General features: G+C 32.7%; 56 protein-coding genes (2 of these 56 only partly in view). 34 read left to right on the forward strand and 22 right to left on the reverse strand.

Annotated elements, in window-relative coordinates; all coding sequences use genetic code 11:
- The 3 genes from AC2H4K_RS02285 to AC2H4K_RS02295 all read right to left on the reverse strand — a co-directional run.
- Positions 1-115: the 5' portion of a universal stress protein gene (locus tag AC2H4K_RS02285; protein ID WP_281141121.1), read on the reverse strand. It extends 704 nt beyond the left edge of the window; 115 of the gene's 819 nt are visible here — the first part of the coding sequence; the start codon lies at positions 113-115; the stop codon falls past the left edge of the window.
- A 79-nt stretch (positions 116-194) separates the two neighbouring features.
- Positions 195-1244 carry a response regulator gene (locus tag AC2H4K_RS02290; protein WP_281141120.1) on the reverse strand — a complete coding sequence of 350 codons (1050 nt, stop codon included), beginning with the start codon at positions 1242-1244 and terminating at the stop codon, positions 195-197.
- On the reverse strand, positions 1241-2485 hold the full coding sequence (locus AC2H4K_RS02295; RefSeq protein WP_281141119.1) for a PAS domain-containing sensor histidine kinase: 1245 nt from the start codon (positions 2483-2485) through the stop codon (positions 1241-1243). The genes AC2H4K_RS02290 and AC2H4K_RS02295 overlap by 4 nt, the downstream gene beginning before the upstream one ends.
- Positions 2486-2603: 118 nt before the next feature.
- On the opposite strand from AC2H4K_RS02295, the gene AC2H4K_RS02300 reads away from it, so the two are divergent.
- The 9 genes from AC2H4K_RS02300 (at position 2604) to AC2H4K_RS02340 (ending at position 11777) form a co-directional block, all read left to right on the forward strand.
- Positions 2604-4979, forward strand: coding sequence for a heavy metal translocating P-type ATPase (locus tag AC2H4K_RS02300; protein ID WP_281141118.1), 2376 nt, complete (start codon positions 2604-2606; stop codon positions 4977-4979).
- Between the two features lie 74 nt (positions 4980-5053).
- A complete protein-coding gene (gene ccoS / locus AC2H4K_RS02305; protein ID WP_281141117.1) occupies positions 5054-5239 on the forward strand; it encodes a cbb3-type cytochrome oxidase assembly protein CcoS in 186 nt (61 codons plus the stop codon).
- Between the two features lie 10 nt (positions 5240-5249).
- Positions 5250-7451, forward strand: a complete 2202-nt coding sequence (gene ccoN / locus AC2H4K_RS02310; RefSeq protein ID WP_281141116.1) for a cytochrome-c oxidase, cbb3-type subunit I — start codon at positions 5250-5252, stop codon at positions 7449-7451.
- A 7-nt stretch (positions 7452-7458) separates the two neighbouring features.
- A complete protein-coding gene (locus AC2H4K_RS02315) occupies positions 7459-7644 on the forward strand; it encodes a CcoQ/FixQ family Cbb3-type cytochrome c oxidase assembly chaperone (RefSeq protein WP_281141115.1) in 186 nt (61 codons plus the stop codon).
- The gene (locus tag AC2H4K_RS02320) at positions 7641-8654 is read left to right on the forward strand and encodes a cbb3-type cytochrome c oxidase N-terminal domain-containing protein (RefSeq protein WP_281141114.1); all 1014 of its coding nucleotides are present in this window, start codon (positions 7641-7643) and stop codon (positions 8652-8654) included. Before AC2H4K_RS02315 ends, AC2H4K_RS02320 begins: the two co-directional genes overlap by 4 nt.
- Positions 8655-8674: 20 nt before the next feature.
- On the forward strand, positions 8675-10099 hold the full coding sequence (ccoG, locus tag AC2H4K_RS02325; protein WP_281141113.1) for a cytochrome c oxidase accessory protein CcoG: 1425 nt from the start codon (positions 8675-8677) through the stop codon (positions 10097-10099).
- A 41-nt stretch (positions 10100-10140) separates the two neighbouring features.
- Positions 10141-10587: a FixH family protein gene (locus AC2H4K_RS02330; RefSeq protein WP_281141112.1), complete on the forward strand. Its 447-nt coding sequence runs from the start codon at positions 10141-10143 to the stop codon at positions 10585-10587.
- 3 nt (positions 10588-10590) lie between these two features.
- Positions 10591-11292 (forward strand): sulfite exporter TauE/SafE family protein, encoded by a 702-nt coding sequence (locus AC2H4K_RS02335; RefSeq protein WP_281141111.1) that lies wholly within the window; start codon positions 10591-10593, stop codon positions 11290-11292.
- A gap of 35 nt (positions 11293-11327) precedes the next feature.
- The gene (locus AC2H4K_RS02340) at positions 11328-11777 is read left to right on the forward strand and encodes a pyridoxamine 5'-phosphate oxidase family protein (RefSeq protein ID WP_281141110.1); all 450 of its coding nucleotides are present in this window, start codon (positions 11328-11330) and stop codon (positions 11775-11777) included.
- Between the two features lie 83 nt (positions 11778-11860).
- On the opposite strand, the gene AC2H4K_RS02345 is transcribed toward AC2H4K_RS02340, so the two are convergent.
- Positions 11861-12694, reverse strand: coding sequence for a universal stress protein (locus AC2H4K_RS02345; protein WP_281141109.1), 834 nt, complete (start codon positions 12692-12694; stop codon positions 11861-11863).
- A 10-nt stretch (positions 12695-12704) separates the two neighbouring features.
- A complete protein-coding gene (gene hemN, locus AC2H4K_RS02350; RefSeq protein WP_281141108.1) occupies positions 12705-14069 on the reverse strand; it encodes an oxygen-independent coproporphyrinogen III oxidase in 1365 nt (454 codons plus the stop codon).
- A 149-nt stretch (positions 14070-14218) separates the two neighbouring features.
- On the opposite strand from hemN, the gene AC2H4K_RS02355 reads away from it, so the two are divergent.
- From AC2H4K_RS02355 to AC2H4K_RS02380, 6 genes are all read left to right on the forward strand, one after another.
- Positions 14219-14809: a superoxide dismutase family protein gene (locus AC2H4K_RS02355; protein ID WP_281141107.1), complete on the forward strand. Its 591-nt coding sequence runs from the start codon at positions 14219-14221 to the stop codon at positions 14807-14809.
- A 93-nt stretch (positions 14810-14902) separates the two neighbouring features.
- The gene (locus AC2H4K_RS02360; RefSeq protein ID WP_281141106.1) at positions 14903-15433 is read left to right on the forward strand and encodes an RNA polymerase sigma factor; all 531 of its coding nucleotides are present in this window, start codon (positions 14903-14905) and stop codon (positions 15431-15433) included.
- 3 nt (positions 15434-15436) lie between these two features.
- Entirely contained in the window at positions 15437-16231 is a 795-nt protein-coding gene (locus tag AC2H4K_RS02365) for an anti-sigma factor (protein WP_281141105.1), read from the forward strand.
- A 158-nt stretch (positions 16232-16389) separates the two neighbouring features.
- The gene (locus AC2H4K_RS02370; RefSeq protein ID WP_281141104.1) at positions 16390-17145 is read left to right on the forward strand and encodes an acyltransferase family protein; all 756 of its coding nucleotides are present in this window, start codon (positions 16390-16392) and stop codon (positions 17143-17145) included.
- A 166-nt stretch (positions 17146-17311) separates the two neighbouring features.
- A complete protein-coding gene (locus AC2H4K_RS02375) occupies positions 17312-17866 on the forward strand; it encodes a hypothetical protein (RefSeq protein WP_281141103.1) in 555 nt (184 codons plus the stop codon).
- 202 nt (positions 17867-18068) lie between these two features.
- Positions 18069-18857, forward strand: a complete 789-nt coding sequence (locus AC2H4K_RS02380) for a nuclear transport factor 2 family protein (RefSeq protein ID WP_281141102.1) — start codon at positions 18069-18071, stop codon at positions 18855-18857.
- Between the two features lie 117 nt (positions 18858-18974).
- On the opposite strand, the gene guaB is transcribed toward AC2H4K_RS02380, so the two are convergent.
- The 5 genes from guaB to AC2H4K_RS02405 form a co-directional block, all read right to left on the reverse strand.
- The gene (gene guaB, locus AC2H4K_RS02385) at positions 18975-20444 is read right to left on the reverse strand and encodes an IMP dehydrogenase (protein ID WP_281141101.1); all 1470 of its coding nucleotides are present in this window, start codon (positions 20442-20444) and stop codon (positions 18975-18977) included.
- A gap of 118 nt (positions 20445-20562) precedes the next feature.
- The gene (locus AC2H4K_RS02390; protein WP_493742791.1) at positions 20563-22758 is read right to left on the reverse strand and encodes a PepSY domain-containing protein; all 2196 of its coding nucleotides are present in this window, start codon (positions 22756-22758) and stop codon (positions 20563-20565) included.
- Positions 22759-22769: 11 nt separating this feature from the next.
- Entirely contained in the window at positions 22770-23255 is a 486-nt protein-coding gene (locus AC2H4K_RS02395; protein WP_493742792.1) for a DUF2271 domain-containing protein, read from the reverse strand.
- A 14-nt stretch (positions 23256-23269) separates the two neighbouring features.
- Entirely contained in the window at positions 23270-24748 is a 1479-nt protein-coding gene (locus tag AC2H4K_RS02400; RefSeq protein WP_493742793.1) for an ankyrin repeat domain-containing protein, read from the reverse strand.
- A gap of 1 nt (position 24749) precedes the next feature.
- Positions 24750-25652, reverse strand: coding sequence for a DUF6607 family protein (locus tag AC2H4K_RS02405; RefSeq protein WP_493742794.1), 903 nt, complete (start codon positions 25650-25652; stop codon positions 24750-24752).
- 90 nt (positions 25653-25742) lie between these two features.
- On the opposite strand from AC2H4K_RS02405, the gene AC2H4K_RS02410 reads away from it, so the two are divergent.
- Positions 25743-27878 carry a TonB-dependent receptor plug domain-containing protein gene (locus AC2H4K_RS02410; RefSeq protein ID WP_281141096.1) on the forward strand — a complete coding sequence of 712 codons (2136 nt, stop codon included), beginning with the start codon at positions 25743-25745 and terminating at the stop codon, positions 27876-27878.
- 14 nt (positions 27879-27892) lie between these two features.
- Positions 27893-28978, forward strand: a complete 1086-nt coding sequence (locus AC2H4K_RS02415) for an HmuY family protein (RefSeq protein ID WP_281141095.1) — start codon at positions 27893-27895, stop codon at positions 28976-28978.
- 4 nt (positions 28979-28982) lie between these two features.
- On the opposite strand, the gene AC2H4K_RS02420 is transcribed toward AC2H4K_RS02415, so the two are convergent.
- Positions 28983-29846 (reverse strand): hydroxymethylglutaryl-CoA lyase, encoded by an 864-nt coding sequence (locus AC2H4K_RS02420; protein ID WP_281141250.1) that lies wholly within the window; start codon positions 29844-29846, stop codon positions 28983-28985.
- A gap of 37 nt (positions 29847-29883) precedes the next feature.
- Positions 29884-30501, reverse strand: a complete 618-nt coding sequence (locus tag AC2H4K_RS02425; RefSeq protein ID WP_281141249.1) for a LysE family translocator — start codon at positions 30499-30501, stop codon at positions 29884-29886.
- 157 nt (positions 30502-30658) lie between these two features.
- Between AC2H4K_RS02425 and AC2H4K_RS02430 the strand changes: the two genes are divergently transcribed.
- Entirely contained in the window at positions 30659-32392 is a 1734-nt protein-coding gene (locus tag AC2H4K_RS02430; protein ID WP_281141094.1) for a zinc-dependent metalloprotease, read from the forward strand.
- Between the two features lie 24 nt (positions 32393-32416).
- On the opposite strand, the gene AC2H4K_RS02435 is transcribed toward AC2H4K_RS02430, so the two are convergent.
- Complete coding sequence (locus AC2H4K_RS02435) at positions 32417-33433, reverse strand: quinone-dependent dihydroorotate dehydrogenase (protein WP_281141093.1); 1017 nt, start codon at positions 33431-33433, stop codon at positions 32417-32419.
- A gap of 145 nt (positions 33434-33578) precedes the next feature.
- Between AC2H4K_RS02435 and AC2H4K_RS02440 the strand changes: the two genes are divergently transcribed.
- The 3 genes from AC2H4K_RS02440 (at position 33579) to AC2H4K_RS02450 (ending at position 36268) form a co-directional block, all read left to right on the forward strand.
- Complete coding sequence (locus AC2H4K_RS02440; protein ID WP_281141092.1) at positions 33579-34409, forward strand: universal stress protein; 831 nt, start codon at positions 33579-33581, stop codon at positions 34407-34409.
- 20 nt (positions 34410-34429) lie between these two features.
- A complete protein-coding gene (pepT, locus tag AC2H4K_RS02445; protein ID WP_281141091.1) occupies positions 34430-35656 on the forward strand; it encodes a peptidase T in 1227 nt (408 codons plus the stop codon).
- 69 nt (positions 35657-35725) lie between these two features.
- A complete protein-coding gene (locus tag AC2H4K_RS02450; RefSeq protein ID WP_281141090.1) occupies positions 35726-36268 on the forward strand; it encodes a GNAT family N-acetyltransferase in 543 nt (180 codons plus the stop codon).
- Between the two features lie 56 nt (positions 36269-36324).
- Here the strand turns inward: AC2H4K_RS02450 and AC2H4K_RS02455 are convergent, their stop codons facing one another.
- The 3 genes from AC2H4K_RS02455 to AC2H4K_RS02465 form a co-directional block, all read right to left on the reverse strand.
- Positions 36325-38703 carry a TonB-dependent receptor gene (locus AC2H4K_RS02455; protein WP_281141089.1) on the reverse strand — a complete coding sequence of 793 codons (2379 nt, stop codon included), beginning with the start codon at positions 38701-38703 and terminating at the stop codon, positions 36325-36327.
- Between the two features lie 227 nt (positions 38704-38930).
- The gene (locus AC2H4K_RS02460) at positions 38931-39656 is read right to left on the reverse strand and encodes an energy transducer TonB (protein WP_281141088.1); all 726 of its coding nucleotides are present in this window, start codon (positions 39654-39656) and stop codon (positions 38931-38933) included.
- 88 nt (positions 39657-39744) lie between these two features.
- Complete coding sequence (locus AC2H4K_RS02465) at positions 39745-41928, reverse strand: TonB-dependent receptor (RefSeq protein WP_281141087.1); 2184 nt, start codon at positions 41926-41928, stop codon at positions 39745-39747.
- Positions 41929-42064: 136 nt separating this feature from the next.
- On the opposite strand from AC2H4K_RS02465, the gene AC2H4K_RS02470 reads away from it, so the two are divergent.
- Together AC2H4K_RS02470 and AC2H4K_RS02475 are read left to right on the forward strand one after the other, a co-directional pair.
- Entirely contained in the window at positions 42065-42394 is a 330-nt protein-coding gene (locus tag AC2H4K_RS02470) for a lysoplasmalogenase family protein (protein WP_493742795.1), read from the forward strand.
- On the forward strand, positions 42363-42737 hold the full coding sequence (locus tag AC2H4K_RS02475; protein WP_493742796.1) for a lysoplasmalogenase: 375 nt from the start codon (positions 42363-42365) through the stop codon (positions 42735-42737). The genes AC2H4K_RS02470 and AC2H4K_RS02475 overlap by 32 nt, the downstream gene beginning before the upstream one ends.
- 46 nt (positions 42738-42783) lie before the next feature.
- Here AC2H4K_RS02475 and AC2H4K_RS02480 read toward each other — a convergent pair whose 3' ends face one another.
- Positions 42784-44055: an NAD(P)/FAD-dependent oxidoreductase gene (locus AC2H4K_RS02480; protein WP_281141085.1), complete on the reverse strand. Its 1272-nt coding sequence runs from the start codon at positions 44053-44055 to the stop codon at positions 42784-42786.
- 135 nt (positions 44056-44190) lie between these two features.
- On the opposite strand from AC2H4K_RS02480, the gene AC2H4K_RS02485 reads away from it, so the two are divergent.
- The 3 genes from AC2H4K_RS02485 to AC2H4K_RS02495 all read left to right on the forward strand — a co-directional run bounded on the left by AC2H4K_RS02485 (position 44191) and on the right by AC2H4K_RS02495 (position 45971).
- Positions 44191-44685, forward strand: coding sequence for an RNA polymerase sigma factor (locus tag AC2H4K_RS02485; protein ID WP_281141084.1), 495 nt, complete (start codon positions 44191-44193; stop codon positions 44683-44685).
- 4 nt (positions 44686-44689) lie between these two features.
- Positions 44690-45325, forward strand: coding sequence for a DUF8845 family protein (locus tag AC2H4K_RS02490; protein WP_493742797.1), 636 nt, complete (start codon positions 44690-44692; stop codon positions 45323-45325).
- Positions 45326-45548: 223 nt separating this feature from the next.
- Positions 45549-45971 (forward strand): hypothetical protein, encoded by a 423-nt coding sequence (locus tag AC2H4K_RS02495; protein ID WP_281141082.1) that lies wholly within the window; start codon positions 45549-45551, stop codon positions 45969-45971.
- A 20-nt stretch (positions 45972-45991) separates the two neighbouring features.
- Here the strand turns inward: AC2H4K_RS02495 and AC2H4K_RS02500 are convergent, their stop codons facing one another.
- The 3 genes from AC2H4K_RS02500 to AC2H4K_RS02510 are packed head-to-tail and all read right to left on the reverse strand — an operon-like array spanning position 45992 to position 48462.
- Entirely contained in the window at positions 45992-46792 is an 801-nt protein-coding gene (locus AC2H4K_RS02500; RefSeq protein ID WP_281141081.1) for a lysophospholipid acyltransferase family protein, read from the reverse strand.
- Positions 46793-46841: 49 nt separating this feature from the next.
- Positions 46842-47483, reverse strand: coding sequence for an NUDIX hydrolase (locus AC2H4K_RS02505; protein ID WP_281141080.1), 642 nt, complete (start codon positions 47481-47483; stop codon positions 46842-46844).
- A 43-nt stretch (positions 47484-47526) separates the two neighbouring features.
- Positions 47527-48462, reverse strand: a complete 936-nt coding sequence (locus AC2H4K_RS02510; RefSeq protein WP_281141079.1) for a methyltransferase domain-containing protein — start codon at positions 48460-48462, stop codon at positions 47527-47529.
- A gap of 44 nt (positions 48463-48506) precedes the next feature.
- Here AC2H4K_RS02510 and AC2H4K_RS02515 point away from each other — a divergent pair, with 44 nt between their 5' ends.
- The 8 genes from AC2H4K_RS02515 to AC2H4K_RS02550 all read left to right on the forward strand — a co-directional run bounded on the left by AC2H4K_RS02515 (position 48507) and on the right by AC2H4K_RS02550 (position 56208).
- Positions 48507-49214 (forward strand): peptidylprolyl isomerase, encoded by a 708-nt coding sequence (locus tag AC2H4K_RS02515; protein WP_281141078.1) that lies wholly within the window; start codon positions 48507-48509, stop codon positions 49212-49214.
- 149 nt (positions 49215-49363) lie between these two features.
- On the forward strand, positions 49364-51514 hold the full coding sequence (locus tag AC2H4K_RS02520; RefSeq protein ID WP_281141077.1) for a M3 family metallopeptidase: 2151 nt from the start codon (positions 49364-49366) through the stop codon (positions 51512-51514).
- A gap of 182 nt (positions 51515-51696) precedes the next feature.
- Positions 51697-52356, forward strand: coding sequence for a chalcone isomerase family protein (locus AC2H4K_RS02525; RefSeq protein WP_281141076.1), 660 nt, complete (start codon positions 51697-51699; stop codon positions 52354-52356).
- A gap of 156 nt (positions 52357-52512) precedes the next feature.
- Positions 52513-53022, forward strand: a complete 510-nt coding sequence (locus tag AC2H4K_RS02530) for a hypothetical protein (protein ID WP_493742798.1) — start codon at positions 52513-52515, stop codon at positions 53020-53022.
- A gap of 147 nt (positions 53023-53169) precedes the next feature.
- Positions 53170-53802, forward strand: a complete 633-nt coding sequence (locus AC2H4K_RS02535) for a hypothetical protein (protein ID WP_281138105.1) — start codon at positions 53170-53172, stop codon at positions 53800-53802.
- A 110-nt stretch (positions 53803-53912) separates the two neighbouring features.
- On the forward strand, positions 53913-54671 hold the full coding sequence (locus AC2H4K_RS02540) for a DUF6090 family protein (RefSeq protein WP_281138107.1): 759 nt from the start codon (positions 53913-53915) through the stop codon (positions 54669-54671).
- 278 nt (positions 54672-54949) lie between these two features.
- Positions 54950-55408, forward strand: coding sequence for a DUF4352 domain-containing protein (locus tag AC2H4K_RS02545; protein WP_281138108.1), 459 nt, complete (start codon positions 54950-54952; stop codon positions 55406-55408).
- Between the two features lie 65 nt (positions 55409-55473).
- On the forward strand, positions 55474-56208 hold the full coding sequence (locus AC2H4K_RS02550; RefSeq protein WP_281138109.1) for a class I SAM-dependent methyltransferase: 735 nt from the start codon (positions 55474-55476) through the stop codon (positions 56206-56208).
- A 6-nt stretch (positions 56209-56214) separates the two neighbouring features.
- Here the strand turns inward: AC2H4K_RS02550 and AC2H4K_RS02555 are convergent, their stop codons facing one another.
- Both AC2H4K_RS02555 and AC2H4K_RS02560 read right to left on the reverse strand, forming a co-directional pair.
- Positions 56215-56814, reverse strand: a complete 600-nt coding sequence (locus tag AC2H4K_RS02555) for an MCP four helix bundle domain-containing protein (protein WP_281138110.1) — start codon at positions 56812-56814, stop codon at positions 56215-56217.
- Between the two features lie 247 nt (positions 56815-57061).
- Positions 57062-57671 carry the 3' end of a TonB-dependent receptor gene (locus tag AC2H4K_RS02560; protein WP_281138112.1) on the reverse strand. It continues 1610 nt past the right edge of the window, so only the last 610 of its 2220 coding nucleotides appear in the window; the start codon falls outside the window, past its right edge; it ends in the stop codon at positions 57062-57064.

Consider the following 57671-nt stretch of genomic DNA (forward strand, 5'->3'; position numbering starts at 1 on the left):
CGTAAAAGTTGCACATTGACTTACTAAAAAATTCAACTGCATATTCTACTGCATTCCAAGCATTATCAGAGAAGTCTGTAGGTATTAATATATTAGCCATTGCTTGTTTATCCATAATTGTATGGACAAATGTAGTATTAAGGCTATGTCTGAAATATGACCGTTGTCAGTAATTGGATTTTAACACCAGTTTATTATTCGATATTTTTTAGCTCTTGTAGGTCTAAAACTTTGATGTTACGACCTTCTATTTCAATAATACCATCTTCTCTAAAACGCGATAATGTTCTAATTAAACTCTCTGTGGCAACACCTGCAACACTTGCCAAATCATTTCTAGAAATTCTTATAAAATCTGTTGGTTTACTCCCTAATTTATCAGCAAATTTTAAAATTGTTAGAGCTGTTCTCTTCTTTACTGAACTATAAGCCATTTCTAATAATTGGTCTTTAACATTTACCAAATCATCATTTAATAGCTGTATTAAATCTAAGGTAACTTTATGATTACTACTTATGATTTCTATAAATTGGTTTTTTGAAATACCTAATAACACCGATTCTTTAATTGCTGCTGCAGTTTCTTTATACGTCGTATTTTCGGTAAATGAGGTATAACCGAATAAATCGTCTTCTTTATGCAATGCTGTAGTTAAATCCTTTCCTTGATCATCTAATTTATGACATTTCACTAATCCTTTTTCAATTAAATAAATATAGTTGGAGTGCTGGCCTTCTTTATAGATCGTTTCCCCTTGACTAAACGTGAAGGTTTTACCGTTATCATCAAAAAAGTTTTTTAAATCATTTAAATTTCTTATTTCTTGCTCATCCTCGGTTTCGTCTATAGTGCTTTCTCTATCATCCTTTAAAATAGCTACTTTTGCTAGTCTACTTTCAATAGCACTAATTAATTCATCTTCCTCAAAAGGTTTTGTTATATAATCATCAGCACCCAAATCCATACCCTTTCTTACATCTTTACGTTCGGTTTTTGCTGAAAGAAATATAAACGGAATATATTTAGTCTGTTCATTTTTTGAAAGCCCTTGTAATACGCCATAACCATCAAGTTCTGGCATCATAATATCACAAACAATAATATCTGGTTTAATTTTTAAAGCTGTGTCTAAACCAATTTTCCCGTTTGGAGCTGTACTAATATTATAATTTGAAAGTTCTAATAATTCGGCTGTGTTTTCTCTTAAAATAGGATCGTCTTCAATTAATAATATATGTTTCATTGAGTGGCTTTATTTGGTAATTTTATAGTAAAGGTACTTCCTTTATTTTCGGCGCTAAAAAAGTTTATTTCCCCACCTAAATTATTTAAATGACTTTTTACAATATTAAGTCCTATACCTGTACCTTGAATTAATAAGGCATTTTCTGACCTAAAATAGCGATTAAAAATCTGTTTTTGATCTTTTTCTGGTATTCCTATCCCATTATCCTTTACGCTAAATGTTGTAGTCGTTTTATCTTGATTTATTTGTATGCTTATTTCTGAATGTTCTGGTGAATATTTAATAGCATTGTGTACCAAATTACTTAAGGCCAATTCTACTATTTTTTCATCTTGATAAAGTGATAACCCATCTATACCTTCAGGATATTTAATAATTTGCCCTTCTTTGAGAAGCATGTTAGCATTATAGATAACCTCATCTACAATTTTAGTAAGCATAAAGTTTGAAAGCTTATAAGACACTTTTCCTGTTTCAAGCTTTTCTATTGAAAGAAAATCATTCAAAATATTATTTAAGTAATGAACTTTATCTGTAATAGTTTTAATGTGTTTATCACGACGTTCCTGTTGTTCTTCTAACTTGTACTTGCTCAATAACATTGCCGAAGTTAAAATACCACTTAAAGGAGTTTTAAACTCGTGAGAAACCAATGATAAAAACTTAGTCTTTAGATCATTGAGTTCCTTTTCTTTTTTAAGCGCATCACTTATTTTATTCTGAGCTTCTATACGTTTTTTTATTTCTATATCTCGCTTTTGATTTGCTACTTTAAGCTCTTCAACCGTAGCACTTAACTGCTCAGTTCTAGATGCTACTTTTCGCTCTAATTCGTCGTTTAGCTCTTGTAATTCTTCTTCTTGTTGTTTTCTTACTGAAATATCAATAACCAAGGCCATTATATAGTTTTCTCCATTGATATGCAAAGGATTTAAACCTGCTTCAACCGGAAACGTGCTACCATTTTTATGAGCGCCAAATAAATCTCTACCTTGACCCATTTGGCGTTTTTTTTGTTGTTTCATAAAACCATCCACATGTTTGTGGTGATTAGCTCTATATGTTTTAGGTATTAATGTGTCTAAATGTTTATTAATTAGATCATCATCATCATAACCAAACATACTCACGGCAGATTCATTGGCTGCTACAATATGCTGAGTTTGATCTACTACTATTACACCTTCTGAAACGGCTTCAAAAAGCACATTAAAAACATCTTTATCTTGAAAAATCATTAAATAAATTTAGTCAGTTATAAAATGGCATGTGTAAAAGTATTTAATATATGACAAATATCATATTTTAAAAGCACTCAATCCGTCAACTTTGCTGTAGGTATAAATGAGCAAAAAAATGGAAAACAAAACATGTTTTCATTGTGGAGATGATTGTGGTAGTCATCCTATAACTTTTCAGGAAAAATCTTTTTGTTGTAATGGCTGTAAAACCGTTTTTGAAATTTTTAATGAAAATGATTTAACCTGTTATTACGATTTACAAAATGCTCCAGGAGCAGTTCCGAAAGAGATTGAAGGTAAATATGATTTTCTGTCTCAAGATTCTATTATTGAAAAGTTAACCGAATTTAGAAGTGATACTGCTGAAGTCGCTACACTATACATTCCGCATATTCATTGTAGTTCTTGTATTTGGATTTTAGAAAATTTAAACAAACTAGATGCTAATATTTCATCTTCTCAAGTCAACTTTGGTAAAAAGACCGTACGTGTTACCTATAATCCTGAAGCTACAAATTTAAAGTCCATTGTGCTTTTATTGAGCTCAATCGGTTACGAGCCTTACATTAGTCTTGATGATTTTAGTTCTGTAAAAAATCATATTAATAGAAGCCTTATCTATAAATTAGGTGTTGCGAGTTTTGGCTTTGGAAATATTATGTTTCTCTCTTTTCCTGAGTATTTTGAACTTAATGAATTTTGGCTAGAACAGTACAAACATGTGTTTAGATGGTTAATGTTTGCCATGTCTATTCCCATTGTTTTTTATTCTGCGCAAGATTATTTTATTTCGGCATATAAAGGCTTAAAAGCTAAACTTCTAAATATTGATGTACCCATTGCGCTGGGTGTTTCGGTATTATTTATTAGAAGTACCGTTGAGATTATTTTTGATTTAGGCTCCGGCTTTTTTGATAGTCTAGCGGGTTTGATTTTCTTCCTTTTGGTTGGTAAGTTTTTTCAACAAAAAACCTACGACTTTTTATCATTTGAACGTGACTATAAATCCTACTTCCCTATTGCTATAACTAAGATTGGTAAAAATGGAGAGGAATCATCCATACAGGTTTATAATATTGAAAAAGGAGACAGAATACTTATTAGAAATGAAGAACTAATTCCTGTTGATGGTATTTTAATTAATGGCAAGGGAAAGATTGATTACAGTTTTGTAACTGGTGAATCACAGACCGTTTCAAAAAAATCTGGAGATAAGCTTTTTGCTGGTGGAAAACAAACATCAGGAGTCATAGAACTTGAGGCTTTAAAATCTGTTGAGCAAAGCTACTTAACCCAACTCTGGAGTAATGATGTCTTTAATAAGAATAAAGAAGATGGCTTTGCAACTATAACCAACAAGGTGAGCAAACATTTTACGATTGCTATTTTATCAATTGCTCTAGTTGCTACAACATTCTGGTTGATTACAGATGCAAGTAAAGCCATGAATGTTTTTACGGCAGTCCTTATCATTGCTTGTCCTTGTGCTATTGCGCTATCAGCTCCTTTTACTTTCGGAAACTTATTGCGAATATTTGGTAAACTGAAATTTTATGTCAAAAATGCAAGTGTTCTTGAAAAGTTAGCACAAATTGATACCGTAATCTTTGATAAAACAGGAACCATTACTTCAAATAAATCCAGCAATGCTATTTATGATGGAGAATTACTTTCAGATAACGAAAGTTTGGTTTTGAAAAATTCATTGAGAGGTTCTAACCACCCTTTAAGTAGAAGCCTTTATAATATTTTGGACGAACACAATATTGTAACCCTAGATACTTTTGAAGAGCATATTGGTAAAGGTATTGAAGCAAAACATAATGATATCAATCTTAAAATAGGCTCGGCAAGTTTTGTTGGCAATACGCAAGAAGCTGCTGTTTTAAATACTACAGTCCATATTAGCAGCAATAATGTTTATAAAGGAAAATACACCTTTTATAATAGTTATAGAAAAGGTGTCTCTAAACTCTTTAATAAACTAAAAAAGCAATTCGATTTAGTCATTCTTTCAGGAGATAATGAAGGGGAACGTGAAAACCTTAAGAAATTATTACCTGCAAAAACCAAACTCATTTTCAATCAAAAACCTGAGGATAAATTAGATTTCATCAAATATCATCAATCTGAAGGAGCAAAAGTCTTAATGATCGGTGACGGTTTAAATGATGCTGGTGCCTTAGCTCAAAGTGATGTTGGTATTGCTATCTCAGAAGATGTTAACGTCTTCTCACCTGCTTGTGATGCCATTTTAGACGCCTCAAAATTCAAAGAATTATATGCTTATATAAAAGCATCAAAATCAGCTATAAAAATCATTAAATGGAGCTTTGTGCTCTCATTTATATACAATGTTGTTGGATTATATTTTGCAGTTACGGGACAATTAGCACCTGTTGTTGCGGCTATTTTAATGCCTTTGAGTTCTATAAGTATTGTTGTATTTACAACGGTTTTCACGAATCTCTTAGGTAGAAAATTAAAATAAAAATTTGAACATGATAAATGTCATGTTTTAAACTTTAGGTCAATAGTATTTTTGAACCATAACTTCAATTAGGTATGAGTGTTATATATATTTTATTAACTGTTAGTGTCATTGTTGGCGTAACATTTTTAATCATTTTTTTATTGGCCGTAAAGTCTGGTCAATATGATGATAGCTACACACCATCTGTGCGTATGCTCTTTGAAGACGAAATTATTAAGAACAAAAAGAATAACTCAACACAAACAAAAACTGACTAATTTTTTTAATATGGAAATGCAACAATTTTACTACGATAACAAAATCGTTAAAAAGTTCCTCTATGCCACAATACTTTGGGGAGTTGTAGGTATGCTAGTTGGAATACTACTAGCCTTTATGTTTATATTCCCAAACTTAACTGATGGTATCTCTTGGTTAAGTTTTGGTCGTTTAAGACCACTTCACACCAACGCTGTAATTTTTGCCTTTGTAGGTAATGCTATTTTTGCAGGTGTTTACTATTCGCTTCAGCGCTTACTTAAAGCGAGAATGTTTAGCGATTTATTAAGTAACATCAACTTTTGGGGTTGGCAATTAATTATTGTAGCTGCTGCTCTTACACTGCCATTGGGTTACACAACATCAAAAGAATATGCTGAATTAGAATGGCCAATTGATATTGCTATTGCGCTTATTTGGGTAGCTTTTGGTGTGAATATGATTGGTACAATTTTAAAGCGTCGTCAACGTCACTTATATGTTGCTATTTGGTTCTATTTAGCTACGTTCGTTACGGTTGCTGTACTTCATATTTTCAATAGTTTAGAATTACCTGTTAGTGGTTTAAAAAGTTATTCTGTTTATGCTGGTGTACAAGATGCTTTAGTACAGTGGTGGTACGGACATAACGCTGTTGCATTCTTCTTAACCACACCTTTCTTAGGTTTAATGTACTATTTTGTACCAAAAGCAGCGAATAGACCTGTATATTCTTACAGACTTTCTATTGTTCACTTCTGGTCCTTAATATTCATTTATATCTGGGCAGGACCTCACCACTTATTATATACTGCACTTCCAGAATGGGCACAACATTTAGGTGTTGCTTTCTCTGTAATGTTAATTGCTCCTTCTTGGGGTGGTATGATTAATGGATTATTGACCTTACGTGGTGCTTGGGATAAAGTAAGAACGGATCCTGTTCTTAAATTTATGGTTGTTGCTATTACTGGTTATGGTATGGCTACGTTTGAAGGTCCAATGCTTTCATTAAAAAACGTTAACGCAATTGCTCACTTTACAGACTGGATTATTGCTCACGTTCACGTTGGTGCATTAGCTTGGAACGGATTCTTAGCCTTTGGTATGATATACTGGTTAGTACCAAGATTATTCAAAACAAAATTACATTCTACAGGATTAGCCAACTTACATTTCTGGGTAGGTACATTAGGTATCCTTTTATATGCTTTACCAATGTATGTTGCTGGATTTACTCAAGCTAGTATGTGGAAACAATTCAACCCAGATGGTAGTTTAGTGTATGGTAACTTCTTAGAAACAGTTACTGAAATTATGCCAATGTACTGGATGCGTGCTATTGGTGGTACATTATACATTACAGGTATGCTTATCTTAGTATACAACATTATCATGACGGTTTCTAGAGCAGAAAACAAAGTTACTGATGAGCTTGCTGAAGCACCTGCTTTACAACGTGTATCTAAAAGCCGTGTTGCTGGTGAAGGATGGCACACTTGGTTAGAGCGTAAGCCTGTTTTATTAACTATCTATGCTACAATTGCTATTTTAATTGGTGGTGTTGTACAGATTATACCAACTATTGTAGTAAAATCTAACATCCCAACTATAAGTAGTGTTCAACCTTATACTCCATTAGAATTAGAAGGTAGAGATATCTACATCAGAGAAGGTTGTGTGGGTTGTCACTCACAAATGGTTAGACCTTTTAGAAGTGAGGTAGAACGTTATGGTGAGTACTCTAAAGCTGGTGAATATGTTTACGATCACCCATTCCTTTGGGGAAGTAAGCGTACAGGTCCAGACTTACATCGCGTTGGTGGTAAGTATAACGATAACTGGCATTTTAATCACATGTACGATCCTCAAAGTACCTCAACTGGTTCTATTATGCCATCATATAAATGGTTGATTGTTGGCGAAGGTGCTAAACTAGACAAGTCCATGACCGAAAAGAAAATGGAAACGATGGTAAGTCTTGGTGTGCCTTACACAGATGAAGATATTGCAAATGCTCAGACTTCAATGTTAGAACAAGGTACACAGATAGAGCAAAACCTTTATAGCGATCCTGATTTTGCTAAATCTTATGAAGCTGATAAAGCTGCTGGAGGTGAGAGCTTTGTTGAAATGCGAAACAGAGAAATAGTAGCGCTTATTGCCTATCTACAACGTTTAGGTACAGATATTAAAGTGAAAGAGATTATTAACGAAACCGCTCAAAACTAATAACGTTATGCTAAAGTTTGTAAAACATCATATGGAAAGTATCACTGGAATAGAAATCTATCCATTGATATCGCTCTTAATATTCTTCGTCTTTTTTGTAGCCTTATTTTATTGGGTGTTTACAGCAAAGAAAGAATACATCACAAAAGTCAGCAATATACCTTTAGATAACCAAAACGATTTCATATCATGAGAAAATTAATTCCATCATACATTAGAGTACCAGTAATCTTCTTTTCTATTGCTGCTCTAGTAGAATACTTTGTAGATTCTGGCGACCAACCAGCGTTTATAGAACAACCTATAGTTTTATTATTCCTTTTATTAGTACTATTAGTATTAATAGCAATAGAGGGTATTGTAGGTTCTTTAGATAATATTCTTTACCAGAGTTTAGATGAAGAAGGCAAAGCCAGATACGATGCACAGCGCAACGCTCCTTCAAAATTAACATTATGGGTTAAGAAAACGTACACCAAACTTTTAGACTCTAAGCCTATTGAAGCTGAAGGTGAAATTATCTTAGATCATAATTACGATGGTATTAAAGAGTTAGACAACAACCTTCCACCATGGTGGTTATACGGATTCTATGCTACAATTGTATTTGGTGTAATTTATATGGTACGTTATCATATTCTTAATGCTGATGATCAGTTTGCTGAATATGAAATAGAATATGCAGAGGCTAACAGAGCTATAGAAGAATACAAAAAAACTGCCAAAAACCTAGTTGATGTTAATACAGTAGAGTTATTAACTGAAGACGCTGACCTTAATGCTGGACGAGTGATTTTTGAAACCAACTGTGTGGCTTGTCACATGGCTGATGGTGGAGGTGGAATTGGTCCTAACCTAACAGATCAATACTGGATTTTAGGTGGAGGCATCAAAAATGTATTTAGAACAATTTCTGAAGGTGGACGAGATGGCAAAGGGATGGTATCCTGGAAAGCCAATTTAAAACCTTTAGAAATGGCACAAGTAGCAAGTTATGTACTACAATTTCAGGGCACCACACCTGCAAATCCAAAAGAAGCTCAAGGCGATATTTGGGTAGACGAATCTGCTGAAAGTTCTGATGCCACATCTGAAAGCGAAACTACTGAAACCGAAGAAGACACTAACCAAGACGACAACCAAGAAGAAAACACCGAAACAGAAGTAACGGAAGAAAACCAAACCGTTGCTTCAAATGATTAATTCTTAAAGTCAACTCCTACATGGAAACGCCAGACAACGAAGTCTTTAGAGATTCAATAGGTACAATTAACGAAGAAGGTAAACGTAATTGGATATTTCCTAAAAAACCTTCAGGCCCTTATTACGATAAGCGCAAAATAGTAAGCTACATTCTATTAGCGTTTCTATTTGCTGCCCCTTTTGTAAAAATTAATGGCAACCAATTTTTAATGTTCAACGTCCTTGAAAGACGATTTAACATCTTTGGTTTTCCATTTTGGCCTCAAGATTTTCACCTGTTTGTAATTTCCATGATTATAGGCGTGGTATTTATCACTCTATTTACAGTAGGTTTTGGTCGTATTTTTTGTGGGTGGATTTGTCCGCAAACCATTTTTATGGAAATGGTTTTTAGACGCATTGAATATTGGATTGATGGTGACAGAAACAAACAAATGCGCCTTAAAAAGCAAAAATGGGATGCTGAAAAAATTAGAAAGCGTCTTTTAAAATGGTTCATCTTTTTAGTGATTTCATTTTTAATAGCTAATATCTTTTTAGCCTATTTAATAGGAAGTGATAAGCTTTTAAGATATATACAAGAAGGACCTGCTCAACACATGGGAACATTAATTCCGTTGTTAATTTTTACAGGTGTATTCTATTTCATCTTTGCGTGGTTTAGAGAACAGGTTTGTATCATCGCTTGTCCTTACGGACGACTTCAAGGTGTACTTTTAGATAACAAATCTATAGTTGTAGCCTATGATCATAAACGTGGTGAAGCAGAAAATGGTAGAAAGAAATTTAGAAAGAATGAAGATCGTGAAGCTTTGGGTTATGGAGATTGTATTGATTGTTTTCAATGTGTTAATGTTTGTCCTACAGGCATAGATATTAGAAACGGCACACAGCTAGAATGTGTAAACTGTACAGCTTGTATTGACGAATGTGATACCATAATGGAAAAAATTAACCTTCCAAAAGGTTTAATTCGTTATGCAAGTGAAGACAATATTGAAAAGAAAGAGCCTTTTAAATTAACGGCTCGAATGAAAGGTTACATTGCCGTACTTATTATTCTCATTGGTGTTTTGGGTGGTATGTTAGCGCTTAGAAATGATGTTGAAGCTAGAGTATTGCGTTTACCAGGACAACTGTATGAGCATAAGGACAATAATATCATCAGTAATGTTTACACTTACAAAGTAGTCAATAAAACAACTGAAGACATTAAAGATGTTAAGTTTAAACTTAGAGGTGTTGATGGTGACATAAAACTAGTATCTACAACTGAGACTTTTGAAGTTAAGGAAAGTGGATTAGCAGAAGGCACCTTGTTTATTGAATTAAAACAAAGCGATTTATCTGGTGATAAAAATGAAATAACCATTGATGTATACAGTGGTGAAAAATTAATAGAAACAACTTCTGTAACCTTCTTAGGTCCTAGAAGTTATAACTAGAAATCCTGAAGCAAATTCAGGAAGACAAAATAAATTATGTTATGAAAATAAATTGGGGAACAGCTATAGTTATTGCATTTGCAGGCTTTATTGCCTTTATAATGTATTTCGTTATCAGTATGAGTACTGATAAAAAGTATGATCACGATCTGGTTGTAGAAGATTACTACCAGCAAGAGCTAAAGTTTCAAGGAGATATTGATAAAGAAAACAATGCAAAATCCCTTAAAACTAATATCACATGGAAAAAAACTAATGAAGGTATGGTTGTTAGTTTCCCTAAAGATTTAGATTATAACAAGATAAAAGGAAAAGTGTTCCTATATAGACCATCTAACAAGCATTTAGATTTTGAAACTCCAATTTCATTATCTAGCCACAATTTGCTCATACCTGACAACCATTTGTTAGATGGTCGTTGGAACATTAAAATAGATTGGGAATACGATAATAAACCTTATCTATTCAAAAAAGAAATCAATTATTGAAACATGTTAGTATCAGGATTAGTATTAGGGCTATTGGGTAGTTTGCACTGCGTAGGTATGTGCGGACCAATAGCCTTTATGCTTCCTGTAGATCGTTCTAACTCATTCAAAAAAGTAAGCCAAATTGGTATTTATCATTTTGGAAGACTATTAGCTTATAGCATAATAGGCTTAGTTTTTGGTCTACTTGGTAAAAGTCTTTACATTTTTGGTTTACAACAGCAATTATCTATTGCCATTGGTATTATAATGATTGTTTTGGTTTTAATTCCTTATAAAACCATTAGTAAATACAATTTATCAAGACCTATAAATAAGATCATCTCAAAAGTAAAGTCTAACTTAGGACAAGCTTTAAAAAAGAAAACATCAGATACTTTTTTAACTATCGGATTTTTGAATGGCTTTTTGCCTTGTGGACTAGTTTATATGGCTGTTTTTGGTTCATTGGCAACTGGTAGCTTGTTGCAAGGAAGTCTTTACATGATATTATTTGGTTTAGGTACTATCCCTTTAATGACCTCCGCAATTTACTTAGGTAAATTTTTAAACAGTACCATAAAACAACGTATTCAGAAAGCAATACCTGTTTTTGTTGTAGTTATTGGTGTGTTATTTATTCTCAGAGGATTAGGACTTGGTATCCCTTACATCTCACCTGCTCCAGTTGTAGAAATGGCTTCTAGCGCTATTGATTGTCATTAAAATTTTTCGTATCTTATACTGTGAAAGTTTTCAGTATGAGAAAGTCTTTAAAACATAAAGAATCCGCCTTTATTCTTAGTAATAATTACATTGGTCATTTGGGTTATATTTACAACAATAAGCCTTATGTAATACCTATCACCTACTTTTATAATGGTGAAAAAATCATTTGTTATTCAGGAGATGGTCATAAAATCAATGCCTTAAGACTGCATAGCGCAGTGGCTCTTGAAGTTACGGAAATAGAATCTGTAAACGACTGGACTTCCGTAGTAGCTCATGGTACTTTTGAAGAAATGGAAGGTAGCCATGCCAAAGCTTTGCTACACGAATTTTCTTTAGGCATAAAAGATTTGGTCTTAAGAAAAGAACTTGTAGATCTAGATTATATTCATGAATTCTCTGCTAAAATCGAGACTGATAATTTACCTATTGTTTTTGTAATTCATATTGATGAAATTACTGGCAGACTTCGCCATCAATAAACTGAGCTAAAAAAAACGCCAAAGACAAATGTCTTTGACGTTTTCACCCAATGATAGTAATTAATACTAACAAAACACCAAAATCATATTTTAAAAGTCATTACAGGCAAAGTTGAATGATTTGCAATGTCTTCAGAAATACTACCTTCAAAAAAGTGAGCTAAACCTCTTCTACCATGTGTAGCTACAGCAATTACATCTGCACCAATAGTATTAGCAAAGTTTAAAATTCCTTCTTCTATAGTATAGTCTGAAACCACATGTACATTATCCAAGTTATCTAAATGACCGTCGGCTTTCTTTAAGAAATGTGTAACTTTTTTATCAATTTCAGATGTACTTTTAAAGTTTCCATCTGGCGTGTTTACATATACTAAATGTAACTTTACATTTAGTTTGTCAAACGTGTTTTTAGCTTTTATATATGGAGCAATAGCTTCTTCTGAGAAATCACTCGCAAAAACGCCATTCTCAAAATCCATTAAAATAGGATTATGTTTCACTACTAAAACCGGAATGTCAGCATAACGCACAACCTTTTCAGTATTAGAACCTAAAAAGACTTCCTTTACTCCGCTTGCACCATGAGAACCCATAACAATAAGATTGGCATGATGCTCATTGGCAACGTCATTAACTTCATTCCAAACCTTGAAATGTTTCACAACAGGAGATACTTTAATACCTTTTAAGTAAGGCTTATCTAAAAAATTATCGAAACGTTGTTCTGCTAATTTCAAATAAAACACGGCTTCTTCATTCAAAGAATCATTATTAGCTGTAATAATAGCATTAGACAGTTCTAACATATGAAGAACAATAATTTCAGAATCGTACTTTTGGGCCAAGTTAGCTGCTGCTTCTAGCGCAAACTCCGAATATTCCGAAAAATCTACTGGTACAATAATTTTTTTCATCTTTTTTGGTTTAAATAGTCATTGAGAATAATTGAGTGTCTGGTTTTTTGCGTTGCAACAACAAATCAAAAGCCATACATATATTTCGGATAAACGGTTTGCCTTTTTCCGTTACTAAAACTTGTTTACTTCCAAATTCTAGCAAACCATCTTTTTCAAATTCTTTAAGTTTTATTAATACTTCTGGTAGCTCATCAAATGTTAAATCATCATTTAACCAAGACGTTTCAAAATTGCACATCAGATTAAGAATGTGCTGTCTTATTATTAAATCTTCAGTATTCAAAATATGACCTCTGTACACAGGAATAATACCGTTATCTACCAAATGATAGTATTCTTCAATAGATTTTACATTCTGTGCAAAACCATACCAACTATCGCTAATTGAAGATACTCCCAAACCAATCATAGCTTGAGTTTTTGAAGCTGTATAACCCATAAAATTACGATGCAAGGTATTGTTTTGCATAGCTTTGTACAGCGCATCTTTTTTTAAAGCAAAATGGTCCATACCAATTTCAATATAACCTGCTTCTTCTAAAAGTTGCTTTCCTGTTTCGTATTGGTGACGTTTAGAATCTCCTGAAGGTAAATCTTCATCCTTATAACCACGCTGACCATTTCCTTTTATCCAAGGCACATGTGCATAACTGTAAAATGCTATACGATCTGGCATCAATTCTTTAGTCTTACCAATAGTATTTACAACATCCTCTTCGGTCTGAAATGGTAAACCGAAAATAATATCATGCCCTACAGAAGTATAGCCAATTGCTCTAGCTAGTTCAGTCACTCGTTTTACGTTTTCAAACGGTTGAATACGATGTATCGCCTGCTGCACTTTAATATTATAATCTTGAACTCCAAAACTTACACGTCTAAAACCTAAATCGTATAATGTTTGAAGGTGTGCTTCTGTAGTATTGTTTGGATGCCCTTCAAAACTAAATTCGTAATCTTCTGCTAATTCAGAAACCTTAAAAAGTTCAGACAACAAAAAATTCAAATTCTCAGGAGAAAAAAATGTTGGTGTACCACCTCCAAGATGTAATTCTTTGATTTTTGGCTTACCGCCCAACATAGCTCTGTACAAATCCCACTCTTTTAAAAGTGCTTTGGTATAAGGACTTTCTACTTCATGGCGTTTGGTAATGCGTTTATGGCATCCACAAAATGTGCAAAGACTTTCACAAAAAGGCAAGTGTAGATATAAACTTAATCCTTCCGTAGCATTACTTTCATTAAAAGATTTACGCAAAGATGCTGTCCATTGTTGCAATGAAAACGTTTCTATATTCCAATACGGAACCGTTGGGTAACTGGTATAACGAGGACCAGCAACATTGTATTTATTTACTAATGATTGACACATACCTATTTATTGACGATTCAAAATTAATTCTAAGCAATTGCTTAAAACATGACTTTTGTCATATTCATTAAAATTGTAACTCTAATCCGTATTCGTTTGCAGAAACGTAGTTATATCATTAACTTTACTAGAAACAATAAAACTTAAAAATGAAAAACTTAAAACTAATAGTATTTGTATTTAGCATTGTCTTTGCCACAGCTTGTAAAGAAACCAAGAAAGAAGCCGAAGAAGTTGTTGAAGAAACTGAAATGGAAGTAGAAGAGATTGTTGATGAAGCGCCAATGGAAAAAAAGCTTTCAATTAAACTATCTCCTAAAAGTGACAGTAATACTGAAGGTACCATTAACTTTACAGAAAAAGATGGTGTTGTTTCTTTGGTTGGGACCATTACAGGACTTGAGGAAGGCGAACACGCTATCCATATTCACGAAAAAGCAGATTGTTCTTCACCTGATGGAAAATCTACAGGTGGACACTGGAACCCAACTGGCCAACCACATGGAAAATGGGGAGATGAAGCAGGTTATCACAAAGGAGATATAGGAAACTTTGAAGTTAATGCAAATGGTAGAGGAACCGTTTCTATGAGTACAGACGAATGGTGTATTGGTTGTGGAGACGATACTAAAGACATTTTAGGAAAAGCAATTATTGTACACCTTGGTGTAGACGACTTTACATCACAACCATCTGGTGCTGCTGGCGCTCGTGTAGGTTGTGCTGGTATTATTGAGTAATAAATCCCTCAAAGAAAAAATACTAACCAAATAGAAGTTTTGTAATGATATCCCTTCCCCTAGCATTACAAAACTTCTTTAATAAATCTTTGTATGGCAGATTTAGACACACTAGTATCGCAATTTCAAAATAAGAATGAAGTAGCCTTCCAAAAACTATACGGTATGTATAGCGATAGTATACATGGAGTGGTTTACAATATTGTTAAAGATACAGCGATCGCAGATGAGCTTATGCAAGATGTTTTTATAAAAGCATGGCATAATGCACACACCTACTCATCTAAAAAGGGAAGGTTTTTTACGTGGATATTAAACATAGCTCGAAATGCAGCTATAGATAAGACCCGTTCCAAAGCATTTAAGCAAAAAAAACAAAACCTCAACTCAGATTTTTTCGTAGATATTATAACAAGCAATGATAATTTAGATAACAGTACAGATGCTATCGGAATTAAAAAGTTTGTAAAGAATTTAGGTAAAAAATGTAAGGAAGTTATTGAGCTTCTTTACTTTAAAGGATTTACTCAAAAAGAAACTTCTGAAGAGTTAGACATGCCAATAGGAACAGTAAAAACAAGAAATCGTAACTGTATTAAGGAGTTACGTGATATGGTATTATAAATTATGGATACAAATGCATACATAGAATCTGGTATTTTAGAGCTATACGTAGCTGGCCAACTTTCTGAAAAAGAAAATCAGGAGGTCTATGAACTTTTGCAACAATATCCTGAATTGTTACAAGAGGTTCTAGAAATAGAAGCCGCTGTTGTAAAGTTAACCGCTGCCGTATCTCCACATTCTATAAATTTTGAATCGTTTAGAGGAAAATTAAAAGACACTGATAATAAGGTTGTAGACATGAGACCTAAGAAACCAAACTGGATTTCTTACACAGGTTGGGCAGCCTCTATTTTATTAGCAGGAGGTTTATTATGGACACTTAATAATAAAACGAAGTTAGAAGAACAACTACAAACAGCTGATATAGAAAATCAATATCTTGAAACACAAATAGAAGATGCCAGAAACAATTTGGCAAACACCAAAGACCTTCTTGATGCTATTAGAGATAAAGATATCTTAGCTGTACCACTTGGTGGACAAGGTGATTTTGCCAACAGTTATGCCAAAGTATATTGGAACAAAGCCGATAATACCATCTACTTAGATGCTGTAGGCTTACCAAATGCACCAGAAGGAAAAGTTTGGCAAGTATGGTCGTTAACGTTAAACCCATTAACACCAACAAGTTTAGGTACTATTGAAGATTTTAATACAGACGAAAACAAAATCTTTACCATTGCCAATGCAAACGAAAGCCAGGCATTTGGTATTACTTTAGAGCCTGCAGGTGGTAGTGAAAGCCCAACAATGGAACAACTATACACCCTTGGTGTAGTACCAACGGCTCCTTAAAAGGAACTTTAAAAAAAAATTTACACAAACCACTAATTTAACTGTTAGTGGTTTTTTATTTTACTATAACTAACTTATTTTCTTTACATTGCAAGCATAAACATATAATGTGGATATAGTTAATACGTATATCCTGTTGTTGTAGCCAATTTGAGAAAATGACAGAATTCCTAAAAATATATATTTTAAAGAAATGGTGGTTACCTTTTTTATTGTTCATTTTATCGTCTCTAATTTTTCTAGCTCTAATTTCATCAAAGAATAAAACTTTACTGAATATATCAGATTATTTTTTTCTGTTTACTATTATCTTATTGCTTATCGCTGGATTCTGGCAACTAATCAAAGGAAAGTGGTATATAGGAATATTACAATTAGGAACTTTATTTGTCGGTGTTTTAGGTTTAATTTTCATTTCTTCCTTTATGTCTATGTTTGGACCTGACACAGATACTTTTGCTGATAATTTAAAATTACCCGAAAATGTAAAATTGGAAAAACCGATTGACACAAGAATGGGAGATAATTTTGAGTCAATAAGACCTGACAGTATAAAACAAATCATAAAAGAAAAAACTGATTTTCAACTTTATAATTCTTTCCAACCAGGTTTATATGAATATGATTTATGGATTAAGTCAAAACAAAATGGAATAGCCTTTCTTAAAGCATTTGAAATAACTCAAGAAATAGAACTTTCAGCCCCAAGACTAAAGGAAAGGTCAAGTATGAGAATTAGCAATACTAATGACAGCATCAAGAAGTTCAGTACCAAAGATGATTTTACGATTTATGAGGGAGATTGGGGAAAACCATATGGTGCAAGGTTTGAAATTTGGTTCAAACCAGACAATAATGGAAAGGAAGAGAAATTATTAGAAAAAAATTATATCATCGAAGGATGGATGAGATAAAAACTGGCTACAACACCGGCTATAATTCATTGCTTCTGACTTTCCTTGCGGAAAGTCCTCGCAAATTTGCTATCTTCGGTTTACGGCGGAAAATCCTCGCGGATTTTCACGCAACGAAACCATAGCCAAATACGTTGTAATGCATTTGAAACAGGGTTCGATAAAAATGAAAAAAATAGTCAAACTGATTTTTATAATGATTTTTCTTATCAGTTTCCAAAGCTGTAATTCTCAAAACAATTCTGATAAACAAGACCAATTTAAAATTGAAAATGTTGAGTTTTCTGTTCCAAACGAATGGTATGAAGGAAAGAATGGTGAAAATTCAGAGATAGGGTTCAAATGGACTAATATAAAATCACCCAAACATTTTGTTTTCGGAATTCAACATTATAATAAAAGGTATGAGTATGATATAAACGAATTAGCAGATAATTACATAGCAAATTTGCAAAGTAAAATGAGCGACTATTTTTTAGATACAGAAATTCTAAATAGTAGAAAGAAAATTACTCTCAACGTTATGGGAAATGAAATTGAGGGAATTGAAATTGAATATAAAAATCGTTTACTAAATGTAACTGTCGAACAGAAAACTATTTTCTTTCAAATTTTAACTGATAAAACTACCAACATATTTACTGCAACAACTAATGTAAAAGATTGGAATAAAGAAAAAGAAGAGTTTGGATTAATATTGAACACTTTAGAAATTAAATAAAAACGCATTACAAACTTAGGATGGCTATAAGTAATTGCTTGTTCTCGCCTACTTCTAAAAACCCTCACGGATTTTCAGTTTGGTATATACTTGCTAAATTAACCGCTAAACCATACAACTACTTACAGTAGCCATTAAAATATTGATTACAAAGACTGTAACAAACTAATTTCTTCGATGTCTATAAAGAAAACTTAGACTCATGAAATTTTCAAGACTTTTAATTCTCGCTTCATTTATTATCACATCTGGGAATGTGGTAACGGCACAATCCTCCCATGGAGCTAAAAAATCTCAAATACTATCTCAAGAAATAATTCAATCTGACAGCCTTTTTTGGGAAGCCTATAACTCATGTGATATAATTGGAATGAAAATATTTCTAACAGATGATTTGGAATTTTATCATGATAAAAATGGGTTGACTTCCACATTAGATAATTTCTTAGAAGCAATAAAAAAAGGAATTTGTACAAATGAAAATTGGAGATTGAGGAGGGAAGTCATCCAAGGAAGTATGGAAATATTTCCTCTTAATAACTATGGAGCTATTCTAACTGGAGAGCATATATTTTATGTAAATGAAGATGACAAAAAAGAAAAACTGGTTGGTAAAGCTAAATTTACACACATTTGGAAACATAAAGATGATACTTGGAAAATGTCCAGAGTTTTTAGTTATGATCACCAACCGATAGTCTACAAAACCCCTAAAACAGAAATAAAGTTACCTGATGAAATTTTAAGTAAATATTTAGGTAATTATAAATCTTCTCGGATTGGAAATGTAACTATTTCTAAAGAAGACAATCTACTAAATTTGGAAGCGGGTGAATTTAAAGTTACCATATATCCTGAAACTGAAAATTTATTTTTTGCAAAGGATAGAAATCTACAGTTTGAATTTGTTATAGACGAAAAAACAGAGCTGTTAAAAATTCTTGTTCACGAAAATGGTGAAATTATTGAAGAAATAATGAAAGTAGATTAATAATGTTATAATTAATTGCTTATCCTTAATTCTAAAATTCTAGCTAGAGCATAAAAAAAACCAGCATCAAAAATGCTGGTTTTTTTTATTTTATAAATTTTATTTAATCTAAGATTATTATCTCGAATAATTTGGTGCTTCTTTAGTAATGGTAACATCATGTGGATGACTTTCGTTAATACCACTAGACGTAATTTTTACAAATCGCCCGTTTTCTTTTAAAGTAGCAATATCCTTAGCTCCACAATATCCCATACCAGCACGTAAGCCACCAACAAATTGATGAATACTTTCAAATAGTTCCCCTTTGTATGGTACACGACCAACAATACCTTCTGGAACTAATTTTTTAATATCATCTTCAACATCTTGGAAATAACGATCCTTACTACCTTGCTTCATGGCCTCAACAGAACCCATACCACGGTAAGATTTAAACTTACGGCCTTCGTAAATAATGGTTTCACCAGGACTTTCTTTGGTACCTGCTAAAAGTGAACCTAACATTACTGTATCTGCACCAGCCGCTATAGCCTTTGGTATATCCCCTGTATAACGGATACCACCATCAGCAATCACAGGAACACCTGAACCTTTTATGGCTGCAGCCACTTCTAGCACTGCAGAAAATTGTGGAAAACCAACACCTGCAACCACACGCGTTGTACAAATAGAACCTGGACCGATACCGACTTTCACCGCATCTGCACCAGCTTCCACCAAATATTTAGCAGCTTCACCTGTTGCTATGTTACCTACTATTACTTCAAGCTCTGGGAATTTAGACTTTATTTCTTTTAATATTGCAACTACACCTTTTGTATGTCCGTGAGCTGTATCAATAACCACAGCATCAACACCTGCATTTACCAACGCTTCTGCTCTATCCACAGCATCACCTGTTACACCAATTGCAGCAGCAACACGTAATCTACCATAAGTATCCTTATTAGCGATTGGCTTTTGAGTTACCTTAGTAATGTCTCTAAACGTGATAAGTCCTGCCAGTTTATCGCCTTCAACAATCAATAATTTTTCAATTTTATTTTCTTGTAGAATAGCTTCAGCGTCTTTTAAAGATGTACCAACAGGTGCCGTAACTAATTTTTCACTAGTCATTACTTCAATAATAGGTCTGTCATTGGCATGCTCAAAACGTAAATCTCTGTTAGTAACAATACCTTTTAAAATTCCATTATCATCAACAATAGGGATACCTCCAATACTGTGCTCTTTCATAGCATTCTTAGCATCAATAACTTTTGCACCGATTGGCAACGTCACAGGATCTATAATCATTCCGCTTTCAGCACGTTTTACACGACGCACTTTAGTGGCTTGTTGTTCTATAGTCATATTCTTATGAAGAACACCAATACCACCTTCCCTAGCCATGGCAATAGCCATTTTGCTTTCGGTAACCGTATCCATTGCTGCGGAAACCACGGGAATATTAATGGTTATATTTCTTGTGAATTTTGTTTGAATATTGACCTCGCGAGGAAGTACTTCTGAAAAGGCTGGAACTAAAAGGACGTCGTCGTAAGTGAGTCCCTCACCTAAGATCTTGTTTTCGTGTGCTGTCATGGCAATTAAGATATAATTGCACGCAAAGATACAGATTATATATAAACTATAAGCGTATTTCTAGGCTTTTGACAATTATTTTAGTATTAACTAAAAATTGAGACTTTGAGGCATTAAATTAATAACAATCCATAGCTAATTGTCCGTTATTTTCAAAGGTACATAGAGGAGCTTCGAGATGTTTGGTTGTTATGTCATTAATAACTTCCAAAACTCTATTTTGCATAGCTATAGAACCACAAATCATTATTTTTCCACCGTGACGCAAGTGGTTAGCCATAAACTCTGAATGTTCTACAATGATATCCTGAACGTAAAGTTTATGCTCTTGCTCTTGTGAATATTGCGCATAAAATTGCGATAAGGTTTCATTTTCTAAAGCTTCATTTAAAGTGTCGGCATATAATTCTACAGACCGTTTTGTTCGTCCTCCCCAAAACAAACTGATATTTTGCTGTCCAGAATTTTCTTGAATCATTCCTAAAAAGGGTGCGATTCCTGTTCCATTAGCAATCAATACAACATTTTTATTTTCCTTAGGAAAATGGAAATCATTATTATATTCTATTGTTGCAGTAATAACATCTGAAACATTAAGTTCACTAAAGTATGTTGAACACAATCCTTTGTCATGCTTTTTTATACTTAAAAGTATGTCACCATTAACTTTTGCAATAGAATATTGACGTGCAGCTTCATTTTTATTTGGACGGAAGGCGAGCAAATCACCAGATTGAAATTTGATTTTTTTCTTTGGTCTTAATTGTAGTAAAAAGGTATCATCAACATTGAGTTCGGTACGCTTTACCACTTCAAACTGTCTGGTATATTTTGAGCTTAATTTTTCTGCTGGAGCTTTTACAATTAGGTTGAAATCTGTTTTAGCACTCCATGATTCTAACCAAGTTTTAAAAGCTTCAAAAGATTGGTTATTTATTTTGAAGACCGGAAGTTTCTCAACAAAATTCTCTTGCTGCTTTAGCATAGCATCGACGTCTTCAGCATACTTACAGTAGGCTTCGTAAAGTAGCGAGCCAAAACCAACTACAGAATATTGTATTTCCTTATTTTGATGTATTGTAGGTAGAATTTTGTCAAATTTATTGGCACTTATAGGAGCTTCTCCTTCGCCATAAGTTGATGTAAACACAATGATTTCTTTGGCGCTACTGAAATTAGAATAATTATTAAGCTCTGTTATGTAGGCTTTCTTTCCGTTTTCTAAAAGTGCATTAAAAAACAACCTTGCAAAATCATTAGTATTCCCTGTTTCGGAACCTACTAAAATGATGTATTCTGCGTCATCTTTGTTAAACTTGTTTTTGGTTTTCTTTATTTTATTTCGACGTTTTAAAGTCATTGCAAAACCTGAATAAATAAAGAAAAACAAAGCCAAACAGACTAAGGCCAATACTACAGACCAAACTAAAGTGCCACGACCTGTGTGTAACCATAAACTCCATTGCGACATCAGTTGCACCAAAGGATACTGTTGCTCACTAACAATTTCTCCAGAATATTGATTAACCAATAATTCTTTATCCTTCAACTTTATAAAAAAGTAATCTTCGACATCATCCGAAAAAGGAAACTCAAAACTTTTAACTTCAGAAATTTTAATGTCATTAAAGACTTTGAAATCATTAAAACCTACTTTTTCAAGGTTTTCAGATTCAGCTTCTGGATAGGTATGTGATATTTTAGTTTCTGGTAAAAGTGAAAATTTTTCCAAAGACAGATAAACACCTGTAAAAGCCACAATAATGATTGGAATTAGAAACCAGCGACCTAACTCTACATGATAATACTGCGAAAAATCTTCATTTATAACTTTTGAGAAAAACTTTAAAATTCCTCCTTGTCTCCTAGCAATTAACACGACACCTGTTATAGCCATTAGGATTAAAAAGAAAGAAACCAACCCAACGATAAAACGTCCTGTAGATTTTAAAAACAAGGAACGGTGTAGGTTTGTTGCAAACCTAAATAAAGGTGCTTTTTCAATGAGTTCACCTAAGTTTTCACCTGTTTCGGGATTAACATAAAAGGTTTCGCTATCACCTTCATTAGTAATAACAGAAGCTACGACAAAATCATTTTCATCGGTTTCAATGGTAATGATTTCATCGTAGCTTTCTGATAAATTTTGAACGGTAGTTGCTAAAGTGGTGCTACCGTCAATATTGTATGGTTTTAACTGATTTGATATCGGCTCGAAAGCTAATATTAAACCCGTTATAGAGGCTAAGGCAATAAAAATTGAAGATACCAAAGCCAACATAAGATGACTAAATCTCCAGATAGAAATGGTCATTTGGCTTGGTTTTATTGAGGCATCATACGTACGTATCTGATAAAGCCTTTACCTTCAATTTTACTTTTTACGTTTTCTGAAGTTAAATCGAACTCTACATCACTTTCGTAATATTCTTGATCTTCTACGGCAGACTCAAATCTTAACTTATATCCTTTATCTAGTTTATCACTATCAATTTCAATAACACTAATCGAACGCTCTCCACCACTAATGGTTGCTCCTGTTATGGCATCTATATCGTTACGCTTTTTGCCATAAAAATCCCACCAAGATTCTACAGTATTGTACCATTCATCATCCTCTCCTTTTACGTTCAAAGTCTCTATATAATTACCTTCAGGACTTAATAATGATATCACTATGTATGCTCCTTCACCTGAGTAATTGGTCATTTGAATCATACATTTATATTTGTTGGAATCGCTTAAGTTTTTAAAGGATACCAATCCTAAAACTACAATTGCCAAAAGGCTTAATAAGCTTATTCTTTTCATTCGTTACTTTAAATTTATTTTAAAAATTCTACTGAAATTTTATTCTTTTCTAATAACTCATTCTCTTTTGCTAAATCGTAAGCTGTTTCTTCAAAGTCTGTTTTTAAATCTTTCTTTGCACCTACCTTTAGAAGGAATTTAAGTATATCTTCATTTTTAGATTGCATAGCAGCAAGATGAAGTGCTGTATTGCCATCTTTGTTTTTAGCATTTACATCTTGTCCCATTCCTGCAGCTAGTTTTAGTAAATCTAAACTTTGCTTTTTCACCGCTAAATGAAACCAAGTATTTCCGTTTTCTTGTGGTGTAACAAAATCTATACCGTTTGATTTAAGTAACACCATTTTACTTGAAAAATGGTCTTTATTTTTTTCAGAGTAAGAATTAATCAAGTAATAATTTAGGTTATTACCCTCTTTATCTAAAATAAAGATCTTTGCTCCTTTTTTAATAAGAAACTCAGCAGCGTCTGGTGTATTACCATTTATAGCCAATGTTAATGCCGACTGCCCTTTATCGTTAACTTCATTGATATCCTTAACATTATTTGAAAGCAAAGCGACAATTTCAATATCATTTCTTGAAGCTGCATTCATAAAAGGTGTATTACCCTCTTCATCTTTCTTATTTACATCCAAATCTTTTTCCAGCAAATACTGTACGAGTTTAGTATCCTTACTTCTAGATGCCACAATGTGTAAAGGTGTAACACCTTTTTTATTTGCTGTACTAGGATTTAAACCTACACTTTCTAAATATTCATAGACTTCAACTCCATTAGCTTTACCACGAGTTCCGTAAGCTGCAAACAAAAAAGCATTGTCCGTTCCCTTTACGCCAGAGGCTTGTAGTTTTTCTAAAAGCTCAATATTTCCGGTTTTGGCTACGTAATTAAAAACACCATTACCTTCATTATCTAAACTACCAATATCTAATCCTTTTGACTGAAAATACTTTATTAACTCTAAATCATTATCGTAAGGTGCGACCAATAAAAGTGCATTTGCTCCACTAGGAGTTAAGTCTTTCTTTAGATCAGCACCATTTGCGATACAGATATCATAAACCTTAGTATTCTGTTGACCAGATGATGCTGCGAAATTCAGAATAGTGTTTCCTTTATCGTCAGTTAAATCTGTTTTTGCTCCTTTTTTAAGCAAATACTCCATAACATCTGTATTGCCTTTATAAGCAGCCCAGAAAATATAGGTTCTACCGTCATGCGTTAACTTATTAGCATCATTTCCTTTTTGGGAAATCATGTGCTGAATGGTTTTTAGAGGTGCATCTTGTAAGATAGCATATACCACTCCATCAAAATTACTTCCGTTAGCTTCAGCAGGATTGTTGCCTTCTTTAATTTTTGTTTCAATCGTTTTTACGTCTGGCTTGGTGCCCCAAAAATCACGTTTTAAAAACACATTCTCTTGGGCAAATCCAAAGGATACTACTACAAAAGCTACAAGGCTTAATAAATTTCTTAATTGTTTCATATTATTTTACAAATGATTCTATCACTTTATTGATTTCTTTTTCGGCAGTCATCTCATCATCAAATAAATATTTGAATAAAACTTTATTATCTACCTTATTTTCTAAAACCAAATCTTTATCTCGGCTATAAACCTCATCCCATTTTGCTCTAACTGTAGCCCATTTGTCTTGGTGTGCTTTCCACCAGTCTTGAGCCGCTTGGCATCTGCTGTCATCTACCTTTACATAGGTATTATACCCTTTTTCGTTTGCCAAAATTACGTCTTCTTCTCCTTTTTCTCTAACAACTTTTGCATTATCTTGATCGTGCAACCAACCGTAATTTGTAATTTCATGACGATTACCTCTTAAAGTAACATTATAATCACTTCGTTTCGTATATTCTCTTCTTGGTAATGGAGCTGTTGTAGTGTTTTCCCAATAGCTTTTTCCATCAACATGAACCCAAGTTGAAGAGCCTTCGTAACGCGGACTATCATCTACTTGATATACTTTTTGTGTCCATTGCCCTTTAACATCATCTTTTGATTTGGTTTCAAAAACCCACTCATTATCTCCATTATAAGTATAGAAATCTGTGTTTTCGAATAACCAATCTTGTCTCCAGTGCTTTACTATATGAGGACTATCTGGTCTTCCTACCTGCAATAGGTGCTGAATTGAAATTTTGTTGTCTTCATCTTCCACCAACTGTGCCCATTCTAAACCTTTATCAACCTTTGTTTCTGAAGGCTTATACAAAGAGTCATTACTGTAGGAAAATGTTTCTGCAAAATTAAAAGTGACTTCAAAGCAACCACACATATCTTTAATTGATTCTTGGTCTTTTTCTTTTTTTGTTTGCGAATTCACCGTTAGTGAGATGGCTAAAAATGCTAATGAAAATACTATTGCTCGTTTCATGAATTGGAAAAAAATTAATTTTTAAAAATTTTATACTTATTTAGACTGATTTAAAATAAGATTATATATTTGCGACAAAATTAATCAAGAATGAGTCTAAATAAAAATAAAATCTGTATTTATTTTTTATTTTTTATAAGCCTTCAAACTTTTAGTCAGGAAAAAGAGCAAGACTCTACCAAGACAGAAGAGTTAAAGGAAGTTGTGGTTACAGGTCAGTACAATCCTACAACAATAAAGAAGTCAGTATATAATGTTACTGTAATAAATAGGAAGCAAATTGAGCAAATAGCTGCCAACAACCTATCTGATATTCTAAATTTCAATCTTAACCTTAACATTACTCCTAATGCTTATACAGGTAGATCTACAGTGTCTTTTTTTGGGCTTGATAGTCAATACTTAAACATTTTAGTAGATAATATCCCTTTGGTTAGCGATAATGGTTTAGGCAATAATATAGATCTTACACAAATAAATTTAGATAACGTTGAGCGTATAGAAATTGTTGAAGGAGCTATGGGAGTGGAATTCGGTGCTAATGCTGTTTCTGGAGTTATTAATATCATCACAAAAAAGTCTACTCATGATGATTGGCAAATTCAAGCTTATTTGCAAGAAGAAACGGTTAGTGATGAGTACGAATGGTTTGATAAAGGGAGACATATTCAATCCTTAAACATTGCTCATAATATTAATGAGAATTGGTTTGCAAGACTTAGTTTCAATAGAAATGATTTTGCTGGTTTCTTAAATAACAGAGAAGGAAGAGATTATTATCAGAATGATGGATTAAGAGGTTACGAATGGTTACCTAAAGAGCAAATAAATACAGATGCTTTAATCAATTATAAAACAGATAAATTCTCGCTGAGATACAAGTTTGGATACTACAATGAAAATGTATTCTATTACGATGCTGCTGTTAGGGCCAACATAGATACCCAAACACAAACCAGTAACCCATCTTCCTCAGATAGAATATTTACCACAAACAGATTTGTAAACAATTTGAGCTTAGATGGAGCTTTCAGTTCTGGACCAAATTATAGTGCAACACTATCTTACCAACAACAAGAAAGGGACCTTAATGAATTTAACTACTTCATTTTATCTCAGCAAAGGTCTAACGAAACTGATGAGACTTATCAATCCAGTAAAGTTATCTTTTCTAATGGTACTTTGGACAACATAATAAAAGATAAATCTTATGACTTTCAGGTTGGATATGAAATGCGATATATCGAAGGGTTTGATACACAAGCTTCTGGTGAAATTACTCAACAAAACAAAACCAGAAAGCAAAACAACTATGCTTTATTTGGATCTTCAGAAATAAAATTGACCGATAAGTTTTCTATTAGACCTGGTTTGCGTTACGAATACAATTCGCTATATAACTCTAAATTCATTGGCGCCTTTAATGCACGTTATCTTCTAGAAAATGGTTTTGAGCTCAGAGCTAATATTGGTTCTTCATACAGAGTTCCAAATTTTGAAGAACTTTACTACTATTTTGTAGACTCTAATCACGATGTTAGAGGCAATGAAAATTTAAAACCTGAAAATGGTTTTTCAACTTTTATAAATCTTAAAAAGCGAAGTTGGTTTAATGGTATTTCGTTAGTCAACAATTTTAAATTCAGCTATATCGATGTTTCTGACCGCATAGATTTGGCTGTTGTTAATTCTACTCCGCTTCAATATCAGTATATCAATATTGATAAATTTAGACAATTAGGTTTCACTTTAGACAATTCATTAAGGTATAAAAATTTAACCTTAAATATAGGTGCTACACTTCAAGGTATATCTCGAGAAAACAGCAATGAAGTTAATGGTGAAGATGATTATCTATACAATTTCCAAATAAATACTCGTGCGTCTTACTATTTCGAAAAAGTCAATACTTCAGTTTCAATGTTATTGAAATATAATGGTAAACAACAAAATTATAGAGCTACAGGAACAGATGATGATGGTAATAGCATCTACTCCATAGCAACAATAGATGACTATACGTGGTTAGACTTATCCGTTAGAAAAACATTTTTAGACAATAAACTAGATATCACTTTAGGCAGTAGAAACCTATTTGATATTACTAATGTTAATATAAGTAGTACTGGATCTTCAGGTGGTACTCACTCAACCTCTAACAGTAATTTGTTATTGGGTTATGGCAGATCCTTTTATCTCAAAGCAATGTTTAATCTTAATTTTTAAATACACCAATAATCATGACAAACAAATTTTTAACAACATTTCTATTTATAGCTACAATCTTTGTTACGAGTTGTAGTGATGACGATACAGCTCAAGGACCAATAGATGTTGTAATTGAAGGAGCAACTGTAGAACCAGAAGTTGGTGGTTCTAACGAACCAAATCAAGTCTATGTTGATCTAAGTACGAACACTACCAGCGTTGCTCAGCGCGACTCTTGGGACCTAGGCTTTTACTCTGGTTCAGATTTTAGAGTAGTTATTAATGGTTCAATTTATATGGCAACTGCTGAATTAAGTACTAATGATATTACAGCTATAAATTCATCTTCTACAGAAGTACAAGATTTACAACCTCAAGTTGCTGTTGGGACTTTTGACGCTAGCAATATGGCATATATCGATGCTCCATTTGGTCAAATTACTGAAACTGCAATCGATGCTATTTCTTCAATTAATGAAGACAATAATGTTTATCTAGTTAACTTAGGGTTTGAAGTCGCTACTGAACCAGCTTCTACAGGAAGTGTAGCTGTTACAGGAGATGCAAGAGGTTGGAAGAAAATCCGAATCTTAAGAGGTGCTGACAACTATATTTTACAGTATGCTGATTTGGATGATACAACATATGAAGAAGTAGCAATTTCTAAAGACTCTAACTATAACTTTACATTTTTCAGCTTTAATACTGAAACAGAAGTAAATGTTGAACCTCAAAAATCACAATGGGATTTAAACTTCACAGTATTTACTAACGAAATAGAAGGTTATGGATCTTATGGTTATTCTGACTTTGTGGTAACCAATACAAAAGGAGGTGCAATTTCATACATGATTGATGTTGAAACAACAGACTATACTTATGAAAATTTCACTTTAGCTGATGTTGCAACGATAGCTTTTGACAACGATCAACGAAACATTGGTAGTACTTGGAGAAATGGTGGTGGACCAGGAAGTTTACCTTCTTTAAGAGATAATGTATTTTACATAGTTAATGACACTAATGGAAATTACTATAAACTTAAGTTTTTAGCAATGTTCAACGCTGATGGAGAACGAGGACATCCCCAATTTGAATATAGCTTATTAGAAGAATAAACTACTAATGATATACTGAAAATATTTTAGTAGCTTCATTATAAGCACTCTCAAAGCTCATGGCATTTAAGTCATGAGCTTTTTTTTGCGTGAAGTAGGACAACATTTTTTCTGTTGGCATATTACCTGTAAGCTCATCTTTTGCCATTGGGCAACCACCAAAACCTTGAATGGCTCCATCAAAACGTCTACAGCCAGCTTTATAAGCTGCATCAATCTTTTCGAACCACGTTGTAGGTATGGTATGCAAGTGTGCCCCAAATTCTATATTAGAATATTTGGGAATTAAATTAGAGAATAAGTATTCTATATTTTCAGGATTAGAACTACCTATAGTATCACTCAGTGACAAAATACGAACACCCATTTTTGACAAACGCTCGGTCCACTCTCCTACTATATCTACATTCCATGGATCACCATAAGGATTACCGAAACCCATAGAAATATAAACCACAACCTCCTTATTGGACTTGTCAGCAATTTCCAAAATCTCTTGAAGTGTCACCACAGATTGCGCAATAGTTTTATGCGTATTACGCATCTGGAAGTTTTCAGAAATAGAAAACGGAAACCCTAAATAATCTATTTCAGGATGTACAGAAGCATCATTTGCGCCTCTAGTATTTGCTATTATGGCTAATAATTTACTATTAGTTTTACTAAGATCTAGCTGTGCTAAAACTTCGGCCGTATCTACCATTTGAGGAATGGCTTTTGGAGATACAAAACTTCCAAAATCAATAGTATCAAAGCCAACTCTAAGTAAGGATTGTATGTACTGGACTTTCCTTTCTGTTGGAATAAAATCCTTTATGCCTTGCATGGCATCTCTTGGACATTCTATGATTTTTACAGCTTTATTCATTGCTTCAAATATAAGCTTTACAATAGCGATTTCAAACTTAGATAAGAATGAAAACTGCAATCCCAATAAACACTATTATTTGAAGCCACTTCAGAATCAAACCTGCATTTTTATGATTCAGCGTATAGGTTTTTATTTGTCCAGCTAATAAAGCTATGGCAGAAAATATTATGAAAGACACTAACATAAAAATACCACCTAAAACATAAAATTGAATTACGGTATTTAAATCATCGCTAAACAAAAACCCTGGAAAAAATGCCAAAAAGAAAATAGTAACTTTTGGGTTTAAAACATTCATAAAAAAACCTTGTGCAAAAAGACTTTTTAAACTTTTTTTGGGCGCAGTTTCCGTATCAAAATCTAATTGTGCATCAGACTTATAAACCTTGTAAGCGAGATATAATAAATACAAAGCACCTAGAACCTTTATTCCAAAGAATAAATCATCATTAGCCTTAATAATTGCAGAAATACCAAAAGCCAATAAAGTAGTATGTACTATACAACCTGTAATAAGACCGCAAACTGTTACCAAGCCATAAATTTTTCCATTAGTAATACTTTGTATCAAGACATAAATATTATCTGGTCCTGGTGAAATTGCCAGTGCTGATGTAGCTATTGCAAATGATATGAGTGTATCGTAGTTCAATTCGGATTTACTAACGGTTGATGACTTCAAAATTAATCATTAAAAATGATTAAACTACCAAGGAAAAATACTACTGTTACAGGTATTTAATCGATTAAAAATAGGTCATTTATATTAAATTTATATTTTAGCCTTCCGCTACGCTAAATAATCTATAATGAAACCTACAAATTCAATTACCCTAATCGTATTCTTTCTTTTAGCTATACTTAGCATAAATGCACAAAGTGAAGAATGTGGTTTTACATACACTTCTGCAAATCAAAAGTTTTTCAATCGAAATAAAGAGCTTATTAAGTCTTATGAAAATGACTTTCTGAACAATTCCTTAGCTTCAAGAAATTCTACTGTTTTAAGTGATGTTCCTATAAAAGCACATATTATTAATACAAGTTTTGGGACTGGTGGCTTAACGGAAACCGAATTGAACCAAGCCATAAGTATTATGAATTCTATTTATGTAGATGCTGGAATTCAATTTTTTCTATGTGATGGTATCAATTATATCAACGATGATAATTACTACGATTTTGAGACCGCAGATGAAAGTGCTTTAACTTCTGTAAATAATGTAAATGGTGTCATCAATATTTATTTTACAAACTCAGTGACTAGCTCTTCTTCTGGAAGTGGTTTATGTGGCTATGCTTATTTTCCTGGTGGACCTGAAACAATTTTAATGGCAAACAACTGTGCTACAAATGGCAGCACACTTTCTCATGAAATGGGTCATTTTTTTGCTTTATCTCATACTCATGGTAATAGTAATGTTTCGGGATCGACTGAAGAATTGGTAGACGGATCTAATTGTGAAAGCACTGGAGATTTTATTTGTGACACACCTGCTGATCCACAACTAGGCTATTCTAATGTCAACTTTAGTTGTCAGTATACAGGGAATGCTCAAGATGCTAATCTTGATTTTTACCAACCAGATCCTACAAATTTAATGTCTTACTCTCGTAAAGAATGTCGAACTTATTTTTCACCCCAACAATATGCCAGGATTTATGCCATCTATCAATTTTATAGAAGTGATTTAGCTTGCCCTAGTTTTAGTACAGATTTTATTGCCGATACAACAGAGGGTTGTAGCACTAATTTAACTGTAAACTTTACAGACAACAGTGTTGGTGCAACATCATGGAATTGGGATGTGGATGGAGATGATATTATTGATTATACCACTCAAAATCCAACGCACACCTATAATAGTAATGGTTTCTATGACGTAGTTTTAACTGTCTCTAATGGATCAGAAACTATAAGTAAGGTAAAAGAATCTTATATAGAAGTTGGTGCTGAAGGCATCAATACCAGCACAATTACGTTAAGTCTGACTTTGGACGATTGGCCAGACGAAACCTCTTGGCAATTTGTAGATGGAGATGAAAATGTATTGTATTCTGGTGGACCTTACATTAATGGGGTCGATGATTTTACTACAATTTCTGAAGTTTTCAATACCGCTGATAACCAATGCTATTCATTCATTATAACTGATAGTTATGGAGATGGCATATGCTGTTTTTCGGGTGATGGTTTTTATGAGCTTAGAGATGACAGCAATGAACTTTTAGCCACTGGCGGAAATTATGGTTATGGCAATACAGATAGTTTCTTTAATACTACCTTAAGTATTGATAAGTTCAACTCTCAAAACATAAAATTATATCCTAACCCTTCTTCTATTCAAATAACAATTGAAGCAGAAATACTTCCTGAAGCTTATAGTATATACAATACTTTGGGGCAAATTATAAAAGAACAGTCTATATCATCTCAAAAAGATTTGAGTGACATTAATATTGAGCCTTTAAAGAGTGGACTATACTTTATAAAATTAGAAAGCAATGGAGCTAGTAAAGTTTTATCTTTTGTAAAAAAGTAATAAGTGGATATAGTTTTAATTGACTTAACTTTTTATTAAAGCTTTATTGATATCTTTTACCAACTTAGGCCCTTCATAGATAAAACCCGTATACAGCTGGATTAAATCTGCACCTGCATCAATTTTTTCTAGAGCATCTTTTACAGAATGGATACCTCCTACTCCAATAATTGGAAAAGCTTTATTACTTTTTTCAGCCAAATATTTTATAACTTCTGTAGAGCGGCTGGTTAATGGTTTTCCACTTAAACCTCCTGTTTCAGTTTTATGGTCACTTTGCAAACCTTCGCGAGAAATCGTAGTGTTTGTAGCAATAACACCATCAATCTTTGTAGTTTTTACAATATCAATGATATCATCTAATTGCTCATTAGTAAGGTCTGGCGCAATTTTTAATAAAATAGGTTTAGACGTTGGCTTCTGAAAGTTTAGCACTTGTAAAGCTTTCAATAAATTCGTCAACGGTTCTTTATCTTGTAAAGCTCTAAGGTTTGGTGTATTTGGTGAACTTACGTTAACCACAAAATAATCTACATAATCAAACAAAGCATTGAAGCAAATCTTATAATCTTCAACAGCATTTTCATTTGGTGTCACTTTGTTTTTTCCAATATTACCACCAATTAAAACACCTTTATTCTTTTTCAAACGTTTTACAGCATCTTCAACTCCTCCATTATTAAATCCCATACGATTGATAATCGCCGAATCTGCTTTTAATCTAAACAAACGCTTTTTAGGATTACCATCTTGTGGTTTTGGGGTTAATGTTCCTATTTCCACAAAACCAAAACCAAAATTTGAAAGTTCATTATAAAGTTTAGCATCTTTATCAAAACCAGCAGCTAAGCCTACAGGGTTTTTAAATTTTAATCCAAATAATTCCTTTTCTAAATTTTTATGATCTATAACATATAGATTTTTAAACAGTTTTGGCATTCCAGGAACTTTAGAAATAGTTCTGATTAACGAAAATGTAAAATGATGTACTTTTTCAGGATCGAAACAGAAAAGAATTGGTCGGATAATAGCTTTGTACATGAGGAAATATTTGCTATGCAAAAATAAGAATCTAAAATCTTCTTTTCTATGGATTAACAGGAATAATTTTACAACAAACTGTCAATTATCATGATTTATTTCAGCATTTTTAAATAACTTTGAGCAACCATAAAACCATAACACCATGAAAAAAATTATAATTCCAGTAGACTTTTCGGAATATTCAGAATACGCTTTAAAAACAGGCGCGTCACTGGCTAAAAAACACAATTCAGAATTAATAGTAATGCACATGTTAGAGCTTTCAGAATCTATCATTACAACTTCTGATTCTCAAAAAAGCGAAGAAACTGCATTCATGTTAATGGTTGCCAATAAAAAGTTTGAAGAATTTTTAGATAAACCATATTTAGAAGGTCTTTCTGTAACTCCAATAATAAAGCATCATAAAGTATTAAAAGAAGTTTCTGAGGTTTCTAAAGATGTAAAAGCAGATTTAATTGTGATGGGTTCTCGTGGCCACAGCGATCATGATGGAGTTTTTACTGGCTCTAACACAGAAAAAGTAGTACGTTACAGTGATACACCTGTACTTGTTGTAAAATCTAATCCAGAAACTATCAGCTTTAAAAACATTGTTTTAGCTACCGATTTTTCTGAGAAAAGTGTAGCTACTGTAAAAAGTGCTCTTGAACTTTTAAATGAGTTAGGTGAAAAAGTAACATTACTTCATGTTAATTTACCTTCAATTAGCTTTTTAAGCACTGATGAAATAGATGAAAAAATTGCTAAGTTCCTTTCGTTAGCAAACATCAAAAAAGATGAAGTTAATATAGATTACATAGCAGACCACAACGTAGAAGATGGAGTTTTAAGCTATGCTAAAAGAACTAATGCAGATACACTTTCTATGATTACTCATGGAAGAACGGGCTTAAGTCATTTCTTTGGTGGAAGTATATCAGAAGATTTAGTAAACCATGCTAAACTTCCTGTAATCACTTTTAAATTGTAATTTGCAATAAAAGCAAAACTATGCAGCATATTATAGATCGTTTTATAAGCTATGTTACTGTAGATACTGAGTCTGACCCAAATTCTGAAAGCACTCCGAGTACCGAGAAGCAATGGGATTTGGCCAATAAATTGGTTAAAGAACTTAAAGCTATTGGTATGAGTGACGTGACTATTGATGATAACGCTTATATTATGGCAACTCTACCAAGTAATGTAGATCATAAAGTGCCAACTATTGGTTTTATTTCTCACTTTGACACTTCACCAGACTTTACAGGTGCTAATGTAAAACCACAAATTATAAAAGATTATGACGGTAAGGATATTGTCTTAAACGAAGACGAAAATATTATTCTTTCACCAGATTATTTTGAAGATTTGTTGCAATACAAAGGTCAAACTTTGATCACAACTGATGGCACAACACTTTTGGGAGCTGACGACAAAGCTGGTATCACCGAGATTGTTACAGCTATGGAGTATTTAATCAATCATCCTGAAATAAAACACGGAGATATTAAAGTTGGTTTTACTCCCGATGAAGAAATTGGAAGAGGTGCCCATAAGTTTGATGTTGAAAAATTTGGTGCCGATTGGGCATACACTATGGATGGTAGCCAAATTGGCGAATTAGAATACGAGAATTTCAATGCCGCTGGTGCTAAAATAGTAGCAAAAGGCAAAATAGTACATCCTGGTTATGCTAAAGGTAAAATGGTAAATTCCATGTATTATGCTTCGGAATTTATCAATACATTACCAAGATTAGAAACACCAGAACATACGGAAGGCTATGAAGGCTTTTTCCATTTATACAGTATTGATGGTAAGGTTGAAGAAACAACACTTCAATATATTATCAGAGATCATGATAAAGATAAATTTGAAGCCAGAAAGGCTTTGATGGAAAAGGTAGTTTTTGATTTGAATACCAAATTTGAAGCTGAAGTTTTTCAATTAGAAATCAAAGATCAGTACTTCAATATGAAAGAAAAGGTAGAACCTGTAATGCATATTGTAGATATTGCTGAAGAAGCCATGAAACAAGTTGGTATTACTCCAATTATAAAGCCTATTAGAGGTGGTACAGATGGTTCACAATTATCTTATATGGGTTTACCTTGTCCTAATATTTTTGCAGGTGGACATAACTTCCATGGACGTTATGAATATGTACCTGTAGAAAGTATGCAAAAGGCTGTAGAAGTGATTTGTAAAATTGCTGAGCTTACGACTTTAAAGTAATACGATCTTAAAATAGAAGATAAAAAACTTGTGTTGATTTTTTAACACAAGTTTTTTTTATTTTTAGCTATGGCTTTATTTCAACCAGAAATTATAGAAACTAAGCGTCTAATTTTAAGACCTGTAACGCTAAGCGACACTCAAGATTTCTTTGAATTGGATTCTAATCCAAAAGTGCATCTATACCTAGGAAATAACCCTGTAAAGCATATTAATGAATCTGTTTTGATGGTTCGTAATATTCTAGACCAATACAAATCTAATGGTATTGGTAGACTTGCCATCATCAAAAAAGATACTGATGAATTTATTGGATGGTCTGGACTAAAATACGAACAACAACTACGTGAAGACTTTAGTTACTATGATTTAGGATACAGATTGAAAGAGCAATTTTGGGGAAATGGTTATGCTTCGGAAGCTGCACTAGCATCTTTAGAGTATGGTTTTAAAAAACTAAAACTTAAAGAAATTTGTGCTGCTGCACTTGTGGAAAATTTAGCTTCAAATTTTATTCTTAATAAGATAGGCATGACTCCTTCTGGACAATTTACTTATAAAGATAGTTTGTGCAATTGGTATGTAATAAAAAAAGATGATTTTGATCAATAATAAAAAAGCCTCACAAACGTGAGGCTTTTCAACAATTACTCAAATTCAAATCAATTCTAAAACGAATAACTCAATACTGCCGCAAAATTTCTTGGGTCTGTTTGATTGATAAATCTTGTTCTATAAGCGTTATATCCTATTTCATCGAATACATTATTTAATAGTACTCTAAAATTCCAATGGTTATTAATTCTGTAAGCTACTTGTGCATTTACTTGTGTATAAGCATCTACATAAAATGGCTCTTGGTTTGGCACAATTCCCTCGTGCGTTACTGCACCGGCACTCCAGTCGTTAATTGGTCTTTCACCTGTATAATATACTCCTGCCCCTACTGATAAGCCTTCTAATTTTTGTTTGAAGTTGTAGTTAGCATAAGCGTTGAATGTATGCTTTGGTGTGTTTAAAGGTGCTGAACCGTACACAAAAGAGGTATGCTCTTTATATTGTGCATCAATGTAAGAATAACCGGTTATTACTTCTAAGTTTTCTAAAAGACGTCCACTCAACTCTACTTCCACACCTTTTCTTTCATCGTTACCTCCTTTTTGATAAAATCCAGTAGCGACCCAATTCTCATCATAAACCGGTAAGTTTATATCTCTGTTATTGATTTTGAAGAAGGTGAAGTTAAAACGTAATCTGTTATTTAACCAATTGGTTTTTATACCGGTTTCAAACTGGTCGTAACGTTCATTTCCTAATTCGTTACCATCTACATCTAAACGTGTTGCTGTTCTTGGGTATGAACTGTTAGTGTAAGACGCAAAAACATTAATGTTTTTAAATGGTGATACTATAATACCTGCTAAAGGATTTAATGCATCGCTTTCTGTAGTTTCTGTCGCTGTAATACTTTGTGTTTTACTGAAGCGAAGTCCTAAAAAGGTTTTGAAATACTTATTGAATGTTATAACATCTTGTGCCACAAAACCAATTGCTTTTGATTTTGCACCTGCTGTAGATGCATTTGAAAATGCTAAATCATCAGGCAAAGTATGAGTGTTGTTAGTAAAGACATCTATAGTATCTACTGCAGAAACACGTTGAGACCATGTACTATAATCTGTAGTTCTGTAATCAAATCCAACTTGGAATGTGTGAGAAATACTTCCTGTAGCAATGTCATCACCAATTAAATCGAATTGTATTACACTATTATCATCACTTCTCGTTGAAGCTGAATAACCTCTTATTCTTTGGTTGTAAATAGGCTCACCAAACTCATCTTCAACTACATTTCCTAAACTAGCACCTTTATCATCAAGATCTAGACTAGATTTGTAAAGCGCACCTCTTAAGCTCAGTTTCTCACTCAACTCACGATTAAATCTTACAGAATATGTTGTGTTTGAGGTTAACGACTTATCATTTGAGTAACCTAAAAATATATCATGTGGTAAATCGTAGATATTATTTTCATCGTTTTCGCCTAGATTTACTGTTCCTAAATCTGGTGTTCTACTATCTTCAAAATAATCCATTTCAAAAGTAATAGTAGTTTTATCATCTGGCTTCCATTCTAAAGACGGATTAATATAAAATCTATCTGAAGATACGCGACTTCTATAACTATCAGAACGCTCTATAGCTCCATTAAGTCTAAAAGCCACATTGTTGGTTTTTACTAAGGGACCATAAACATCAAAAGTTGTTCTTGCTTGTCCAAAACTTCCTGCGCGTAATGACACATTACCACCATAAACATAACGTGGAGTTTTGGTAACAATATTAATTACACCTCCTGGACTACCTAAATCTGTAGCGACACCTTGAGTAATAGCTGCAGAACCTTTAAGTACTTGAATATTATCTACACCTTGCATATCTGTTAACACACCAACACCTCTAAAGTCTGAATGAACTCTAACACCATTTTTTAGAATTGGAATACCTCTAAAACCACGAGAAGACATACTCTCTCTCCTATTACCATAGGTTGCAAATGTGTATACACCTGGAACATTTTTTGTAGCATCTGCAATAGTTAAATTACCTTGCTGCTCAATTAATTTATCTGAAATAATAGATATACTCTGAATTTGCTCATAAGGCGCCAGAGGTAATCTTGTTAAAGCTTCTATTTTATCTGGATGCTCAAAACGATTACCGAAAACCTCAACTTCATCTAAAGTTGTATCTTCTTCTAATTGAAATAATAGTGTCTTGGTTTCATTATCAAGTAAAGTGATTTCCTTAGATGAGGATTTATAACCTACATAAGACACTGTGATGGTATAATCGCCTGAAGCTAAATTAGACAATAAATATTCTCCTTTTTCATTAGCAGAAGTACCAATATTTGTTCCTTTTACAACTACAGAAGCATAAGGTATAACTTCTGAATTTTTACTTGTGACAGTTCCTGTAATCTTACTTTGGGCAAATGAAATTTGAATACATAACAAAAGCACCCAACTTAAACTCTTAAACATTTTATATTATTTAGATTTATTTTAAATAGCGGTGCAAATATATGTTCAAAACACAATCTTTCAAAGTTTATTTAGATTAATTATAAATAAAAAACTATAATTAAATGACTTTTAGAGAACTACTATCTAAATAATTTTAAATGCTAACTGTATAAAACAACAAAACCCCTTTTTCAAGGGGTTTTGTAATCAATCAAAATTTGTCTAAACCATAAATATATTAAGTTTTATTGTTGTCGTAATTTAAAGTTAATTGGTATACTATAAGGTACGCCTACATTTTTATTTCTTTGTTTACCTGGTTCCATTGTTGGCAATAATCCTATGATACGTTCTGCCTCAGTTTCTAATAATTTATCAGGCCCTCTACTTTTTATTTTTGTTACATGACCATTTTTATCTATTAAGAAGAAAACAAATACTCTACCTTGAATATTCAATTCAGATGCAGCTTCTGGATATCTGAAATGTTTTTGTAAATGTTCTTGCATTTTTTGTTGAAAACATGCTCTTAACTCTGCATTTGTTCCAGTACATCCAGGGAATTGAGGTACTTTTTCAATAACTGCAAATGGTACTTCTATATCTTCTTCTACTTCTTCAACTTCAACATCTTCAACACTTACTACGTGTTCCTCAATAACATCGTCTTGTCCGATTTCTGTACTCTCTACAACACTTTCTTCAACATCTTCTACATCCTCTACAACTGTGATTGCTTCTGTTACCACTTGTTTTGGAGGTGGTGGAGGTGGAATATTAATAGTTGTAATTGGTATATCTTCATCAAACTGTTCATCTAACATTAAGATATCTATCTTAGTCGCTTCTTTCTCGTAAGTCTTATGTTCAAGTCCTAAATATGTTAAGACTAACATTACGTTTAAGCCAACAGCAAAATATAGACTGCTGTTTCGACCTACATTGGCTTTTGGGTTTTTTTTGAGTTCCATGACGTTTAATTTTATAGTATAAAGATACCCATCATATACTTTTTAAATTATGACAAATATCATGTTACACAAAAACCTGTGTTAAAATTTAAAGTTTGTCTAATTGGTTGTCTTTTCCATCTTCGCTAATAGTCCAGAAAAAGCCAACAAAGAAAAACTGATCTTGAGCTGGTCGTAATGCTCTTCTATTAAACTGTCCATTAAAATCTGGTGTATCTGCATATTGATAACCATTAATATTTTTTAGACCTAAAACATTATTTACAGAGAAGTACAGTATCTTTTGAGGAGATAACAAATATGCCCAGTTAAAACTTAAGTTATTATAAGATTTCGTTTTTGCTCCTAAAAACTCATCAGTATTAGGATTAGTATATGGTCTTCCTGATGAGAAGGTATAACTAAAACCTATCTGGCTTTTCCAGTTTTCTATCCAATATTTAGTTACCAAAGAGAAGTTGTGATCTGTAGCATAATTTGGTTGCGCTGCTTCTTGAAAGTTTTTATAGTTACGTTCCGTATCTAAATAAGAATAACTTACCCAATAATCTACATGTTTTATACTTGTGTTATCTCTCCAAAATAAATCTATACCTTGAGCATAACCATCACCAGAGGAATTATAGTTACTATCAAAACTTTCCATAGCTGTATTAAACTTTACTAGATTATCGTAATCTTTTCTGTAAGCTTCAGCTCTAAAAATTTTACCATCGTTAACGTATTGGTAATTCAATATATAATGTGATGTTTTTTCAGCTTTTAAATCTTGATTGAACTTTAGAATAGCACTGTTTGGGTTCTGAAAAAAGTTTCCATAAGCCAATGAAAACTGTCCATTTTCGGAAGTTTTGTAAGCTATAGCTGCACGTGGTGCAACATCAACCGAACTAAATACCGAACTATAATCTGCTCTTAAACCTAATTTTAAGGCTAAATTCTTTGTGAATACTAAATCTGCTTCAGCAAAAGTTGCTGTGATATTATTATCATAACCATAGGTGACATCAAAGCTCTCATCACTATAGTTTTCTTTAAAATCTGTTATGAATTGTTCTGCTCCAAAACTTAACTTAAATCTACTATTGAAACGTTTTTTTAATTTCACCTTAGCATGAGCTGAATTTTCAGCATCCACAATATCGCTTCCTTGAACTCCCATATTCGTCTTAGCAAACGTATAACTTAAACCTGTTTGTAGGCTCCAGCTATTGCCTAGACTTCCTTTGTAAGACGTATTTAAATAGAAATTATTATTGTTGAGTTTAAAATCTAATCCGTCTTCAAGATTGATATCTTCTTGATTTAATTCAAATTTAGAGGTATCAAAAGCAGCGTAAAACTTCAGCATACCATTATCTAAACGTTGTCTGAATACCGTTTCCCCTTGTGCGCCTTGATAGGGAGTTTTCCAATCGTTTCTATCTTCAAAAACTCCCAAATATGGTGCTAGATTTACATAAGAGGCATTAAAGCTCAGTGAGGATTTCTCCCATTTTTGAGTATTTCCTAAAGAAGCACCAACCGTCATAATACCAATATCTGTTTTTTCTTGATCTGGCTCGTCAATTGTATTCAATAACAATACGCTAGACAATGCCTGACCATATTCCGAAGAATAACCACCTGTTGAAAATGTTATACCATCAAACAAAAAAGGTGAATAGCGTCCACGAGTTGGTGTATTATTTGCTGTTGGCGAATACGGAGTAAAAACTCTAATACCATCAATAAATATCTGAGTTTCATCGGCATTTCCTCCTCTCACAAAAAGTCTTCCATCTTCAGAGACTGTAGATGTGCCTGGTAAAGTTTGTAGAGCTCCAACAAAATCACCCAAAGCACTTGCCGTAGTTACAACATCTAAAGGCTTTAGAACAGAGACTTTACTATTGTCGCTAGCTTCAAAAGTTCCTGCACTAATGACTACAGCGTCTAAACTTTCAACATTTTCTCTTAGTTTTATTTGAAGGTTATTCATTTTTGAAACCTCATCAATAATAGACTTGGTTTCAAAAGATAAAAATGAAATGATTAAAGTTTGTGTGCCAATTTCATCAGTTGTAAATGTAAAATTGCCCTCATCATCTGAAGTGGCACCATCATAAGTACCATCTAAATAAATATTGGCTCCCATTATCGGTAGATTTTTGGTATCGGTGACTTTACCTGAAATTGTTGTTTGAGAATTACCGAAAGTGCTTATAAAAACAGTAAGGAATGTAAAAAGCGTTTTAAATAATAGGCTTTGTTGATGATTGATTGATTTCATTTTGGTTGATGATTAAAAGTTCGTTTTCTAATTGATGACACAAACTTCTAGGAATCTTAAGTGCTATGAAATTCTATTTTACTGAATTGTAATTTTTGAATGATGAATTGAATATATTTGACTAAACACTCAATCTATGCTTAGTAAAACTGAAAGACAATTCGCTGTTATTTATGGTATTATAGTTCTTTTTGAAATCATTTCAGGGAGTATAGCATCACTACAAAATTTACATTACATAGCTAAGCCTGCCATACTTATTAGCCTTATTTTTTTCTTCTATAAAGCAGGAAAGGATCTTTCTCAACCTTTAAAAAACCTTATGTTTTCAGCCTTAATATGCTCTTTACTTGGTGACATCTTATTAATGTTTGTTGGGGAATCTGCTCACTTTTTTCACCTTGGGATTAGTTGCTTTTTTAATAGCTCATGTGATGTATATCCTATTATTCTTAAAGCATCGTAATAAGACAAGGTCGCCTTTGAAGTTTGGCATAGTATTAATAATCTACGCTCTGAGTCTGTTCTATTTATTAAAGGATAGTTTAGGTGATATGTTAATTCCTGTAGCTATTTATATGATTGTTATTCTATCCATGGCTACAACTGCCTATTTGAGAAAAGACAGTGTAAATATCCTAAGCTATGGATTAGTATTTATAGGAGCATTATGCTTTATGATTTCGGATAGTATTTTGGCCTTAAATAAATTTTACCAACCTATACCTTTTTCTAACATCAGCATAATGCTCACCTATGCTTTAGCACAGTTATTAATTGTTTTAGGGATATTGAAATTAAAAAACTAAGTTTTAATAAAACATCTCTAAAACCCTTTCAATAAACAAATAACATCTACTTTTTAAAAGGTCGAATAATTAATCTGGCTGCTTTATCAAAATTAATATAGTTATAGGTCCAGTTGAATAGCACCACTACTCTATTTCTAAAACCCACTAAAGACATTAAATGCACAAACATCCAAATGAACCAAGCGAAAAAGCCACCAAACTTAGAGTGTTTCAAGTCTACCACAGCTTTGTTACGGCCAATAGTAGCCATAGAACCTTTATCATGATACTCAAAAGGTTTCATAGCTTTGTGCTCTGCTAAACGTATTAAATTCTTTCCTAAAAGCTTCCCTTGCTGTATAGCTGGTTGGGCAACTTGCGGGTGACCTTTTGGATAATCTTCAGAAGTCATTAAAGCAATATCACCAATGGCAAAAATATTATCATAGCCTTCCACCTGATTGAATTTATTCACCTTATATCTATTGGCTCTTTCCATTACAGCATCTGCTTTTAAACCATTAACTGGAGCTCCTGTAACACCTGCAGCCCAAATTAAGGTTTCAGATTGCATTTCTAAATCAGAATTCGTGGTAACTTCTAAGCCGTCATAACCCGTAACCAAAGTATCACAGTGTACTTTTACGCCTAAAGACTTTAGGAATTTTGTAGCTTTTTTTGAAGCATGTTCACTCATTGGCGGCAATACACGTGGCGAACCTTCTAACAAATGAATATGCATATCACTAGGATTAAGATCATGATAATCTCTAGGAAGAATATTATTTTTTAATTCTGCAATAGCTCCTGCCAGTTCTACTCCTGTTGGTCCTGCACCAACAATAACAAAGTTTAAATATGCTTCACGTTCTTCTTTGGTGTCTGCTATAGCTGCTTTTTCAAAATTTTGAAGAATCAAACTTCTAATATCTAATGCCTGATCAACGGTTTTCATTGGCATACTATTAGCTTGTACTTGTTCATTTCCGAAATAATTAGTCTTTGTTCCTGTGGCTAAAACTAAATAATCGTAAGTAAGATCACCAATGGTAGTTTTTATCTTTTTCTCTTCTGGTAAAATCTCCTGAACTTCAGTTAAACGAAAAAACGATGTTCTATGTTTTTTTATAATTTTCCTCAGTGGATAAGCTATAGAATCTGGTTCTAAACCTGAGCTAGAGACCTGATATAAAAGGGGTTGAAATGTGTGATAATTGTGTTTGTCGATTAAGACAATTTGAAAATTTTTGTTGGCTAAAGTTTTCACTAAATTTATGCCAGCAAAGCCTCCGCCTATAATGACAAGGCGTGGTAGGTTGGTTTGAGGAATATTCATTTTAATCTGGAATTTATACATACAAAAGTACGAACTAACCTACCAAAATTGTCCTAAGCTTAACTATTGTTAACTTACATTTGTAACAAAATTAACAGCGGAGCTACTAATAGAGTAACTAACCAATTTCATCAATTGAATAAAGAACTAGAACATAGTTTTGTAGAACAGTTGCAAAAGCATCAAAACATTGTACATAAGGTATGTCGTTTGTATACCAACAATGCTGATGCGCATAACGATTTGTTTCAGGAAATAACAATTCAGTTATGGAAAGCTTACCCTAAGTTTAGAGGAGATTCTAAATTTAGTACTTGGATGTATCGTGTAGGTTTAAATACAGCAATTACGCTCTATAGAAAATCGAAAAGACGGATAAACACTCAAGAGTTTGACAGTGTTCAATTTAAGATTAAAGCAGAGGCATATGATGACACTGAAGAACAACAACTGAAGCTTTTATACCAAGCTGTGCATCAGCTAAATGATATAGAAAAAGCCTTAGTTTTCTTGTATCTAGAGGATAAAGATTACCGAGAAATCAGTGAAACTTTAGGTATTAGTGAAGTAAATGCACGAGTAAAAATGAATCGTGTAAAGAAAAAATTAAAAACCATATTAAATCCGTGAGGTTATGGATGAGTTAGATTTATTAAAGAAAGATTGGAAGAAAACCGAAACGAAATTTCAGAGTTATTCCGATTCCGATATATACCCAATGTTGCACAAAAAGTCGTCTTCAATTGTTAAGACCTTATTTTATATAAGTCTTGCTGAACTCGGCTTTTGGATCATTATAAACTTGTTGCCGTATTTTCTGTCTTCAACCTATCAAGACAGAATGAATCAAAGTTACGACAACCCTTTGTTCTTAGGTTTATCTATTTTGAGTTTTGTGGTTATTCTTGTTTTTGTGTTTTTACTTTTTAAATCACAAAAATCAATTTCTTCTACAGACAGTGCTAAAAAATTGATGGAGAGCATTCTTAGAACTCGAAAAATCATTAAGTATTATGTGATGTTTAACCTTATCATGATTTTTATTTCTATACCAATAGCATTTTATTCTGAGTACAATCAAAACATGACTTTCCACGACCAAGTAGATGGCTTTAATTCTAATCAGATGATGCTACTTTATGGATTCACCATACTATTGATAGGAGTTTTCTTCTTGGTATTCTGGCTATTCTACAAACTACTTTATGGTATTATACTTTTAAAACGACTTAATAGAAACTATAAGGAATTGAAGAAGCTTGAGGTTTAGTTGTTAGTTGTTAGTTGTTAGTGAAATTAACTTACAATTATTAAATACAAAGCATAGAGAAACAACTAAAGAATGGAAAGCTTGAAGTTTCTAAACTAACATAACCTCGAAATTTTAGTCATATTGATTTGCGTCATTAATGAAACTTAGCTCTGAAAACATAAAAGAACAATATCCGATTTTGATAATTAAACTATCAATAATCTGTTTGCTTATATTTTCATTGATTAAAATAAAAATTGAAACTTCAACATATTGGAATTTTGTAGCGGAAAGTGGAAACGGATTTCAAAACTATCTGAATGCATTAAAAGAATCATCGTTTTATAAACCAGCTATAATTTTATTAATTCCACTTATTGGAATTTTTACAAATCGAAAAATTGGATGGATTTTAATTCAATCCTACTCCTATTTTTTAATCACAAATTTGGTTTTCAAAGTAGATAACATAAACTTTGATGATACTTCTATCATCTTAACAAACATAGCACTATTCTTACTCTTACTTTTAATTATCATTTTTATGAATACCCGGAAGATTAGGAATGTTGTTTATGGAATGGAAAAAGAAGAAATGATAAGCAAAAACATTATTGCTTCTGCTATTGGAATGACTATAACAATAATTTTAATTTTAACCTAAAGTAATCAAGGGCTTCTTCTCTACCACTCTCTCAACTCTCTGTTCATACGTTCCATTTCCTCTAATTCCTTTTGAGGAATAACCTTTAAAAATGAAGGGTGTTGCTCTATAGCATATTCTATTTTTTCTACAATATCTGCAATCGTTTCATTCTCGTAATCAATTTTTAAAGGTTCTTTGATTTCAAATGTCTGGAAGATATTTTTCTTTTTTATTCTAAGTCCTTTTTTATCAAAAGAACGTCTAAAACCATCAATTACAATTGGAACAACCACTGGTTTGTAGGTTTTAATAATATGTGCTGTTCCTTTTCTAATAGGCTTAAAAGGTGTTGTAGTACCTTGAGGAAAGGTTACAACCCAACCATCATCTAATGCTTTTTTTATAGCAGTAATATCGCTCATTTTCACTTGACGATTCACATCCTGACCTTTTGCTCTCCACGTACGCTCAATACTTATAGAACCTGTATACGCAAAAATCTTAGGAATTAAACCCGATTTCATGGTTTCCTTGGCAGCGACGTAATACATATTCAACTTTGGATTCCAGAGATAGCCAACATTTTTGATATTGTCTAAACGACCACTAAGACTGGCATTAAACACATGAAACATGGCAATTACGTCTGCAAAATAGGTTTGATGATTCGATATAAAAAGGACATTAGTATCTGGTAAATTCTTTATGATTTCAGAACCTTCAATCTGTAGTTCATTGAATCCTCTAAAACGTCTATGTGTCAATAGACCTAGAATTCTAATTAACCATTTTTTAACCCAAAGTATATGTCCAAAAGGATTCTTTTTGAATAATCCCATAGTTAGTTTTCAATTTTACTGAACTACAAATGTAATAAATCTAAGAATCCTATAAGACCTGTTTTAGTAAGTCTTTTAACTCACTTAGCATCATTGCGGTAGCTCCCCAAACAATATGACCGTTAAGTCTAAAGGCAGGTACTTCAACTTCAACATTATACGATGTTGGTACTTTTGTGGTAATACAATTTACCTCATCTAAAAAATCCAACAACTTTACTTCAATAATAGCTTCCACTTCTTCATCTTGTTTTATGAAGGTTGGTGTAGCTTCTGAAATCCCAATAAAAGGATGCACCATAAAGTTACTTGGTGGAATATATAACGGAGACAACGGTTTGATCACATTTACCATAGCTTCCGGCACTCCAACTTCTTCTTCGGTCTCTCTTATAGCCGTAATCATAAGATCATTGTCTTCATCTTCATACTTTCCTCCAGGAAAACCAACTTGTGCAGAATGCACACCTTTATAGGTTTTACGAAGAATTAAAACTAAATACGTTTCACCTGTTAGATTGGGATAAAACAAAGCCATAACTCCTGCACGTCTTGCCGACTTTGCTTTTTCTTTCATTTTTTTAGCCAAGTCCAAACGGTATGGTGGAGACATTTTAGCGTGCGATTGTTCGCCAAAAAGCTCTAGATGTTTTATTTTTACTACTGATTCTAAAAACGAGTTAAAAACCATATTTCTTTTTAATTACTACTACATTGTATTAATTGTATAACACTTAACTCATAACAAAAGTTCCTCTTTGATATTTCATTATTTCATCTTTATTTACAACTCCATTATAGTTTCTTAAAATATCTGGATGAATAAGTTCTGTATCTAATTCAACTCTTTTTCTGTAATTTTCACCATTAAAACTCTTGACATTTAAATTATATTTTTTTGCCAATTGTACATAATAAGGAAATGACAAACGATTAGTGTAAGCTATAGAATTACCTGACCAAAAATCCCAATACTTATCTGAGTATTTCAAAAAATTAAATTCTGAAATGGATTTATCTTGAAAAAATCCTGGATTTGCAAAATGATCAATAAAATTGATACAATGAACTGCTATACCATTTTCACTAAGCCATTTCTTAGTATAGAAAAAAAGTAATTCTAATTGCTTTGGTGGCATGTGCTCAAGAACTACTTGAGAAACTATATAATCAAATTTTAGAGACTCTTTTTCTATTTCCTCAAATTTGTAAGGTGCCAAATAGACAATGTTTAAGTATTCGAATAATTCATCAAAAGATCTTACCTTTTTTATGTTTTCAATTTTCTGTTTGAGAACTATTTCAGAATAAATACTTTTCGAAACAAAATCTCTAGGTAAAGAAGATACTTGCATAAATTCGATTTGTTTTCTAAAACTAGAGAAAGTTAAATCCCTAGAAATGTCAACAGTAACAACTTTATTAAATCCTAGTAATGCCAAACAAACTGGAGATAACACTGAATATCCCGTACCTATTTCAAGCGCATTAGATGTTTCATCTATTTGAATTTTAGACCCTTCAAATTTCCTAAAACATTCATAAGTTTGATATTGATATACATTTGAATGGTATTTTTTATTAAACAAAACAGGCATATGATTTAATCTATCGCCTATTTGAGATAAAGCTAAAATCTTTTGCAATGCAGCCTTTATATGCCAATTCATGAAATCAAATGTAAAATCTCTTATCCTTTTTATATTTTTGAAATATGAGATTAAATTATTTATTTATTGCCCTTATATTTTTTTTGAATTGTGAAGATAAGCAAACTTCAAAAGAAAATGAAAACACAATTTCCAAAGATTCCATAGTAGAAACCTCCAAATCAAAACCCAAAAAGAAAAAAAAGCCAACTTCTGAATACCCTGTATTAACAGACGATAATGCTATGGATTTCTTTTTAGAATACGATAAAGAACATAAAGAAAATAAAGTCCGAATCACCACAGACTTTGGTACAATTGACATTCTACTTTACGATAAAACCCTATTTCATAGATCTAATTTCATCTACCTCACCAAACGAAAATATTTTGATGGTACACAATTTTACAGAGTGGTAAAAAACTTTGTGATACAAGGTGGTAGTAGTGATGATTATAACATTGCCAAAAGACGCAGAAAAATTGGGCATTACTTATTACCTCCTGACACCAAACGTGGTTTTACCCATAAACGTGGTGCGGTTTCGATGCCGAGTAGCGAAATAGAAAATGCCTATAAACTCGCCTCTCCTTTTCAGTTTTTTATAATCCAAAGACCTGGTGGTGCTGACTATTTGGATGGTGATTACACCGTTTTTGGTGAAGTTACCGATGGCATGGATGTGGTAGACAAAATCAATGCCGTAGAAACCGATGAAGGTGAATGGCCTCTTCAAAATGTGTATATCAGAAAAGTGGAAATTATAGAATAATTAAGAGTCACTCTTTTCTATTTTCAGTATCTTGTTAGCACTAAATTTATTACCCTAATTGTCAAACTGAGCTTGTCTGAGTCGTTTTATAAAACAACCTTTCGACTGCGCTCAAGGTGACCTAAAAACTTTTATAAAAACTAACTACAATGATTTCTAAACCCTTAAAAACTGCTATTCTAAGTAGTGCTATTCTTTTTGCGAGTTGCAAAGAAGAGCCTAAAGCCAAAGAAAACGACAAAACCATGACCGAAAATGTACTGCTACAAGAATGGACAGGACCTTACCAAGGTGTACCTGCTTTTGACAAAATGAACGTTGCAGACGTAAAAGAAGCTGTTAAAAAAGGTATGGCACTTCAACTAGAAGAAATTGAAGCGATAGCCAACAATCCTGAAGCTCCTACTTTTGAAAATACCATAGTCGCTATGGAAAGTGCTGGTAAAGCTCTAGACCGTGTATTTACGTACTACGGTATTTTGTCTAGCAATATGTCTTCACCTGAATTCAGAGAAATTCAATCAGAATTAGCTCCTAAATTATCAGATTTTAGATCGAAAATATCGCAAAACGAAAAGCTATTTCAACGCATCAAAACCGTTTATGAAGCGTCACAAGAAAATCCTTTGGAACCACAAGAGCAACGTGTGGTAGATTTAACGTACAAGCAGTTTGAAATGAATGGTGCCAACCTTGATACCGAAAAGAAAAAACGCTATGCTGAAATCAATAAGGAATTATCAACGCTTTACACCAAGTTTTCAAACAATGTGTTGCACGACGAAGAAAATTATGTCACTTATTTAACCGAAGATCAGCTTGGTGGTTTGTCTGATGGTTTTATAAAATCGGCTGCAAAAATTGCTTCAGACAAAGGTAAAGAGGGTATGTATGCAATTACCAATACACGGTCTTCAATGGATCCTTTCCTTACCTATTCCACAGAACGCGAATTACGCAAACAAGTTTGGGAAAACTACTATTCTCGTGGAGACAATGGTGATGAATATGATAATAACGAGCTCATTGCAGAAATCCTTAGACTGAGAAAAGAACGTGTGGCTTTAATGGGTTACGACAATTATGCCGAATGGAGACTACAAGACCGTATGGCTAAAACTCCTGAAAATGCTATGGATTTAATGCTAAAAGTTTGGGAAGCTTCTACGGCACGTGTTGAAGAAGAAGTTGCCGATATGCAAGCTGTAGCGAATGAACTTGGTGACAACATAACGATTGAACCTTGGGATTATAGATTTTATGCCGAAAAAGTACGTAAGAAAAAATACGACTTAGATAGTGATGAAGTAAAGCAATATTTACAGTTAGACAAACTTAGAGAAGCCATGTTCTTTGTGGCTGGAGAACTTTTTAATTATAAATTCACACCAATTGAAGATGGAAGCGTTCCTGTATTTCATGAGGATGTGAAAGTTTGGGAAGTTACCGATAAAGATAGTGGCAAACATATTGGAGTCTGGTATTTAGATCCGTTTGCTCGCGAAGGTAAACGCTCTGGTGCTTGGGCTACAACTTACCGAAGTTCTACAACTTTTGAAGGTGACACCAATGTATTGGCGTCTAACAATTCTAACTTCGTAAAACCAGCTCCTGGTGAAGCGGTTTTAGTCTCTTGGGATGATGCAACAACATTTTTCCACGAATTCGGACATGCCTTACACTTCTTTGCTGCAGATGTAAAATATCCAACCTTACAAGGTGGCGTAAGAGATTACACAGAGTTTCAATCGCAATTGCTAGAACGTTGGTTGTCTACCGATAAAGTCATCAATCAGTTTTTGGTACATCACGAGACTGGGAAACCGATGCCAAAAGCATTGGTAGAAAAAATCAAAAAAGCGTCAACCTTTAACCAAGGTTTTGCTACAACAGAATATTTAGCTTCGGCATTAATTGATATGAAATTGCACTTGGCAGACCCAACCAATATTGATATCGACACCTTTGAGCGCGAAACCTTAGACGAGCTTGGTATGCCAAAAGAATTACCAATGCGCCACAGAACACCACATTTTGGCCATGTATTTTCTGGTGAAGGTTACGCCACCGCCTACTACGGTTATATGTGGGCAGATGTGTTAACAAGTGATGCTTCTGAAGCGTTTAAAGAAGCACCGGATGGTTTTTATGATAAAACCGTAGCCGAGAAATTGGTAACGTATTTATTTGCACCACGCAACGCTATGGATCCTGCGGAAGCTTACAGAAAATTTAGAGGACGCGATGCGACTATTGATGCCTTAATGCGCGACCGAGGATTTCCTGTACCAAAAGACTAAAACAATTTAAATTTTTAGATATAGCGCAACCATCATTTCTTTAGAAGTGGTGGTTGTTTTTTTATTTCACCATTACCATATAAGTACTTTATTTTCTTTACATTAGTGACTTAAACATATAATATGGATATAGTTAATGTGTATATCCGATTGTTGTGCGTCATTTAACAGAAATCTCGAAAATGAAAAAAAATCCGAAATATATTATTCCTAAACCTTGTAATAAAAGGTGGGTTAATATGCTACAGACAGAATCTTCAAATGAGAAATTCTGCCAGAATTGTAATGAAAAGGTTTTTGATTTAAGAGAAAAAAACAAATTTGAGATTAATAATTGGTATGCAGAAAATAATGAAAACGTTTGTGTGATTGCTAAATCTAATCAAATAAATTCGATCTCTCAAAACGAGAAGAATATTATTAATTTCAGAAAAATTGGCATAGCAGGTGTAATAATTGGTAGCTCTCTGTTAAGTCCAAACCTATATGCTCAAGAAAAAAAGGCTGACACATTCACAATTGAACAAACTGATTTACAATCTGACAATATAAAAATCGAAGGAATTGTAAAAGTTAAGGCACTTATTGGTTGGAAAAAATTAAATGAATATAATATCAGTATTTATTCAAATGATACTTTATTGAGAGAGGTCTTAATTGATGAAAAAGGAAAATTTACGATAGAAATAAATAGAAAGTTAATGTCCGATAAAATGACAGTTTCTATTCACGCAGTGAAATACAAAAGCATTAGAATTGAAGAAATAGAAGTTAAGGACACTATGATACAGGTTTTCTTGGAAAAGAGAGGTCCAAGAATTATTGTAGGAAGGTTCTATTAATAATAAAAAAAACGAACGCACAACAATGGCTATAAGTAATTGCTTGTTCTCGCCTACTTCTGAAAATCCTCGCGGATTTTCAGTTTGGTATGTACCTGCAAAGTTAAGTGCTAACCCACGCAACTACTCATAGCCGAGACCGTTGGCAAACATTTAATGAAACAGAGAACTAAAGACATTTTAGCAATTATTCTGATAATATTAGTTACTGCTGAATTGCTGATATATAAATCTGAACTGAATTTTGCTCATTCTAATATTTATAAAATTACCTTCCTAAATTTAATAGTTATTATCGGATTTACTTTATTGCATTCCAATAAATTAAGTCATCGGATTTTATCATTGATTTTGACAATTGGAATTGGATTTACAATACTTTTCTTTGAGTTTATTGGAGATTATTCTGGAACTGAAAAAAAACATAGTTCGTGGGAAATTGATAATTATGAAATCATTTATGCAACTCAAGAATACTTCGCTGGTCCTGGAAGTGAACCTTATTTGAAATTAAGAAAAAAATATTTATTTGGAACTTTCTATGAGGACATTGATGAAACCGAAACTGAAGTTCTTTTTTTAAAATCTGAACCCGAAGATTTCATTGTGAAATTTATAAAAACCAAAACTGAATTTGATCTTTGCAAAAAGAAACAACTGAAATAAAAACGATTTGCCAACAATGTACAACCGCAATTACGGCGGATTCGACTACGTCCGAATCCACTCGGAATTGCTAACGTCAGTGCTTAACCGAAAAGTAAAACATATAAACCCGTAACTGACGGTTATACGAGACCGTCGTTCACAATTATGAAAAAACTCAACATGAAATCCATTCACATTATATTTCTTATCGCAATTTTAATTGTTGGTTGTTCTAAAAACGACAAAAAACAATCTACTATTGACAAATTAAACGAAACACCTGAAACTCTTGAAGGAACAGAAAGTAGAATTTTAAGTACATATCGATATGATGGAAATATTATTGATAACCTTTACAAAGAAGCACTTAGTAAAAATCAAAAATTGGAAGAATTAAATGATCGAATTGAAGAAATCTCTTCGGACAGTTTAACCGAAAAAACAAAAGAATATTTAAAATATAGAAATATCAATAAAAGATATTGGTCTACAGCAAAAAGCTATGCTAATAACTTGAATGATAGTATTTGGAAAATTGAAATGATTGATATAATTGAAAAGTTAGAATCGAGCTATGAAAAAAAAGTCTCAAAACATGAAAGCAAAATGGATTCAATTGAAGAACTAAAATCGACTCTACGAGATAAACTTATTCTAATGAAATTATTCATTACTGAACCTATGATACATAATTATCAGTCTAACGAATTACCCGATATTATACAGCTCGAATCGATAATAAAAGATTATAAGAAAGCAATTGAGGATTCAAAGGAATATACCAAAATCAACAAATAACACTGTAAATTAATGCCTATAAGTAATAGCTTGCTCTCACCTATTTCTGAAAATAGTAACAACTAACCCTGATTTCATTTCACAATATCACAACAACAAACCACTAACCAATGATAAAATTCTTTAGAAAAATCAGACAAAATTTACTTTCAGAAGGAAAAACTGGAAAGTATTTTAAATATGCAATCGGAGAAATTATTCTTGTCGTTATTGGAATTTTGATTGCCTTACAAATCAATAACTGGAATGATAACAACAAAAAAAATGAGTTAGAACAAGAAGCCTTATATAATCTAAAAGTAGATTTTGAACTCAATAAAAAAGAACTTGAGAACATCATTGCATCCACAGAATCTAGCATCAACAAAAGCCTAGAGATTCTTAAACATACCGGAAAAAATAATTCGGATAACTTTCTTCTCGATAACTTGCTACTTGCCACAGTAAGCGGACAAATATTTAATGCTCAAAATGGTTTTTTAAACGATTTAATTAACTCAGGTAATCTAGGGATTTTAAAAAATGTACAATTAAGAAGTAAGCTATCATCTTGGGCTCCAAATCTAGATAAGTTAGCACGTAAGGAGGCATATCTTGAGGGAAGCGAATCAGAACTCATTCGTTATGTTACAAAAAACGGAAGCTGGCTCAATGTCGATAATTACATTTTCTCAAAGTCTAAATCGGACTTAAAAATTCCAAAATCTGGTTTCGATGTGTCTAATAATGATATGCTCTCTTCTTTAGAGTTTGAAAACCTAGTAGAAAATTGTGTAATTTATCATAACATCAACTTAAGGTATCAAAAAGAAATTTTAAAATTATCTAATGAAATCTTAGAGTTGATTCAGTCGGAAATTGATGAATAAAATAATGAAATTAATTCTACTACTATTATCACAATTCAATATGATTCGGATAATTATCCAATAAGCAGGACTGCTGCTTATACAACAAATGGTTTTGACAACGGAACAGTTACTTCAAATTTTACTTATCAATAGGATTTAATTTTTAAAAAATTGTAATTAATTATTAGGCATTGTCTATTTGTAAAAATTAATCTTCATATTCATCTAGAAATTTTTGTACTGAGCCATTACTCAGTTTTATTCATTAGATTAGAGAAAAATTAAATTATTTCAATATGCGTAGAATCATTTTCCTTTTTTTACTTTTTTCTATTTCTGTTTCAGCCCAAAAAATTGATAGAAAAATTTTTTATGAGTTCAATGAAAATGTAGATTTTCGAGTATATAACATGAGTAAAAGTCGTACGACAAGTAGAAATCATTTAACTTATATAGCTAAAAAAGGGCAAAGATATATTTCTATGACATTAGAGCTAAGAAACAATTCCTCAGAAACTCAAATTGTAGATTTTAGAGATTTTTATTTATTGGATGCAAATTCTAAACTTAATGAACTAGAAATGGTTATTAAAGCAATGAAATTAAGCGGCAATCCCAAACAATTTGAACAAAAAATAAAACCGAACAAAAAAATTAAAGTTGGTATTGAATTTAAATATCCCATTTCCAAGGAAGAAATTATAAAAACTATTGTAATAGACGGAAGAAAAATTGAATTGGAGTTAAAAAGTTAAATTCAATTTTTAATCCTAATTGAAGAATATCACATTAAAAATATACCATTAATATCTCTTCAAAATTGAAAGACAACTTCTCTACAGCTTCAGATAATTATGCCAAATACAGACCTAAATATCCTACAGCTTTTTTTGAGTATTTAAACACTTTAATACCCGAAAAAATAAATGCTTGGGATTGTGGTACTGGTAATGGCCAAGTGGCTTTTGAGTTGTCTAAATATTTTAAAAATGTTTGTGCTACAGATATTAGTCAATCACAATTAGATGAAGCTTTAGAAGCAATGAACATAGCCTATTCGGTGCAACCTGCTGAGAAAACTAATTTTAAGGACAATACATTTGATTTAGTTATTGTAGCTCAAGCCATTCATTGGTTTGATTTTGAAAAGTTTTATACCGAAGTAAAGCGTACAGCTAAACAGAATGCTATAATTTGTGCTGTTGGTTATGGATTGATTAAGATTTCTCCAGAAATTGATAGTGTTATTTCTCACTTTTACACGAACATTATTGGATCTTATTGGGATAAGGAACGCCAATATATTGATAACAACTACCAAACCATACCTTTTCCTTTCAAGGAGATTACAACTCCAGATTTTGAAAACACATACAGCTGGACATTAGTACACCTCATTGGATATCTTAACACTTGGTCTGCTGTAAAACATTACATCAAAAACAACAATACCAATCCTGTCAATGCTCTTGAAAAAGAACTGAAACCTCTTTGGAAAACTGATGAAACCAAGCTGGTCACATTTCCTATACTCTTAAGAATCGGTAAGGTTTAAAAACGACTAACTTTTATCTTTTGGTTGGTATATAATGATGATTTGTATCAACAACGCTAAGAATATTAAAAAATAAATTTCCATTTGGGTAAACAGTTCTACTGTATCAATAGCGCGTTTACTAATGGCCATTTGTTTGTTGCCTTCATCTAATTGAATTCTAGATAAATCATCTAAATTGGCTTTTATCGCGTTTATGTCATTATTAATCGCACTTTTATCACTCAACTCAGAGTCTATAAATTGTTGTTCAGAAGCCTTTAAATCTTTGAGATGTGCTTTCAAATCATTAAAGTTCTTATTTTCTTCATCAGTGAGTTTTGTTTTTTCATAATTTGAAATCAAGACTTCTAATTCCTTATTTATTTTAGGATTTTCAGCGTCAAAAAAAGACGTATCAGATTTAGCGACAGCTAACTCTTTTTCTTGAATTGTTTTTGAAATATCATAGATAATACCTTTTACAATAAGTCGGTCTTCATAGATGGTAACTACCGAATCTCTAACTCTAACAAAGTTGTTTCTATCAATTAGATTAGTCGTAATAATCAACACAAATACAATCAGTATACCTAAAATCCATTTTACTTTATTGAAAAAATTCATAGCCTAAAATTTGCAAAATCATAAATTATCCTAAAAATAATTAAAAATCCTCAACAACCATACTAATTAACATTCCTGATTCTATAAATAGAAACACCCACGCCTAAACGTGGGTGCCCAACTAACAAAAAAACTCAAAAACATCATGAGCAATCATGATATGATTAATCAATGATTAATCTTTCTTGCTAGCAATCAATCAACTTGAATTAACTTGCTTCCCCACAAGTTAAACCTTGATATCTATTTAAAACTTATAGGTTACCATGCCTTTTATAAAGAATGGTGTTCCTGGTGTAAAATGTATTTCTTCTACCGACTGCGTTTCATTTTGTAATCTCGATTCTGTTGCAAACTGTGTTTCATTCCAAGCCACATCAAAAAGGTTTTCTACTGCCACACCTAAAGTGATATCATTAAATTCATAATTGATGTTTAAGTCTGTAATAAAATAACCTTCAGCGACTATAGAATTATCTTCATTCGCAGGTCTGTCATCTAAGTATCTAAATCGTATACCTCCAGAAAAATTATCTAAATCATCAACAGACAAACCACCTGTTAATGTGAAATCTGGTGCTAGAGGAATATAGTTTTCACCATCAGGATCATCTATACTTCTAGCTTCTGTAACAGTAGCATCTGCATCTAAAAACAACCAATCATTAGCTTGATAACGTAGGCCTAAATCCAAACCATAGCGTCTTGTTTTTCCACTTGGCTCCACAATTCCTGCATCACCTACATACACAAACTCTTGCTCTAGAAATAAGTACCACAACGCAGAATTAACAACAAGCTTTGGAAACGGTTTCCAAACAGTTCCTAAATCAGCTCCATAAGAACGTGGTAAAATA

The organism is Winogradskyella sp. 266wxhm (assembly GCF_058964685.1).

Excerpts from the sequence above, each read along its gene's own strand:
- AC2H4K_RS02290 (WP_281141120.1), bottom strand. The coding sequence starts at position 1,244 with ATGAAACATATATTATTAATTGAAGACGATCCTATTTTAAGAGAAAAC.
- AC2H4K_RS02295 (WP_281141119.1), bottom strand. The coding sequence starts at position 2,485 with ATGATTTTTCAAGATAAAGATGTTTTTAATGTGCTTTTTGAAGCCGTT.
- AC2H4K_RS02300 (WP_281141118.1), top strand. The coding sequence starts at position 2,604 with ATGGAAAACAAAACATGTTTTCATTGTGGAGATGATTGTGGTAGTCAT.
- ccoS (WP_281141117.1), top strand. The coding sequence starts at position 5,054 with ATGAGTGTTATATATATTTTATTAACTGTTAGTGTCATTGTTGGCGTA.
- ccoN (WP_281141116.1), top strand. The coding sequence starts at position 5,250 with ATGGAAATGCAACAATTTTACTACGATAACAAAATCGTTAAAAAGTTC.
- AC2H4K_RS02315 (WP_281141115.1), top strand. The coding sequence starts at position 7,459 with ATGCTAAAGTTTGTAAAACATCATATGGAAAGTATCACTGGAATAGAA.
- AC2H4K_RS02320 (WP_281141114.1), top strand. The coding sequence starts at position 7,641 with ATGAGAAAATTAATTCCATCATACATTAGAGTACCAGTAATCTTCTTT.
- ccoG (WP_281141113.1), top strand. The coding sequence starts at position 8,675 with ATGGAAACGCCAGACAACGAAGTCTTTAGAGATTCAATAGGTACAATT.
- AC2H4K_RS02330 (WP_281141112.1), top strand. The coding sequence starts at position 10,141 with ATGAAAATAAATTGGGGAACAGCTATAGTTATTGCATTTGCAGGCTTT.
- AC2H4K_RS02335 (WP_281141111.1), top strand. The coding sequence starts at position 10,591 with ATGTTAGTATCAGGATTAGTATTAGGGCTATTGGGTAGTTTGCACTGC.
- AC2H4K_RS02340 (WP_281141110.1), top strand. The coding sequence starts at position 11,328 with ATGAGAAAGTCTTTAAAACATAAAGAATCCGCCTTTATTCTTAGTAAT.
- AC2H4K_RS02345 (WP_281141109.1), bottom strand. The coding sequence starts at position 12,694 with ATGAAAAAAATTATTGTACCAGTAGATTTTTCGGAATATTCGGAGTTT.
- hemN (WP_281141108.1), bottom strand. The coding sequence starts at position 14,069 with ATGTGTCAATCATTAGTAAATAAATACAATGTTGCTGGTCCTCGTTAT.
- AC2H4K_RS02355 (WP_281141107.1), top strand. The coding sequence starts at position 14,219 with ATGAAAAACTTAAAACTAATAGTATTTGTATTTAGCATTGTCTTTGCC.
- AC2H4K_RS02360 (WP_281141106.1), top strand. The coding sequence starts at position 14,903 with ATGGCAGATTTAGACACACTAGTATCGCAATTTCAAAATAAGAATGAA.
- AC2H4K_RS02365 (WP_281141105.1), top strand. The coding sequence starts at position 15,437 with ATGGATACAAATGCATACATAGAATCTGGTATTTTAGAGCTATACGTA.
- AC2H4K_RS02370 (WP_281141104.1), top strand. The coding sequence starts at position 16,390 with ATGACAGAATTCCTAAAAATATATATTTTAAAGAAATGGTGGTTACCT.
- AC2H4K_RS02375 (WP_281141103.1), top strand. The coding sequence starts at position 17,312 with ATGAAAAAAATAGTCAAACTGATTTTTATAATGATTTTTCTTATCAGT.
- AC2H4K_RS02380 (WP_281141102.1), top strand. The coding sequence starts at position 18,069 with ATGAAATTTTCAAGACTTTTAATTCTCGCTTCATTTATTATCACATCT.
- guaB (WP_281141101.1), bottom strand. The coding sequence starts at position 20,444 with ATGACAGCACACGAAAACAAGATCTTAGGTGAGGGACTCACTTACGAC.
- AC2H4K_RS02390 (WP_493742791.1), bottom strand. The coding sequence starts at position 22,758 with ATGACCATTTCTATCTGGAGATTTAGTCATCTTATGTTGGCTTTGGTA.
- AC2H4K_RS02395 (WP_493742792.1), bottom strand. The coding sequence starts at position 23,255 with ATGAAAAGAATAAGCTTATTAAGCCTTTTGGCAATTGTAGTTTTAGGA.
- AC2H4K_RS02400 (WP_493742793.1), bottom strand. The coding sequence starts at position 24,748 with ATGAAACAATTAAGAAATTTATTAAGCCTTGTAGCTTTTGTAGTAGTA.
- AC2H4K_RS02405 (WP_493742794.1), bottom strand. The coding sequence starts at position 25,652 with ATGAAACGAGCAATAGTATTTTCATTAGCATTTTTAGCCATCTCACTA.
- AC2H4K_RS02410 (WP_281141096.1), top strand. The coding sequence starts at position 25,743 with ATGAGTCTAAATAAAAATAAAATCTGTATTTATTTTTTATTTTTTATA.
- AC2H4K_RS02415 (WP_281141095.1), top strand. The coding sequence starts at position 27,893 with ATGACAAACAAATTTTTAACAACATTTCTATTTATAGCTACAATCTTT.
- AC2H4K_RS02420 (WP_281141250.1), bottom strand. The coding sequence starts at position 29,846 with ATGAATAAAGCTGTAAAAATCATAGAATGTCCAAGAGATGCCATGCAA.
- AC2H4K_RS02430 (WP_281141094.1), top strand. The coding sequence starts at position 30,659 with ATGAAACCTACAAATTCAATTACCCTAATCGTATTCTTTCTTTTAGCT.
- AC2H4K_RS02435 (WP_281141093.1), bottom strand. The coding sequence starts at position 33,433 with ATGTACAAAGCTATTATCCGACCAATTCTTTTCTGTTTCGATCCTGAA.
- AC2H4K_RS02440 (WP_281141092.1), top strand. The coding sequence starts at position 33,579 with ATGAAAAAAATTATAATTCCAGTAGACTTTTCGGAATATTCAGAATAC.
- pepT (WP_281141091.1), top strand. The coding sequence starts at position 34,430 with ATGCAGCATATTATAGATCGTTTTATAAGCTATGTTACTGTAGATACT.
- AC2H4K_RS02450 (WP_281141090.1), top strand. The coding sequence starts at position 35,726 with ATGGCTTTATTTCAACCAGAAATTATAGAAACTAAGCGTCTAATTTTA.
- AC2H4K_RS02455 (WP_281141089.1), bottom strand. The coding sequence starts at position 38,703 with ATGTTTAAGAGTTTAAGTTGGGTGCTTTTGTTATGTATTCAAATTTCA.
- AC2H4K_RS02460 (WP_281141088.1), bottom strand. The coding sequence starts at position 39,656 with ATGGAACTCAAAAAAAACCCAAAAGCCAATGTAGGTCGAAACAGCAGT.
- AC2H4K_RS02465 (WP_281141087.1), bottom strand. The coding sequence starts at position 41,928 with ATGAAATCAATCAATCATCAACAAAGCCTATTATTTAAAACGCTTTTT.
- AC2H4K_RS02470 (WP_493742795.1), top strand. The coding sequence starts at position 42,065 with ATGCTTAGTAAAACTGAAAGACAATTCGCTGTTATTTATGGTATTATA.
- AC2H4K_RS02475 (WP_493742796.1), top strand. The coding sequence starts at position 42,363 with ATGTATATCCTATTATTCTTAAAGCATCGTAATAAGACAAGGTCGCCT.
- AC2H4K_RS02480 (WP_281141085.1), bottom strand. The coding sequence starts at position 44,055 with ATGAATATTCCTCAAACCAACCTACCACGCCTTGTCATTATAGGCGGA.
- AC2H4K_RS02490 (WP_493742797.1), top strand. The coding sequence starts at position 44,690 with ATGGATGAGTTAGATTTATTAAAGAAAGATTGGAAGAAAACCGAAACG.
- AC2H4K_RS02500 (WP_281141081.1), bottom strand. The coding sequence starts at position 46,792 with ATGGGATTATTCAAAAAGAATCCTTTTGGACATATACTTTGGGTTAAA.
- AC2H4K_RS02505 (WP_281141080.1), bottom strand. The coding sequence starts at position 47,483 with ATGGTTTTTAACTCGTTTTTAGAATCAGTAGTAAAAATAAAACATCTA.
- AC2H4K_RS02510 (WP_281141079.1), bottom strand. The coding sequence starts at position 48,462 with ATGAATTGGCATATAAAGGCTGCATTGCAAAAGATTTTAGCTTTATCT.
- AC2H4K_RS02515 (WP_281141078.1), top strand. The coding sequence starts at position 48,507 with ATGAGATTAAATTATTTATTTATTGCCCTTATATTTTTTTTGAATTGT.
- AC2H4K_RS02520 (WP_281141077.1), top strand. The coding sequence starts at position 49,364 with ATGATTTCTAAACCCTTAAAAACTGCTATTCTAAGTAGTGCTATTCTT.
- AC2H4K_RS02525 (WP_281141076.1), top strand. The coding sequence starts at position 51,697 with ATGAAAAAAAATCCGAAATATATTATTCCTAAACCTTGTAATAAAAGG.
- AC2H4K_RS02530 (WP_493742798.1), top strand. The coding sequence starts at position 52,513 with ATGAAACAGAGAACTAAAGACATTTTAGCAATTATTCTGATAATATTA.
- AC2H4K_RS02535 (WP_281138105.1), top strand. The coding sequence starts at position 53,170 with ATGAAAAAACTCAACATGAAATCCATTCACATTATATTTCTTATCGCA.
- AC2H4K_RS02540 (WP_281138107.1), top strand. The coding sequence starts at position 53,913 with ATGATAAAATTCTTTAGAAAAATCAGACAAAATTTACTTTCAGAAGGA.
- AC2H4K_RS02545 (WP_281138108.1), top strand. The coding sequence starts at position 54,950 with ATGCGTAGAATCATTTTCCTTTTTTTACTTTTTTCTATTTCTGTTTCA.
- AC2H4K_RS02555 (WP_281138110.1), bottom strand. The coding sequence starts at position 56,814 with ATGAATTTTTTCAATAAAGTAAAATGGATTTTAGGTATACTGATTGTA.